The organism is Prauserella sp. PE36 (assembly GCF_003311655.1).
Taxonomy (GTDB): Bacteria; Actinomycetota; Actinomycetes; order Mycobacteriales; family Pseudonocardiaceae; genus Prauserella_A; species Prauserella_A endophytica.
In genome coordinates this window covers 172,675-230,345 of the sequence record NZ_QEQT01000082.1, presented here as the reverse complement: position 1 = coordinate 230,345, position 57,671 = coordinate 172,675, and the positions used below count along the sequence as shown (strand labels likewise).

The following is a 57,671-nucleotide window of genomic DNA, read 5'->3' as shown; positions in this document are numbered from 1 at the left end:
AACGAACCCGCAGGTCGGTGGGCTACGGGAGCACCTGTCCGCGGCGGTACGGGCGCACTACGGCCGCACCGGCACCGCGGGCCGCAGCGCGGCCTCGGGCGACAGTGTCGGCCCTTCGGGAATGCGCTGCACCAGTGCCGCGGGCAGGTCCACCAGCGAGGCCGGGTCGTAGCCCAGCGCGGCCAGCACCTCCTCCGACGGCACCGGGTAGCGCACGCCGGTGTCGGTCACGAGGTTGATCGCGCCCGACTCGGCGCGGTTCGACGGCAGGGCGCGCACGACCGCGGCCCCGCCCGGAGGCACCAGGACCCGGTCGGCCAGCCTGGTGCCGGCTCCGGATTCCACGGTGGTCCGGATGCCCTCCGTGAGCCCGGTCGCGTCGCCGCCGATCGTGACGCGCGGCGCCGTGCGCGCGTCGACGGTCTCGGCGCACAACGGCGCTTCCCCGTCCGAGGGCACCGCTACGAGCTCCGGCGGCACGGCGGGCGGCGCGGGCTCGCCCGTGGCGGGCGCGAGCGCGTCGCTGGAGGGCAGGGAGTTCGCGACGGCGGTGGGGATCTCGGCGGGCTCCACGGCGTACTGCCCGCGCACGATGCGGGTCTGCAGCTCGGTGAGCGCGGCGAGCCCGCCGTCCAGGACGAGGTAGTGCTGCCGCCCCCCGCCGACGGGGTGGTACACGAGATCACCGATGGTGAACCCGCTCGCGGCCGACGACGGGGAGCCGAGACCGTCCACCGGGACCGGGCCGATGTCCTGCCCGGACGGCAGCCCGTTGAGCCATGCGCCACCCACGTCGATCACCGGTTGCCCGGCGCCGTACAGGGACCGCACGACGCTGTCCGGCCGCTCCCCCACGATGCGGTACCGCTGGTTGTGCCAAACCAGGTACGGCGTGCCGTCCTCGGCGTCGCGCACGAGGGCGGCCCGGTCGCCGAGCGGCGAGCCCTCGGGGGCGGACTCGCCGATCCGCAGCGCGGTGGTCGTCGCCGGCGCGCCCGAGGGGTCCACCACCGGCACACTGCACATCGTCCACGGCGTCCCCGCCACGCGGTCCGCGGGCGGCAGCGAGTCGGGGGCGCCGGGGATGCCGACGGTCGGCTCCCTCGGGATCCCGGCGAGGCTGCTGCCCGCGACCCGGTGCGGCTCCGCGCCCGGCTGCCCGGCCAGCAGCCGGGCCGAGGCGTAGTTGAGCACCGGTCGCAACGTGCCGTCGAGGTAGACGTACCGGGTCCCGGTCTCGCGCTCGATGACGATGGAGCCGTCCTCGCGCCAGCCGTCGCCGCCCACCCCCGTGAGCGCGCCGACCACGCCGAAGCCCGCGGCCACGAGCACGGAGATCATCACGCCCCCGAAGACCGCGCCGACCCCCCTGCGCAGCGGGGTCTGCTCGGGATCGGTCTCCCGCACCATGATCGAGGAGACGACGCGTTGCACCAGGAACTGGTACGAGTGCAGCTGGTCCCGCCTGGACGGCATGTCAGCCGATCCCCGCCATGAGCCCCTGAACCAGGGTGAACAGGCCGGTGAGGTAACACGTCAGCGGCACCAGCGCCAGGATCGCCACCACGTCGAGCACGTCGGCGATCCGGCCGAGGTACGGCGAGGGGTTGCGGCGGCTGTAGGTCAGCCCCGCGACGGCGACGAGGCCCGCGATCGCGAGCAGCACCACCAGGAACAGCAGACGGCCGGTGTTGGTCTGGGCCATCGCGACGAAACTCGCCAGCAGCAGGGCGGCGGCCACGGCACCGGCGGTGAGCAGCGGAACCCGTTGGCGGCCCACCGCGAAAAGCCGCGCGCGCAGCAACAGCGCCACCGCCACCGCGCCGAGCAGGATCAGGTTCGCCGCGCCCCCGGACACGGCCAGCACCACCGAGGAGACGACACTCGCGACGGCGAGCCCGGACAACAGGCCGGACAGCATCTCGTCGGTGCGCACCGCCGCGGCGAAGACACCGGACGACGGCGGCACCGGCTCGTCGCTGAACAGGTCCGCCGAGCTCTGCGGCAACGCGGGCATCGGCAGCCTCCCGAGGCGGATGGCGAGCACCGGATACCCCGGCAGCAGCCCGATCCCGGCCGTCAGCACCACCGCGGCCGATCCACCCGCGCCCAGCGGTCCCGCGAGCAGCGCGCCGAGCACGCCGAGCAGCCCGGCGGTGACGGCCGCGGCGAACACCCTCGCCATCGCCGCGACGCCGAGGTGGCCCACCACGCCGAACACCACCACGGTGACGGCCGCCAGCGCCAGTTGCGGCGAGCCGAACTCCACGGGGGCCGCGTGCCGTGGACCGGTCACCAGCCAGCCGCCCGCCAGCGCGTAGAGCAACCCCGTGCCCGCGAGCACGGCGCCCGCACCCGCGTCCGGGACCGCGCGGGCCACCGCGGCCCCCGCCGCCGTCAGCACCACGGCCACGCCCAGGAACGCGAGCCCCGGCAGCAGCCACGGCGGCTCGAACAAGAACAAGAACGACGTGCCCGCCGCCAGCACCACCGCGCACACGGCGAGCGTGCAACGCCGCGTCGCGTCACCGCCCCAGCTGCGGCCGTGACGGCGCGCGCCGCTGGCGATCGTCTCGACGACGTCGTCGTACTCCGGCTCCGGCCAGTCCGCGTGCCCCGGCACCAGGTGCATGACCTCGCCGTCGCGGACCTCCTGCGCGCCCAGCGTCCGCCGCGAGTCGACCCGCGTGCCGTCGGGCCTGCGCAGCACCCAGCCGCCGTGCCGTTCCCCGGCGTCGGGCGCGTCCGCGCCGGCGTGCCGCAGGATGTACGGCAGCAGGTCGGCGACCGCGACGTCCTCGGGCAGGGCGACGTCGATCGACCGTTCCGGCGTCGCGATGGTCACGCGCGCGAGCGCCGTGCCGGAGGCAACTGTCATCGAAGGTCCGTTCGTGTGCTGCATGGCGTTGCTTGAATGGTAGGGACGAGAGGCAAGCGCCACCCCGCGCTGCGCCCGGTCCGTCCACACCAGACGCACGAGGAGTCGATCTTGGGGACCGTGATCGTCAAGCGGCCGCTGCGCCGTCCGGCACCCGAGCTGCCGTCCGGTGACGTGGTGCTGGAGCCGCCGCCGGAGAACCCCTCTCCGTCGGGCAGGAACTGGGCCAGGATGCTGATGATCCTGCCGATGCTGGGCATGGCGGGCGGCATGGCCGTGATGATGGGCGCGAGCAGGGGCTTCGGCCCGCTCATGTTCGTGGCGGGCGGGCTCATCGGCATCGGCCTGCTCGGCATGGTCGCCTTCCAGGTGTTCAGCCAGGCCGGTCAGGGCGCCAGCAAGCAGGACATGATCGTGAGCCGCCGCCGGTACATGCGCAGGCTCAGCCAGCTCCGCGCGCAGGTCCGCGAGACGATCGCCCGCCAGCGCGAGGCCATGCTCTACCGGCACCCCGACCCGGACCGGCTCTGGTCGACCGTGCGCAGCGCCCGGCTGTGGGAACGCCGCCAGGGCGACTGGGACTTCACCGTGATCCGGATCGGGCTCGGCCAGCAGGAGCTGGCGACACCGCTCGTGCCGCCGGAGACCAAACCGATCGACGAGCTGGAACCGCTGTGCGCGATGGCGCTGCGCAGGTTCGTCACCACCTACTCGACCGTGCCCGACCTGCCCGTGGCGGTGGCGTTGCGCGGGTTCTCCCACATCTACGTCACCGGCGACCAGAGCCGCAAGCGCGACTTCGCGAGAGCCCTCGTCGCGCAGCTCGGCGCCTTCCACGCCCCCGGGGACGTGCTGGTGGCCTTCTGCGTGCACCCCGACGAGCGGGAACGCTGGGAGTGGGCCAAGTGGCTGCCGCACGCCCTGCACCCGTCGAAACTGGACGCGGTCGGCCAGCTGCGCCTGGTGGCGTCCAGCGTGACTGCGCTGGAGGCCATGCTCGACGACGTGCTCGCCAACCGGCCGCGGTTCGACGCGCGGTCGGCTCCCGTCGACGGCGCCGCGCACCTCGTCGTGGTGCTGGACGGCGGCGCGAAGGACGGCTCCGAGCACCTGCTGGTGGAGGGCGGCACCGAGGGTGTCACGCTGCTCGATCTCACCGACGCCCCGCCGCGGATCCTGGACGCCACCACGCTGGTGCTGGAGATCGCCGACGACGGCACGCTCAGCAGCCGCACCATGGACGGTTCTGGCGCCGTGGGGCGCGCCGACGCGCTCGCGGAGCCCGACGCGCACGCGCTCACCCGCGCGCTCGCGCCGCTGCGGCTGTCTGCGCTGGCCGTCAGCGGGGAGCAGCCGCTCGCCGGGACCCTGGAGCTGACGGCGCTGCTCGGGCTCGGCGACCCGTACGAGTTCGCCCTTTCGCGGGCGTGGGCCGCCCGGTCCAACCGCGACCGGCTGCGCGTGGCTATCGGGGTACAGGCCGACGGCAGGCCGATGGAGCTGGACCTCAAGGAGTCGGCGCAGGACGGCATGGGCCCACACGGGCTGCTGGTCGGCGCCACCGGATCGGGCAAGTCGGAGCTGCTGCGCACCCTCGTGCTGGCGCTCGCGGTCACCCACGACCCCGAGATCCTCAACCTCGTGCTGGTGGACTTCAAGGGCGGGGCGACGTTCGCCAGGCTCGACCAGCTGCCGCACACCAGCGCCGTGATCACCAACCTCGCCGACGAGCTGCACCTCGTGGATCGCATGCTCGACGCCATCCAGGGCGAGCTGCTGCGCCGCCAGGAACTGCTGCGCAAGGCGGGCAACTACGCCTCCCAGCGCGACTACGAGAAGGCCCGCGCCGCCGGAGCGCCGTTGGAGCCGCTGCCCGCACTGCTGGTGATTGTCGACGAGTTCTCCGAGCTGCTCACGGCCCGCCCCGACTTCATCGACATGTTCGTCCAGATCGGACGCGTCGGCCGCTCGCTCGGCGTGCACCTGCTCCTGGCCTCGCAGCGGCTGGAGGAGGGCAAGCTACGCGGGCTCGACTCGCACCTGTCGTACCGGATCGGGCTGCGGACGTTCTCCGCGATGGAGAGCCGCGCCGTGCTCGGGTTCCCGGACGCTTACCAGCTGCCGCGCTCCCCCGGCAACGGCTACCTCAAGACCGGCACCGACGAGCTCACCCGGTTCCGCGCCGCCTATGTCTCCGGCATCCACCGGCGCGAGGGCTCCGAGCGCGCCGCCGGGGCGGGCGGCACGAGGGCCGACCCGGTGCAGGACTTCTCGACCCGCTACGCCGTACCGGCCACCGACACCCCGGCCGAGGAGGCGGCGCCTGCCGAGACCGAAGACGAGGGCGGCGAGACGTTGCTCGACGTGCTGGTGGAGCGCATGCGAGGGCAGGGCAAGGCCGCCCACCAGGTGTGGCTGCCGCCGCTGGCCGAACCGCCGACGCTCGACCAGCTGCTGGCACCGCTCGTGCAGCACCCGGAGCGGGGGCTCACCACCGAGGTCGCCGAGGAGCACGGCGCGCTGCGGGCCGTCGCCGGGATCATCGACATGCCGTTCGAGCAGAAGCGCGAGACCTACCGGCTGGACCTCGCGGGCGCGGGCGGCAACGTGGTCGTCGTCGGGGGGCCCCGCAGCGGCAAGACCACCGCGGTGCGCACCATTCTCGGCAGCCTCGCGCTGACCCACACGCCCGCCGAGGTCCAGTTCTTCTGCCTCGACTTCGGTGGCGGCGGGCTCACCGCGATGCGCGAGCTCACCCACGTCGGCGGCACGGCGACCCGCCGCGACACCGACCAGGTCCGGCGCAGCGTCGCCGAGGCGCACAACCTGCTGCTCGAGCGCGAACAGCGGTTCGCAGAGCACGGCATCGACGGCATGGCCACCTACCGGCGGCTGCTGCGCTCCGGCAAGTTCGCCGAGGACCCGTTCGGCGACCTGTTCCTCGTCGTGGACGGCTGGACGACGCTGCGCACGGAGTTCGAGGATCTCGAGCCGGTGGTCGGCGAGCTGGTGAACCGCGGCCTCGGCTTCGGAGTGCACGTGATCGCGACGTGCAACCGATGGATGGACCTGCGCATGAACACCAAGGACATGTTCGGCACCAAGCTCGAGCTGCGGCTGGGCGACCCCGCCGACTCCGCGGTCAACCGGCGCAAGGCGGCCACGGTGCCCGAGCAGACGCCCGGCCGTGGACTCACCCCGGACGGCATGCACTTCCTCACCGCGGTGCCCAGAGTGGACGGACGCTCGACGGACGCGGAGCTCACCGAGGGCGTGAGCCACTTCGTCGGCGCCGTGAGCGACGCCGCGCCGGGGCCGGCCGCCCCGCGTGTGCGGCTGCTGCCGTCGCAGCTGCCGTACTCCACGCTGCCCGCTCCCGACGAGCGGGGCATTCCGATCGGGATCGCCGAGAGCGACCTGCGCCCGGTGCGCCTCGACTTCGAGACCGAGCCGCACCTGTTGCTGCTCGGTGACGTCGAATGCGGCAAGAGCACGTTCCTGCGCGCGCTGGCCACCGGCATCATGGCGCGCTACGGGCCCGAGCAGGCCCAGATCGCGCTCATCGACTACCGGCGCAGCATGCTCGGGCTGGTTCCCGAGGAGTACCGCATCGGCTACGCCACGAGCCGCTCGACCGTGGATCAGATGGTGGGGCTGACGGTGAACGCGATGACGAAACGGCTGCCCGGCGGCGACATCACGCCGGAGCAGCTCCGCGACCGCAACTGGTGGAGCGGTCCCGAGCTGTTCGTGCTCATCGACGACTACGACCTCGTGGTGCCGCACGCGCACGACAACCCGCTGACGCCGTTGCTGGAGTTCATGACCCAGGGCCGCGACATCGGTCTGCACCTGGTGGTCACCCGGCGCACCGGCGGCGCGGCAAGGGCCCTGTTCGACCCGGTCATCGCTCGCATCCGGGACCTCGCCTCCCCCGGCATCCTGATGTCGGGCAGCAAGGAGGAGGGTCCGCTGCTGGGCAACCTCAAGGCACAGCCGCTGCCGCCCGGCCGCGGCCGGCTGATCACCCGGCGCTCCGGGGCACAGCTGGTGCAGCTGGCGCACCTGCCACCGGGGGTTGCGCCGTGAGGGTTGACTTCTTGGGGACAGCACTCGTCCCCGTCCACGGTGGCATCCGGAGGCCCCCATGAGCAATCTCGACGCCGACCTCGGCTCCTTCCGCACGTTCGGTGAGAACGTCGCGAGCCTGCGGGAGGGGCTCCAGGACTACCTTGGTGCCGAGTCCGCGCTGCTGCTGGGCGGCAGCGACGGCCAGTTCAGCACCGGGCTGTTCCCGCCGGGGAGGGAAGCGGAGAACGCCACCAGGTGGAGCGCGGAGGAAGCGCAGCTGTTCCTTGGGGACGCCATGCAGAACCTGACGGTGCTGTCCTCGGTCGCGCACATCATCGCCGATCTCTACGGCACTGGTGACGCGATGGGAGCGGTGAGTCTCAACGCGATCAAGTTCGCCTTCGACGCACCGGGCGCGACCAGGCCCGCGGGGCTGCCGTCGCACATCGACGGCACCACCGTGGAGGAGCTGTACGACCAGCAGCCCGCGGCGGGCGCCTCCGACGGCGGAGGGCAGGCGCCGGGCTCCGAATCCGGCTCCACCCCCGACCAGCGGGAGTACACGACACATGAGTCCTACCCGCACGCGGGCCTGACCCACACGCAGCACGTCACCGAGATCCGCGACGAGAACGGCGCACTGGTGGGGCGCACCATCGAACACGAGTACCACCACCGCGACGGCACCGTCGAGATGCACACCGAGCGGCAGGACGCGGACGGCAACAGCGAGACCTCGGGGCACCGCACGATCACGCCACAGCCCGACGCGGTCACGCCGGACGACTGGATCGCGCTGGCGGAGGCACAGGAGCAGGAGGCCCGGGAACAGGCTCCGGGTCTCTGATCGGGCCTGCGGGCAGACGGGGGGAGGACACATGTCCGGCGAGGACTACTACGGGGCGAACCTGCCGCACGGCGGCCCGAACGGGCCCGGCCACTACATCACGGGTGATGAGGGCGGCGACGCCGCCGCCAACTGGCATCCGTCGATCATGGGCGGGCCGCCGCCGGCCAGCGCGCGACAGCTCGAGATCGGTGTCGCCGAGGGCGCCCGCGGCGACACGATCGAAGCCATCAACCTCGAGCTCATGGGCGAGCAGCCCGGCAACGTCGACGATCGCGCCGGCCAGTTCAGCAAGCTCGCGAGCGCGCTGTCCACCCTGAGCAGCGATCTGCGCACCCAGACCGACGGGCTCGACGCCAACTGGGAGTCGCCCTCGGCGAAGGCCGCGTTCCTCCTCCGGGTCGGGACCACGCTGGTGTACCTGGACCAATGGCAGGAGTCGGCCAGTGACACCGCCGGCGCCCTGCGCGGGCTCGCCGGTGTGATGCGTGAGAAGCAGGAGGAGATGGCCACCCTCTGGGAGGAGTACCAGACGGCGCTGGAGAACTCCAAACCCGACGGCACTCCTTACCTCGCCGCCAAGGACGGCGGAACCCACACCGACATCAACAGCAAGCCCACCGAGTCGGAGACCAAGGACAAGTACAACGAGAAGGCCCGGGAGCTCGCCCGCGAGGCAGCGGACGCCTATCTGCCCTACACGCAACGGATCGCGGGCGCCCGTGGACCGAAGATGACGCCGCTCGACGGGGTCTTCCATCCGGGGGCGTTCGGGCTGCCGAACCTGCCGGGTGGCCCGCCCGGGGGTGCTCCCGGCGCGCCGCCGGGGTTCGGCGCGGCGCCGCCGCCCGGTTTCGGTGGTGCACCGACGGGAGCCACCGCCGCACCGCCACCGGTCGCCACCTTCGCGATGGCCGCACCCCCGCCCGCGCCTTCGCCAGCGCTCGCCGGTGCGCCTGCGCCTGCGCCTGTGCCCGAGGGGACGCCACCGCCGGGGTTCACCGGCGCGGAGGCTCCTCCGGCAGGCGAGGTGGCTCCGCCGCCCACCGGCCCTGACCCGGCGCCGCTATCCGCACAGGGGCTCACCGGCCCCGGTCTGGCGGGACTCACCGCGATGCCGCCACCGGGCAGCGGCCTCACGCCTCCGGCCGCCCGTCCCGGCTTCTTCACGCCGCGTCCCGCCGCGCCACCCGGGTTCGGCACGGGATCCAGCGGGGCGCCGAACCTCGGAGTGCTCCGCTCGCCGGGGTTGCTGAACTCGCCGAGGTTTCCCGGCGGGACCTCGCTCGCGGGGCCGCCGGGCAGCACGATCGGCGCACCGCCCGGCGCGGGACTTCCCCCCGGCGCGGGACTTCCGCCCGGCACGGGACTTCCCCCCGGTACCGGGATGCCACCGGCCGGCCAGCAGCCGGGCCGCCAGTCCCGGCAGTCGCCGCAAGACGGCCGGTCCGCGCCCGGTGACCCCGGCACGCCCGCGCTGCCGCCGGGAACGCCCGGCACGGCACCACCGGGAACCCGGCAGTCCACTTCGGACGAACAGGACACCACACGCCACCGGCAGGACGCGTTCCTGTCTCCTCCCGGGGTGGCGGCGCCGCCCGTGCTCGGAGGGCAGGACCGCAAACGCACGCGGCCGGGTGGCCTCGCCGAGGCGCCCGCGGCCGCGGGTACCGCGCCCGGCACCGCCGCTGCGCCACCGGTGCTCGTCAACCAGCGGCTGGCCTCCCCGCGCCGCAGCTACACCGAGCAACGCGCCGAACGCAGGGCCGCCCAGCGGCGACGAGAGCTCGACCGCCGCCGCACCACGCCCGCGTCGGAGTTCGCCACGGGGCTGCCCGGCGACGTCCCTTCGGTCCTCGCCGGGCGCACCGCGGACGCCCCGGAGCAGCCGCAGCACGCGGTCGAGGTTCCCGCCGCACTGCGCCGGTCCGGCGCACCGGCACCCGCAGGGCAGCCGGCCGTCCAGGCCGACCGCACGGACCGTCGCGTCACCGACGAGCCACGGCACCAGGGTCCGGTGACCGACGAGAGCGCCTGGGAGGTCTCGACACCGGGTGGACCGGTGGTCGCCGGAGCGGATCGCCCGGCCCCCGCACGACCCGACACCGCACCGGTGCTCGGGAAGCAGTAGCGGGCGGCAGCGGCTTCGATGCGGGTGCTGATCGTCGAGGACGACGACGCTGTGGTCGGCGCGCTGTCGGCCGTCCTGCTGCACCACGGGTACGAGATCCGGGTGGCGCGAACGGCGGCCGAGGCGCTCGCCGCGGTCGACGACACGCTCGACGTCGTGCTGCTGGACCTGGGGCTGCCCGACCGGGACGGCACGCACGTCTGCAAGCGCATCCGGACGGCCACGGACGCCGCGCTGCTCATCGTCACCGCCCGCGATGACCTGCGGTCCCGGGTGCAGGGCCTCGACCTCGGCGCAGACGACTACATCGTCAAGCCGTACGACTCGCGGGAACTGCTCGCCCGGCTCAACGCCGTCGTCCGCAGGCGCACCGCGGGGCGGGCCGTGTTCCCGGAGCCCGCACCCGACGCGCAGCCGTGCCGCGTCAAGGTCGACCTGAGACGCCGCGAGGCGACGGTCGACGGCCGCTCCGTCCGCCTGACCCGGCTCGAGTTCGACATCCTGGCGTTGCTCGCCCGCAGCCCCGGTGTCGTCATGCGCTACGAGCAGATCATCAGCGAGCTGTGGGGAACGTCATGGCGCGGTGCCCAGCGGACGCTCCAGGTGCACATCGCGTCGGTGCGCGGCAAGCTGGCGCCCGCCGACAGCATCGAGACGGTGCGTGGCATCGGGTACCGGCTCCGGACCGGGTGAGCCCCGGTGCGAGCGAGGTTGCGCGCCGTACTCGTGCTGCTCATGGCCGCCGTCGTCACCGCGCTGTCGGCGCCGCTGGCCGCCAGCCGGATCGACGTCGAACAGCAGACCATGCTCACCGACCGGCGCGACGACGCCCGCAGGCTGGTCTCCATGGCCGAGGCCGCGACGACCGGCGCCGACCGGATCTCGCTGCTCACCGATTTCCGGCGCTACGAACAGGTCCACGGCGTGCGGGTCGCGCTGTTCGATCTCACACCCGCGGTCCGCCTCGCATCGAGCGACACGGCCCGCTGGGCGGATCCGGACGTCCGCGAGCACGTGGCGATGGCGCTCAGCGGGCACCGGGACGTCACCGGCACCCGCATCCTGCCGTGGCAGTCGAGAGATCTCGTCGTGGCCGAGCCGGTGACCCGCGACGGCGACGTGCTCGGCGCTCTGGTCACCCTCTCGCCCACCCAGCACCTCCGTCACACGGGCGGGGTCGTGGTCGGTGTGGTGGCCGTGGCGGCGCTGCTGACGCTCGCCTGCTGCGTGGCGGTGGCCTCGCGCATCGCGTCGTGGGTGCTGCGGCCGATCGGGCTGCTCGACCGCGCCGCGCACGAGTTCGGCTCGGGCAGGCTCACGGCCAGGGTCGTCGGGGAGAGCGGGCCGCCCGAGCTGCGCAGGCTCGCCGCGTCGTTCAACGACATGGCCACGCGGGTCGAGGCCGCGATCGACCGGCAGCGGCGGTTCGTCGCCGACGCCTCCCACCAGCTGCGCAATCCCCTGGGGGCACTGCAGCTCCGCATCGACCAGCTGGAGTTCGCACTGCGGCCCGGCCACGAGGAGGATCACGAACACGTGCGAACGGAGGCCAAGCGACTCGGCCACATCCTCGACGACCTGCTGCGGCTCGCGCGCGCCGACGCCAGCGCGGGCGAGCCCGCGCTCGTCGAGGTGAGCGCCATCGTCGACGAGCGGTTGCTCGCCTGGGCGCCGCTCGCGAGGAACCGGCGGATCACGGTGACCGGCGGCCCGCACGACCCGGCGTACGCGTGGTTCGAGCCGACCGCGCTGAGCACGTCACTGGACGTGGTGCTGGACAACGCGTTGAAGTTCACGCCCCGAGGGGGCGCGGTCTCGATCCGGATCCGGCGTGACGACGACGAGCTGGCGATCGCCGTCAGCGACACCGGTCCCGGTCTGGAGCGCGACGAGCTGGCCAGGGTGACCGACCGGTTCTGGCGCAGCCCCCGGCACCAGAACGTCGCGGGAACCGGCCTCGGGCTCAGCATCGCGTCGGAGCTGCTCCGCCAGCACGGTGGCCGGGTGGAGGTGGAGCCGACCGAACGGGGCGGGCTCACCGTACGGCTGGTGCTCAGGGCCGCCGATCACGGCTTGATCGTCCGGTAGTAGGCGAGCGCGCCCGGATGCAACGGCACGGGATCGGTGAAGATCGCGGTCCGCGGGCTCGGCGAGCGCGCGACCGGCACCGCATCCCCCAGCGCGCGGCTGCGCTCGAACAACAGCCTGGTCACCCACGCGACCACGGTGGGATCGGCGTCGGCGCGCACGAGCAGGTAGTTGGGCACCGCGAGCGTGCGCGTCTGCGGCACGTCCGCGTAGGTGCCGCCCGGCACGGTCGCCACCCGGTAGCCGGCGCTGCCGTGGGTGGCGCGCATCGACGCGGCCTCGTTGCCAAGTGGCAGCAACCGGATCGGCAGCTCGGCGGCGAGCGCGGACACCGCGCCCGTCGGCAGGCCGCCCGACCAGAAGAAGGCGTCGACCTCGCCGCGCAGCATCGCGGCCGCGGAATCGCCCAGCCCGAGAAAGACCGGCCGGATCTCACTCATGGAGAGGCCGGCCAGCTCCAGCAGTCGTTCCGCGATGAGCTCCGTCCCGCTTTCGGCAGAGCCGACCGACACGGTGCGGCCGCGCAGATCGCCGAGCTCGCGCGCGGGCGACGACGCGGGCACCACGACGTGCAGGTAGTCGTCGTAGAGCCGGCCGATCGCCCGCAACGAGACCGTGGGCACGTCGGGCGGCAGCCCGGTCTCCGTCACCGCGTCGGCCGCGCTGAACGCGAGGTCGCCCGTTCCCTCCACCAGCGCGCGCAGGTTCTCCACCGATCCCTGCGTCGCCACCACCCGCGCGCGCACACCGGTGGCGGCTGCGAGCTCCCGCGCGATGGCCAGCCCGTACGAGTAGTAGACCCCGCCGGTCGAACCCGAGACGATGACGATCCGGCGCACCGGGCCGCCGTCTTCCGTGGCCGTGGACGCCGCTGGCAGCAGGCCCAGCAGCAGCACGCCGAGCAGCGCGAGTGTTCTCCGTGATCGCCGACAAGGTCGCAAAGCTCAAGATTCCTCAAGAAGACTGCGTGAACCTGACCACGCCCCGTAGCTTTTCGTTGTCGCGCAAGAAAAGGAGGACCTGGAAATGCCAGCGACCGGCGCGGGAAGCCAACTGCCCGTTCGGCTTCCCAGGCCGCGCGGCGATCGCGACGGCGCGATGGTCCACTGTGTCCCGTGCACGGCCGTCCCGTCCGCTGGTTCGTTTCGGCCTTCCAGGTTTCCGGCTGAGCGGCGGCCGGAATGAGGTGCCCCCACGTTAATCCCCCGGCGTGGGGGCACCTCGTGTCCCATCGCCCCGCCTCACCGCGGACCGGGCCGGCCGAGCGCGCGCTGCTCGGCGCCTCCCGGATTGGTCCAGACGTACCTGACGCCCGTACCGGCGTCCAGCGCGAGCATGTCGTCCTGGAGCAGCTGCAGGGCGTGCGCGTCCCGGTCGGCGAGCCCTCGGGCCGCCACGACGGCGCCCGCCTCGTCGGGCGTCAGCCGCTGGGTCAGCAGCACGTCGGCGGCACGGACCGCAGGCAACCGCGCGGGGGTGAGCCGCCGGCACACCAGCAACCGGGTCTGCCACGGCGGTTCCCCGGCGGGCGCTGGCTGCGCCTCGCCTGCGTCGTCCAGGTCGTCCACCCGCAGCAGCGGGGCGTCGGCGGAGGCCACCGTGCCCAGCGGCGAACCGGGTGGGAGCACCGCGACGCGGTCGGTGCGGCCCGTCGCCCACTGTCCGAGATGCCGCCAGGCGGCGTACCGGCCGGTCAACACCACCGCCCTCGCCCCGAACCCGAGCGAGCGGAAGACCACGAGCTTGGCGGCCCAGAGCCCGCCGAGCAGGACGACCGACGACGGGCGCGGGCCGAACATCTGCAACGGAACGGGCGCACCCGCCTGGTCGCTGCCGAGCGGCAGGCCCACCGACCGGGCGGTGAGCTGCACGCGGTCCAGTTCGTCCGCCGGCGCCAGGTGCCTGCCGATGTGCAGCCTGCTGAGGCCACGATGCCGGCGAGTCCGCCACTCCGGCCGGGTCCGCGGCTCGCGCCGCGTGCCGTCACCGGCCGGGGGTGGAGCTGGTGGGACCGTCGGCGTGGCCAGTGGCCTCGCGGCAGCCTGCGGCACGGGCAGCGCCTGCGCTGACGCGCTCGCCGTGGCCTCCCCCGTGGACTCCGCCAGTGCGGGTTCCCGTGCGACGGACGCCGCGACGAGCTGCTCACCGTGGACGGCCTGCTGCGGCCGGGCACCCCCGGGCACGGTCATCGCGCACCGCCTCCGCTCGGCACGGTGGCGTACACCGCGGGGGCGTGCTCACCGTCGAGCCGGAACAGCCGCCCGCCCAGGTTCTCGGCGAGCTGCTGCGCGTTCGCGCACGCCGCCTCGTAGGACGAGCTCGGCGCGGCAAGGCGCAGCAGGCACCGCAGGCCGGTGCCGTCGTGCCCCGGCTCCAGCAGGAACGTCAGGCTGGTCTGCGACGCGGGCAGGTCCCGCAACGCCGCCAGCAGCGCCGTGCCCCGTTCCGGATCGGGCCAGGACTCGAGCCAGAAGCATCCGTGCCGCACCTCGTCCACCTGCCATGCCTCCCAACGTTCCTCGATGTTCGCTGGGGCGCCGGTACCCAGCCCGCAGGAGCGGACGAGCGCGTCGAGCAGTTCGTCCGCGCTGAGCAGCCGCGTGCCGAGTCCTCGCCTGCGCAGCACCCGCGCGGCCCGCCGGGTCAGCTCGGCCAGCACCGCCGGAACGTCAACCCGCACGTCGGTGTCGTCGACCACCGAGTCGGCCACGGCGCCCGCGTCCAGCCGCACCGCCACCCAGAGCGCGCCGTCCGGTGGCCCGGCGTGCGCGACGACCTGCAGCACGGCGCCGGACTGCTCCGCGTCGGTGACGAGCCTGGCCAGCGCGGCGAGCGGCAACGGGGGCCGGGTTCGGTCGTCGGGAGCGGGCACCACCTCGAGCGCGGTGAACCAGCCCGCGCCGTCACTGCCCATGCCGAGTGGGACACCCCCGGGTCCGTCGATGTTCTCCACCACCAGATCGGGCACGAGCTCCCGGACCGACGACAGGCGCGCGTCGTCGGCGCCGCATCCGGAGGCGCCGCGCCGCGCGCGATAGCGCCACCACAGCCGCACGTGCTCGCTCAACCAGCGACCGCGGTGACGGCCGAACGTCACGACGACGGCGAGTACGCCGACCACGGCACCGGTGATGGCAGCCCACAACTCCTGGACCACGACCACGAAGATCGCCACCTGGACGACCTCGAACACCAGCAGCCTGCCCACGCCGGCCGGGCCGACCCGGCCCCGCCGCCCGCGCGGGCGGAACCACGGCTGCCTGCGCGCCGGCGGCGTCCGCGTGCTTCTCACCACTCAGCTGACGATAACCACACGGCGCCAGCCTCCCCCGTAGTCGATCCGCACCCCTCGCAAGCCGCGGCCCGCGCCACGCCGCTGACCTGCGCTTAGCCGCGCCGCTACGGGTGCCGCGGCACCCCGGTGCCGGTCAGTGCACCGCGCGAACCTCTAGTCAGCCAGAAATACGGGGGCACTTGGAGGGAACCACTGGTGTCCGCACCGCAGATCGACAACACCTCACCGAAGGGGTACGGCCCGCATTCCGACCTGGTCGGGACCTACCTCAACGGCATCAAACGGACTCAGCTGCTCACCCGTGAGCAGGAGGCCGAACTGGCGCAGCGCATCGAGGCCGGCCTGTTCGCCGAGCAACTGCTCGCCGAGGGCACCGACCGGTACGACCACGCCGACCTGCGCGCCATCGCCGACATCGGCAAGGCCGCGAAGAAGGAGCTGCTCGAAGCGAACCTGCGGCTGGTCGTCAGCATCGCCAAGCGCTACACCGGCCGTGGCCTGGCACTGCTCGACCTGATCCAGGAGGGCAACATCGGGCTCATCCGGGCGGTCGAGAAGTTCGACCACACCCCGGGGTTCAAGTTCTCCACCTACGCCACGTGGTGGATCCGGCAGGCGATAAGCCGCGCGCTGGGCGAGCAGAGCCGCACGATCCGCATCCCGGCGCGTGTGCTGGACCGGGTCCAGCGGGTGACGAGGACGCGAAGGGCGCTGGCGGCGGAGCTGGGCTACGACCCGACTCACGCCGAGATCGCGCGGGACCTCGAGATCCCGGTGTCCGAGGTGATCGAGCTGCTCTCCTACGACTGCGAGCCGATCAGCCTCGACCAGACCGTCGGCGACCAGGGCGACCGTCCACTGTGGGAGATCCTGCGCCAGCCGGACAACCCGGACGACGACGAGGGAGCAGGGCGCGCGCTGCGCGGCGAGATCGACACGGTGCTCGCGACCCTCACGCCGAGGGAGCAGGAGGTGATCCGCCTCCGGTTCGGCCTCGACGGCGGGCGCGAGCGCACGTTCGAGGAGGTCGGCCGTGTCTGCGGCGTCACCCGCGAGCGGGCACGCCAGATCGAGAAGCGCACCATGCTGAAACTGCGCGACCCCGAGGTGTCCGGGAGCCTGCTCACCTACGCCTCGTAGAGCCCCGTGCCCGGCCGGCCGACGGCCTCTCGCCGGCCGGGCACGGATCCACGGCGAACCACCGGCCGGGTTCAGTCAGACCCGGCGGCCTCGGCGGCCTCGGCGAGCCGGTCGAGCGAGGCGCGAAGGCGGTCCTCGGTCGTCGCCCGGGCCCTGGCGAAGCGGTTCTCGTCGGTCAGCCGGGACCAGTCGTACGTGTGGGTCACCCGAGTGCGTCCCGCGTCGAGCGGCTCCAGCTCCCACCGCCAGAGGTGCCCCGGCGGTTCCTTCCCCTGCTCGGACGGCAGCCACGCGATGCGCCGCCCCTCCTCGAACTCGACGACGCGGTTCGCCCGCACGCCGCCATTGCTCAGCGTCATGGTGAACACGTCGCCGGTGCCGCGCACGCGCTGGCCCTGCGGCGCCTCGGCGAGATTGTCGTTGCCGTCCCACCCCGGCTGCCGCGCGGGATCGGCGATCAGCTCGAAGATCCGCTCCGCGCCTGCGGCGATCTCGCGGTGAGCGGTCACCACGGTCGGCGTTTCGGAATTGTCGGTCACCGCCTGATTGAACCATCCGGGCGCCCCGTGCGGGCGGCGTGGCAGCCGAGGATCAGGCCGCCCGCGCCCACCCGGCAGCCCGCTCCCGGGTGTTCCGCAGCCATGATCGAGTCCGCGTCGTTTGCCGCACGCGTAGAGCCCCGGCACACGAGCCCGTCGCCCATCGCGAACCGCCTGCCACGCGGGTAGCGGAGCCGGTCGGCGGCCCGCGCACCTCGAGGCGGGACGGCCATGACACGGAAGCCGTGTTGACGGCCGCCGCGGTCTGGCCGGGCCGCACCGGCTGAGGCGGGACGCTCCACTGCCCGAGGGGTAGGGACGGGACGCAGGGCGGGCGTCTACCGTCGGTACCGGCCTTGTCAGCGTCGCCGGTTCGAAGGGTTCTCCGTGCTCGTACTGCGTTCGATCGCCCTGTTCGTGCTGGCCGCACTAGCCGAGATCGGAGGCGCGTGGCTGGTGTGGCAGGGCGTCCGGGAACACCGTGGCTGGATCTGGATCGGCGCGGGAGTGATCGCGCTGGGCGTCTACGGGTTCGTCGCCACGTTGCAGCCGGACGCCCACTTCGGGCGAATCCTCGCCGCCTACGGCGGGGTGTTCGTCGCCGGGTCGCTGGCGTGGGGCATGGTCGCCGACGGCTACCGCCCCGACCGGTTCGACGTCATCGGTGCCCTCATCTGCCTGGCCGGGGTCGCGGTGATCATGTACGCCCCGCGCGGGTGAACGCCCGTGGCACGGCAAGCACGCCCAGCGAGCGGCGGCGCGCTCGCCGGGGAGCCCGGCCGCTCAGTCCTGGGGAAGCCAGCCTTCGGCGCGGGCGAACTCGACGGCGGCCCGGATGAAGGCACGCGCTGCCGGGCTGGGCGGCTGTCTCCAGAGGATGTCGAGGTCAGCCGGTAGCGCCTGCTGGAGCGGGAGGCAGACGAGCCCTTTCGGTAGGTGATCACCGAGCGATCGGGGGAGGAACATGAAGCCGCCGTCGCGGAGGTGGACGTTGAGGTTTCGGAGTCCGGGCAAGGGGTTCTCCCAGATGTCGAACGTCTCGCCGGTGCTGTGCAGGGCCGCGAGCGCCGCGTCGTGGTAACGAGGCGCGAAACTACGGGGGAAGAATCGCAGCGTCTGCCCGCGCAGGTCGGTGAGTGACACGCTGTCCTCACCGGCCAGCGGATGACCGGCTCCGACGACGATCGCGAATCGGTCCCGGCGCAACCCCCTGGTGCGGCAGGACCGCGGCACGGACACGAACCGCCCGATCACCACATCCAGCCGGCCTTCGTCCAGGGCGGCCGTGAGCTCCGTGTCCCAGGCCTCGTGGGCGTCGACCACGATCCCGGCGTGGTGGTCGCGCAGGAACGCCACCAGGGCCGGCATCTCGCTGAACGCCGTGGTCAGCGTGTACCCGACGCGGACGGTGTCGTAGTGGGCGTCGCCCTCGGCGCGGACGTCCCGCACGAGCTGGTCCGTGGCGGCGAGGATCTCCTTGGCCGAGGCCACGAACACCTCACCGGCGCTGGTCAGCCGGGTCGGCCGCCGGTGAAACAGCTCGACGCCCAGCTCTCGCTCCAGCTCCCGGATCTGGCGGCTCAACGGCGGCTGCGTCATGTGCAGCCGGGCCGCCGCGGCCTCGAAACTCCCCGCCTCGGAGATCGCGATCACGTACCTCATCAACCGCAGCTCGACCGCCATACCCGCAGAGTATCCCGGCGGTCCCAACAGGTGTGGCAGCCGACGGTTCGTTCCTGCGAGGCTCGGATCGAGCGCCGATGCGACAAAAAGGAGCGGTCGACGTGCACCGAAACCCCACCGGAAAGTCCCCTGTCTCCCGCCGCCGCGTGCTTGGCGCGGCGGCGGCGGGCACAGCTCTCACGGCGCTCGGCCGAGCGCCCTCCGCGCAGGCCCGGCCGGCACCGGCCGACCGGCACGACGACCTGATCAGGAAGCCGGTCCCGGGCAGTGGTGAGCTGCTGAGTGCCATCGGGCTCGGCACGTTCATGACGTTCGACACCGCGCCGGGGGCGCGCCGCGCTCACCTCCGCGAGGTGCTGCGGCTCTACCACGAGAACGGCGGGCGAGTCGTCGACACCTCACCGCTCTACGGCGCCGCCGAGGACAATGTCGGCCACTTCGCCTCGTCCCTGCGGATCAAGGAGGACCTGTTCGTCACCAACAAGGTGTGGACCACCGGCGATTACCTGTGGGACGACAGCCTGGCGGCGCGCAGCCTGAGGAACTCGGTCGCGCGGCTGTCCGACGACGGCCGGATCGAGTTGATCCAGTGCCACAACCTCGTCAACGTCGACTGCCATGTTCCCCTCTTCCACGCGTGGAAGAAGGAGGGGCGGATCCGCTATCTCGGCGTGACGCACCACGATCTGTCGTACTACGACGCGCTCGCCCACTGGGTGGAGGTCGGCGACCTGGACTTCGTGCAGGTGCGCTACACGATGGCCACCCGGCTCGCCGAGGAGCGCATTCTGCCGGCCGCCGCCGACCGCGGCGTCGCGGTCCTGGTCTGCATGCCCCTCGAAAAGGGGCGGTTGCACCAGATCGTCCACGGCCTGCCGGTTCCCGGTTTCGCTCAGCGCATCGGAATCACGAGCTGGGCGGAGTACTTCCTCAAGTGGACGATCTCCCACCCCGCCGTCACGTGCGCGCTACCGGCCACCACGAACCCCGCTCATCTGCTGGAGAACGTCGCCGCGATGCGGGGCACGCTACCTGATCCCGACCTCCGCGAACGGATGTACGCGCACGTGAAGAACCTCCCCGGATTCGACCGGATCGAACGAATGCCGTGGTATCCGGGAAAGCGATTCGACGGACTGGTCTCCCGCGCTCAAGCGGAAATGCGCCGCCGAAGCCCGTGGTGGCCCTCGTAGGGATGGGGTTCTTTCTCATGACGCACCAGACGACCTTGGGACGTCGGCGGGCGCTCGCCATCAGCGGAGCCGCGGCGACCGGCATGGTACTGAACGTGCCCATGGCGCGGGCAGGGGTCACCGGGGCGGACGTCACGCGACCGGAGGGCGTCTCGCGCCGCAGGGTCGAGTTCCGTGCTCCCGACGGCGTCCGGCTCGTGGGCCACCTGCGGGTCCCGTCAGGAAAGCCAGGTCCCCGGCCCGCGATCGTGCTGTCCAACGCCATGACGTCGGTGAAGGAGCAGTCGGTCAACGCCGGCTACGCCCAGCGGCTCGCCGTCTCCGGTTTCGTCACGCTGGCCTTCGACCAGCGCGGGTTCGGCGAGAGCGGCGGCTCACCGCGCCTGCACGAGGACAACGGGAAACGGCTGGACGACCTGCACGTGGCGGTCAGCTACCTCACTTCCCTCGAGTCGCTTGTGGACCCGGAGCGGATCGGCGCGATGGGCGTGTCGATCGGCGGGGGCCTGGCGATGAACCTCGCCGCGTACGACCCGAGGGTCCGTGCCTTCGCCGCCATCTCGGCCGGGTTGCTCAACCCCGCACGCGCCCGAGAGCTGATGCCGGCCTATCCCGACCTGCTCGCCGAGCAGACCTCGCTGCTGCGGCGTTACCACCACACCGGGGAGCTCGACTACATCCCGGTCGTCCGCACTCCCGACGTCCCGCCGAGCCAGCCGGTGCTCTTCGACGACCCGATCGCCGCCGAATACTACGGAACCGCGCGCGGCGCGGCGCCGAACTGGCGCAACCGGGCCAGTGCCCTATCCCTGCGCACGATCCTGGTCGACGACACCCGCACCTCCAGCGACAACATCGGACGGAGCGCCGGCCTGCTGGTCGTCGGCGAGCGGGACGTGTCCACGCTGCCCGAGGACCATCAGGCGGTCTACGACCGGCTCACCGGCCCGAAACGGCTGGAGATCCTGCCCGGCGTGACGCACAACGATCTCTACGACCGGCCTCCCGTCGACACCGCGGCCGCGCTGGCCGCCGACTGGTTCACCACGCACCTCCACTGAAGGCACGACGGACATCAACCCCAGGGGTCGCTCAGCGCGGTTCGTCGATCACCGCGTCGACGTGCAGCGGACCGCTACGCCGAACGCACGAGCCGGGCTGCGCCCAGTGGTCGACTTCCGCACAGATCAACACGACTTTCGTTGACTTTCGCACGAAGCTGATCGTTCACTGTGGGCCACATGGTCATCGCGCACCGGAGCGCGGGCCGTGTTCTGCCAAGGAGGAACGCCCATGCGGCTGTTCGTCGCCCTGTTAGCCTCAGTAAGCGCTTTCACCTTCCTCGCCGCCCCCGCCACCGCGCAGTCCGACATCCCACCGCAGGAACCCGGAGTGACGCTGCGAGTGTTCGACGTGCAGGCGCCACTCACCGACTACTGCACGCTCAAACCCGGCCAGACCCCCAACATCGACAAGCTGATGCCGACGATCGACTGGCGCACCACTTCGGACTTCGGGATCGCCGACAGGTTCGTCTCCGAGGTCTCCGGCTACCTCCACGTCGCCACCGCCGGCCGCTACGACTTCCGGCTCACCAGCGACGACGGGGCCCGGTTGTTCCTCGGCGGAACCGAGGTCATCGACAACGGCGGCCGGCACGGGGCGACGCCGAAGGACGGCTGGATCGAACTGGCAGCGGGACACCATCCGCTGCGCATCGACCACTTCGACGCCGACTACGACCAGCGGCTCACGCTGGAGTGGCAGCCACCCGGAGCCGACGGCTTCACCGTCGTGCCCAACTCGGCACTGAGCACCGACGCCGACGTCACCCGCGTCACCTCGCCCGGCCGCAAGGAGTGCGAGGGGGTCACCGAGTCGCCGGGCGACGGGCTGCCGCTCGTCGGCGTGCACCCGAACTACACACTGACCGACCTGCGCCCCGAAGGCTTCGAGCCACAGGTCACCGGTATGGACTGGCTACCGGACGGGCGCCTGGCCATCTCCACGTGGGGCGGCGCCAGGGAGAGCGTGCTGGGCGAGGTGTACCTGCTCGACAACGTCACCGGCAACACCGACCCGTCGAAGGTCACCGTCAAGCGGGTCGCCGAGAACCTCCAGGAGCCGATGGGCATCTCCTACGTCGACGGCACCCTCTACGTGTCAGAGAAACACCAGCTGACCGCGCTCGTCGACACCACCGGCGACGAGGTCACCGACGAGTACCGCAGGATCGCGACCTGGCCGTTCGGCGGCAACTACCACGAGTTCGCGTTCGGTCTGTTGTACCGGAACGGGTACTTCTACGTCACCACGGGCATCGCGATGATCCCCGGTGGCCAGACCGCCGACCCGCAGCCCGTGCCCAACCGCGGCTCCACACTCAAGGTGAACAGGCGGACGGGCGAAGTGTCCTATGTGGCTGGTGGGTTGCGCACGCCCAACGGCCCAGGCTGGGGTCCGGAGGGCGACATCTTCGTCACCGACAACCAGGGCGCCTACCTGCCGACGTCGAAGCTGGTGCGGATCAAGCAGGACCGCTTCTTCAACCACTACACCAACCCGGACGGCCCGTTCGACGACCGGCCCGTGACAGAGCCCGTGCTCTGGCTGCCGCACGGCGAGATCTCCAACTCGCCGAGCAACCCGCTCGTGCTGCCCGAGGGCGTGTTCGCCGGGCAGCTGGTGTTCGGCGACGTCACCTACGGTGGCCTGCAGCGGGCCTATCTGGAGAAGGTCGGCGGCGAGTACCAGGGCGCGGTGTTCCGCATGACTCAGGGCCTGGAGGCCGGGGTGAACCGGATCTCCCTCGGCCCCGACGGTGCGATCTACGCGGGCGGCATCGGCTCGACGGGCAACTGGGGCCAGGAGGGCAAGCTCAAGTTCGGGCTGCAGAAACTCACCCCGAGCGGCGACAAGGCGTTCGACATCCGCACCATGCGCGCGATCGACGGCGGCTTCAAGATCGAGTACACCAGGCCGCTGTCCGCGGAGACCGCGCAGGACCTGGCGGCGAGGTACAACGCCGAGCAGTGGCGGTACGTGGCGACCCCGCAGTACGGCGGGCCGAAGGTCGACGAGGAGACCCTCGAGGTGACGTCGGCGCGGCTCTCCGGAGACCGCAAGACGGTGACACTGAAGCTCGCCGGCCTGAAGCCCGGCCGGGTGGTGTACGTGCACACCCCGCGTCCGTTCGCCGCGGAGTCGGGCGAACAGCTGTGGAGCACCGAGGCGTGGTACACGCTCAACCGCCTGTCCGACGGCTCGACGGCGCCACCGGAGTACGAGGCGGAGTCCGCCGCGCTGGCAGGCGGCACCGGGTTCAACACCAACCACACCGGCTACTCGGGCGCCGGTTTCGTCGACCGCAACTGGACGCCGGGCACCAGCACCACCTTCGCGGTGACGGCGGACCGCGGCGGCCGCCACGACGTCGCGCTGCGGTACGCCAACGGGACGAACCCCGACCATCCGCAGCCCGTCCCGAAGTCGATGAGCCTGTACGTCAACGGCACCAAGGTGAAACAGGTCTGGCTGGCCAACACCGGCGCCTGGAACAAGTGGGCGACCCACGTCGAGACGGTGCCGTTGCGGCCCGGCGCGAACACGATCGCCTTCGTCTACGAACCCACCGACGAGGGCCACGTGAACCTCGACAAGATCACCGTAACGCCGACGGAGCGCATCACCTTGTTCGACGGGGAGAACCTCGACGCCTGGGAGTCGGCCAGCGGCGGGCCGGCGACCTGGCCGGTGGCGAACGGATCGATGGAATCGCTGGGCGGGGACATCCGCACGAAGGAGAAGTTCGGCGACTTCCGGATGCACGTCGAGTGGTACCAGCCGCACTATCCGCCGGAGGTCACCGGGCAGGCGCGCGGCAACAGTGGGGTCTACATCCAGGAGCGATACGAGATCCAGGTGCTGGAGTCGTACGGGATCACCGCTCCGGCGCTCGACTCGGCCGGCGCGATCTACCTCAAGAAGGCCCCGGACGTCAACGCGGCGAAGCCGCCGGGCAGCTGGCAGACCTACGACATCGTCTTCCGGGCTGCCCGCTTCGACAGCGACGGCACCAAGATCGCGGACGCGCGCGTGACACTCTGGTGGAACGGGCGGCTGGTCCACGACGACGTCGCCATCGACGGCAAGACCGGCGCCGGTCAGGCCGAGGGTCCCACGCCGGGTCCGATCCGGCTGCAGGACCACCGGGACCCCGGCGAGAACCCGAGGTTCCGCTCCATCTGGATCGAGCGGCTCCAGGACAGGTCGTGAACCGAGGGCCGGTGGCGGCTTTTTCGCCACCGGCCCGCCTGCCCCGCCTCACTCCGGCGACGAGTCCATGGCACCGGGAGCGAAACAGGCGCGGTGGAGCGAACGGATCTCGTCCTCGAGCTCCGGAACCGGGCCTTCCACCACGGCGGCGGGCACGACCGTGGTGATCGGCAGAGCGGCGACCGGAGCGGGCGCCGCGCCCCACCGGGACAGCCATCCGCTCAGCTGGACGCTGGAGACCGCGTAGACGATGCGGCCCAGCCCGACCCAGCCGTGGCTCGCCGCGCACATCGGACAGTGCTCACCAGACGTGTAGACCACGGCCGCGGCACGTGCCTCCGGTGTGAGGTTCGCCGCGGCCCAGCGGGAGATCTCGAACTCGGGATGCCGGGTGGAGTCCCCGCCCCTGACCCGGTTGCGGTCCTCGAACAGCACCGAACCGGCACCGCTCACCAGGACCGACCCGAACGGTTCGTCCCCGTCATCCAGTGCTTCGCGGGCCAGCTCGACACAGCGGCGCAGGTGCCGCAGATCCGTCTCGCTAATCGCCATGTCCGAACTCCTTCTCCGATCGCCAGGCGTCGATGATGGCTCGCGCCCAGTCGGTGACGCGCTCGGGGAAGCCGTCGGCCGGGAACGTGCCGTCCCCGGCGACGTCGGCGATGGTGACATCGAAGGCCGTGGGCGGTGCGGTGAGCGGCGGCGCCGGCACGCCGGGGACGGTCCCGGCTCGTCGGGCGCCGCGGTTGCGGTGGCTGTTGGCGTTGCGGGCCCGCTCCGTGAGCCGGGTGACCGCGGCGAGACCTCCGTCGAGGTAGCTGTGCACCATCGCCCAGGGTCCGGACCTGGCGGTCTCGGGCAGGCGGCTGGGATGCTGGAGCAGGAAGCAGGCCACCGTCACGCCGTGGAGGGGACCCCAGGGCGGGCGCCGGGAGTGGTCGAGCGCGAGGACGGCGTCGAAGAGCTCCTGGCACGAGCGGGGCCCGGCAGGGGCTCCGCATTCGGGGCAGCGGGTCACCGGCACCTCCGTGGTATACCAGGACGCGCGGTGAGCAGAAGGGGAACATGTCGATCGAGATCCCCGGCTGGCGCCTGAAGGCCACCTTCAGCGCAGTGCCCGGCGAAGCAGCGGAGTGATCCGGTAGTCGACGAGCTGCCGCATGACCAGTGCCGTGTTGGTGCGTTCGACGCCGGGGATGGCGAGGATGCGCCCGGCGATGCGGTAGAGGTCGTCCGCGTCGCCGGCGACCACCTGGATCATCAGGTCGACCGGACCCGAGATGCCCTGCACCTGAAGCACCTCTGGCACGTCGGCGAGCGCGGCGGCGACCTCGTCCAGCAGGCGCTGGGTGACCTGTGCCGTGATGAACGCGGTCAGCGGGTAGCCCAGCGCGGCCGGGGCGATCCGGTGCTCGAAGGACTCCAGCGCGCCGTTCCGCTCCAGCCGGGCGAGCCGCGACTGCGCGGTGTTGCGGGAGATCCCGACGCGGTCCGCGACAGCGAGCGTGGTGGCCCGGGGATGCTCTGCCAGTTCGAGCAGGATCCGGGCGTCCACCGCGTCGACGGGGCCGTCATGGGGCATTGTGCTCGCCTCTCCCTCTCGTTCGGTCTCCGTGATTGAGCAGATTGCTCATTATCGGGGCGAAGTATTGAGCATCAGTCCAACAGGTTGTTTCACTGTGAGCAACCTGCACCCAGATCGAGGACGGCCAGTGATGACCAAGCCCGCCACCACCACACCCGGCACCGACGCCCTGCGCGCGGTGGAGGACCGGGTGTTGTGGCTGTCCAGCGCGATCATCCACCACGCCAACCGGGTCCGCCCCAATCCGTCTGGACTCAAGGTGGGCGGCCACCAGGCGTCGTCGGCGTCGATGGTCTCGATCATGACCGCGCTGTGGTTCAACCGCCTGCGCGCCGACGACCGGGTCTCGGTCAAGCCGCACGCCTCGCCCGTGCTGCACGCGATCAACTACCTCCTCGGCGAGCTGGACTCCTCGTACCTGTCGCGGCTGCGTGAGTTCGGCGGCCTGCAGAGCTATCCCAGCCGCACGAAGGATCCCGACCCGGCCGACTACTCCACCGGTTCGGTCGGCATCGGCGCCACCGCGCCGATCTGGGGCGCGGTGTCCCGCCGCTACGTCGACACCGCCTTCGGCGGCGCGGGCACCGGACGGCAGTACTCGCTGGTCGGCGACGCCGAGCTGGACGAGGGCGCCGTATGGGAGGCCGTGCTCGACCCCGGCGTCGCCGAGCTGGGCGAGATCGTGTGGATCGTCGACCTCAACCGCCAGTCGCTCGACCGGGTCGTGCCCAACATCGCCGCCGACAAGCTGCGCGGGATGTTCACCGCCGCGGGCTGGCAGGTCATCCAGCTCAAGTACGGCCGCCTGCTGGAGGGGCTGTTCGCGAAGCCGGGCGGCGCCGAGCTGCGGCAGCGCATCGACGCCATGACCAACCCCGAGTACCAGCGGTTGCTGCGCTGCGACGCCACCGAACTGCGTCGCAGGCTGCCCGGCGAGGGTCCCTCGGCCGCGGCGATCTCCGCGCTCGTCGCCGGGCTCGACGACACCACCCTGGTGGACGCGATCGCCAACCTCGGAGGCCACGACCTGGCCGCACTGGACGACGCGTTCGGCGCGATCGACGACACCCGGCCCACGGTGATCTTCGCCTACACCGTCAAGGGCTACGGCCTCGCCACCAAGGGCCATCCCCAGAACCACTCCGCCCTGCTCACCGACGCGCAGATGCGCGAGCTGGCCGACCGGGTCGGCGCCGACCCCGACGATCCGTGGCGCGCCTTCCCCGAGGGCAGCTCCGAGCACGAGCTGTGCCGGGCCACCGCGCGGCGCCTGCGCAGGCCGGAACTCCCCGCGGTCGCACCTCCGCCGGTGCCCACCGACTTCGGGCGCACACCCGCCGGCACCGCCACCACCCAGGCCGCACTCGGTCGCGCGCTGCTCGACCTCACCCGCGAAGCCCCCGGCGCCGCGCGCCGCGTCGTCACCGTCAGCCCCGACGTCAGCTCCACCACCAACTTGGGCGGCTGGGTCAACAAGGTCGGCGTCTGGTCGGTCCAGGAACGACAGGACTGGTTCGCCGACGACGCCGAAACCATCCTGCACTGGCGGGAGAAGCCCACCGGCCAGCACATCGAGCTCGGCATCGCCGAGGTCAACCTCGTCAGCCTGCTCGGCGAGCTCGGCGCGACCTGGAGCCGCTGGGGCCAGGCGCTGCTGCCCATCGGGGTGCTCTACGACCCGTTCGTCGAACGCGCCCTCGAACCCTGGTCCTACGGCATCTACGCGGGCGGGCAGTCCATCCTCATCGGCACCCCCTCCGGGGTGAGCCTCGCCCCCGAGGGCGGCGCGCACCAGTCGATCAAGACCCCCTCGATCGGCCTCGAACAACCAGGATGCGTGACCTACGAACCGGCCTTCGCCCTCGACGCCGAATGGACACTGCTCGCAGCGCTCGGCCGGCTCGGCAAGCCCGATGGCACCTCGGCCTACCTGCGGCTCTCCACGCGACCGGTCGACCAGACCCTCGCCGACGTGCCCGGTGACCCCGCCGCCAGGGAGCGCCGGCGCCGCCAGGTCGTCGCCGGCGCCTATCCCCTGCGCCGCACCATCGCCCCGAAGGTGACCATCGCGGCGATGGGCGCCGTGGTCCCGGAAGCGCTCGACGCCGCCGCCCGGCTCGACCAGATCGGAATCCCGGCGGACGTCGTGTGCGTGACCAGCCCCGATCTGCTCTACCGCGCCGTGCGCGCCCGGCAGGGCCACGAACAGGCCGACTCCTGGATCCTCGACCAGGCCTTCCCCGCCGACCGGGCCACGCCGCTGGTGACCGTCCTCGATGGACACCCGCACACGTTGTCCTTTTTGGCCACCATCAACCGCGTCGTCTCCACGACAGCTCTCGGCGTCACCCGATTCGGACAGTCCGGCTCGCTCGAGGACGTCTACCGCCACCACGGCCTCGACACCGACAGCGTCGTCCGAGCGGCCCTCGACGTCGCCTGCTGACTCTCAGCGCGGGAGCACCGTCACCGGCAGGCCATCGGCGTTCACGGCGCCCACGCGGGGCGCGGCCTTCGACACCGACAGCTCGCCCAGCTCGACGGCGGCGAACCGGCCGGGCCGCGTGACGCGCCGCCCGTCGGAGAGCGCGACGTCGATGCGCGCGACCTCCGGGGTGCCCACGGCGACGAGCCGCTCATCCTCGTCGAACCACCACACGACGGTGTCGCGACGGACCGGGTGGCCCGTGGGGATCACCGAGGTCTCGTCGCCGGTGTCGACCAGCACCGTGTCCCGGCCCCCCGACACGGCGAGCACCGACGCATCCCGGCCACCGGGCAGGGTTCCGCGCCACAGTTCGACGATCGCGAACAGCAGCGGGATGGGCCTGGAGTACTCGGCACTCTCGGCGCAGGCCAGCTGCGAGACCAGCCGCAGCTCGGCCGCACCGACGTCATCGAGCGAGCTCACCGGGCGGTCGTCCGCCGGAGTGCGCCCCGAGGCGTCGAGCGGCGTGAGGCGGCCCACGTTCGTTCCCACCCCACTCTGCCGAGTGCGGAACAGGTGAAACCGCACCGCGTCGCGGCGCTGCTCCGCGATCACCTTGGCCCCGCAGGCGTCCGGGCCCACGGCAGGCACCCTCGGCACGATCCCGTTCTCGGCGGTGACCCGCTCCCAGCGCACCTCGTCGCCGGCGAGCACGGCGGCGTCCAGCCGCGGGTGCTCGCCGCTCGCGCCGATCCACGCGCCGTCGCCGACGACGAGCGACCTCACCTCGGTGCGCCAAGGGTCGACCGGCGGGGTCGTGTCGCGGGGACGGCCGAACTGCTCGACCCAGAGGATTTCTCCCGCACCGTCGGCGCGGCGTTCGTAGACGGCGCCGAGGCCCGTGTCGTCGAGCAGGATGACCACGTCCCGGTCGCCTGCCCGGCCCGCGTGCAACACACTGAGCTCCCCGCGGGGCTGCTCGGTGGCCGGCCGGGACCGCCACGCGTCCCGCGCCTCGGCGAACACGGCACTGTCCGCATCGGAATCCGTCTCCGCCGGTTCGGCGATGGCGATCGGGTTCGGGTCGTCCTCCCGCGGGTCCAGAAAGAGCCAGGTGCTCACGCCGCCCACGACGAGTCCCGCGAGCGCTGCCAGCACGACCAGCCGGTTCCGGAGGAAACCCTTCACAAATCGGGCACGTTAACAGAGCGCGCTCACCGGACACCGGGTTTTCGGGAACTCGCCTCGTGAAACGGACGAACCGGCTAGCCTGACGCCACGATCGGATCGACCGGGGTGAGCATGCGTCGTCGAGGCTGGATGTGGGTGGGCAGTGCCGGACTGGTCGCAGTGCTGGCGGCCGGCCTGCTGGTGTGGCGGCCGTGGACAGCACCCGGCCCCTGCGAGACGGCACTCACGCCCACCGGGCGAATCCCCTCCGGCGCTCCGCTCGCGGACGTGGCCGAACCGCAGGCCCTGCGCGTCCTGGACGCACCGGCCGCGCCGTTCGGTCCCGCGCGGACGGCGATCGCCGGAACGCGGACGCCTCAGCTGACCGTCGGCGGCGTGGTCGTCGGCAGAGCGGGCGACGACGTGGTCGGCGCCGTCGACGCCGGAACCGGCGGGCGGCTGTGGGCATTCGAGCAGAACGGAACCAGTTACGGCGGCGCCCACGTCGGCAGCGGCCTCGTTCTGCTCCAGCATCCGGACGGCTCGGCCCCGGCGGCCGTCGACATCGGACTCGAAACCGGTGAGGTACGGGGCTGCACCGTTCTCGGTGACGTCGGCGCCGCTCCGTCCGGCACGGCCGTCGCCGTGGCGAACCGTGCGGTCGTGCTGCTGCGCTGGCCCACCCCTCGGCAGGGCGTGCTTACCCTGGTCGACCCCACCCGTCCGGAACCGGTGTGGACCCGCGAGGTGGACCTCGGCCAGTCGTTCCGGTACGGCCGGGCGGCAGGCGACACGATCGTGTTCGGAGCCGCGGGCCCGGACTCGACCAGCGCCTGGGAGCTGGTCACCGACCCGCGCGGTGGCCTGGAACCCGGGTCGCTGCGGCTGTACGCGTTCTCCGGCGCCGACGGCACGCCGCTGTGGGACTACGGGCACGAGGACTTTGCCCAGCAGCTCGTCGCGACCACCGCGGAGGAGGTCGTGGTGCGCTCCACCCGCCACGACGAGGCACGCGGCGTGTTCGAGAACCGGATCGCCGTGCTCGACGCCCGCACCGGCGAGGAACGCTGGTCGGCCGACCTGCCCGACAGCTCCCCCACCTACTACGAGCAGGCCGCGCTCTACGGCGATGTCCTGCTCACGTCGGACTCCGATCCGCAGCGCGGCACCCACGCCTACCTGACCGCACGCGACCTGGCCGGCGGTGAGCGGCTCTGGCGGATCGAGAACCGGGCCACGGAGCTGGACACCTCGGCCGTCGTCGGCGACCTCGCCCTGCTGCCCGGAAGGTCTCAGCGGGGACTCGAAGTCGTCGACCTCCGAACCGGCGAGTCCCGCACCGCCTTCGACGGTGTTTCGGTCACCCGGGTCACCGCCGACGGCACCGGCATCGGCCTGGAGGTTCTGCTCGGCGGCGAGCCCGCACTCGTCACCTACGACCGTCCCCGATGACCGGATCGGCCCGGCCCGCCCGTCGAGGGCGGACCGGGCCGTCGGTGCTGCCGGGTGCTACTCCGGCTGTCCGGCGTTGCCGCGCCGGTGCCTGCTCACCAGGAGCAGGGTCGTGCCCGCCAGCATCAGCAGACCCGCCAAGATCATCACCAGCTGCATGTCCGCGCCCGTGGAGGCCAGGCTTCCGGACGGCTTGCCCACCGGCTTGATCCCGGAGCCGCCCTTGTCACCGGGCTCCTGCGGGTTCGCGCCCGGCGGTGTGGGCTCCTTCACCGACGTGTCGGTGCTGCAGTCCGCGTTGTCCGATCCCTCGGGGCAGTTCCCGCCCGTCTCCTCACCGCCCGAGCCGGGCGGCGTAGTGACGACGTTGTGCAGGTTCCCGTCCCCCGAGACCGGGTCGTTCACGGTCACCGAGTACGTGATCGTCACCGACTCGCCGAGGTCCAGCGGTCCCGACCAGGACAACGTGGAACCCTCCACGGTGGCGCCGTTGTCGGCGTCGCCGTTGTAGGTCGCGTCGTCAAGCACCTTCGACAGATCGTCGGTGAACGACGCCGGCTCGTCCTCGGTGTAGGGCACCTGCCCGGTGTTGGTCACGGTCACCGTGTAGGTCACCTTCTCCCCGGGTGCCGCCTCGCTCGCCGAGGCCTTCTTGACCACCTCGAACGAGCGCACGTCGGTGTGCGTGCCGCACTTCGGGTCGGTGGAGCCCTCCCCGCAGTTGCCGTTCATGCCCGGCGGGGTGGTCACGACGTTGTCCAGCACGCGGTCACCGGACGGCGGGCTGTCGACGGTCACCGAGTACGTGATCGTCACCGTCTCGCCGACGGCCAGCGGACCGGACCAGCTCAGGGTCGAACCGTCCACAGTGGCGCCGTTCGAGGCGTCCCCGTTGTAGGTCGCGTCATCGAGCACCTTCGACAGGTCGTCGGTGAACGACGCCGGGTCCTGTTCGGTGAAGTCGGCCTTGCCGGTGTTGGTCACCGTCACGGAGTAGGTCACGGTGTCGCCGGGCACCGCCACCTCCGCCGACGCGGACTTCTCCACGTCGAGCTTGGTGCCGGGAACCTCGGTGACGCAGTCCGGGTTGTCCGTGCCTTCGGGGCAGTTGCCGCCTACGTTCGCTGGTGTGACGACGGCGTTGGACAGCTGCTGGTCACCCTCGTCCGGGTCGTTGACGGTGAACGAGTACGTGATCGTCACCGTCTCGCCGATGGCGAGCGGGCCGGACCAGCTCAGCGTGGACCCGTCCACGGTGGCCCCGTTCGAGGCGTCCCCGTTGTAGGTCGCGTCATCGAGAACCTTCGACAGGTCGTCGGTGAACGACGCCGGATTCTCGGCGGTGTAGCCGGCCTTGCCGGTGTTGGTCACGGTCACCGTGTAAGTCACCTTCTGGCCGGGCTCGACCCTGGTGGCGTCCACGGTCTTGACCGTCTCGTACGACAGCACGGGCACGTCCGGCGGCGAGCACTCGGCGGCCGTCGATCCTTCGGGGCAGTTCTCCCCACCGATGACCACGTTGGACAGTTCCTTGTCCCCCTCGGCGGGATCGTCGACGGTCACCGAGTAGGTGACGGTCACCGTCTCGCCGACGCCCAGCGGCCCAGACCAGTCGAGCGTCGTTCCGTCCACTGTGGCGCCATTGGTGGCGTCGCCGTTGTAGGTGGCGTCGTCCAGTACACCGGAAAGGTCGTCGGTGAACGACGCCGGGTTCTCGGCAGTGTAGGGCACCGTGCCGGTGTTGGCCGCCGTCACGGTGTAGGTGACCGTGTCACCCGGGGCGACCGGGCCCTCGGTGTCGGCCGTCTTCTCCACCTCGAACGACGGCTCGCCCGGGGTGTTGGTCACCGTGCACTGGTAGTCGGTGGTGCCCGACACGGTGATCGTCCAGCTCGCAGCGGTGCCACCGGTCTCCACCGGGCTGCCGTTCCCGTCCACACACTCGATCGTGGGCACGTAGGCGCTGAGCGCGTCCGGCGAGCCCGGTGCCATCGCGTCCGTGATCGTGTATGTCCTGCCCTGGGAAACCGGCCAGTTGGTGGTGCTGACCGTCGTGTCGGCACCGGTCGTGGTCGCCGACGTCAGCAGGGCACCGCCGCTGTCGCGCACGCCGACGGTGAACTGGTCGGCGGCCTGGACCCTCGCCGGGACCTCCTTGGTCACGGTGATCGTGGGGATCGGCGCGCTCGCGCAGCGGGCACCGTCGTTGCCACCCGAGATCGGGCCGTCCGACACCTTGACCGTCTGCAGGTTCGCCGGGTCGATCCGGTAGATCGCGCCGGTGACGTTGTCCGAGGCCCACAGGTTGCCGTCCGCGTCAGCGTACGTGGCGCCGAACGCCCCGCTGCTGATGGGCAGCGCGCCCATGTCGGTGGCCGTGTCGGTCGCGGGATCGAAGCGGACGAGATGCGCCACCCCGCTCGCCTCACTGCCGACGCTGTAGAGGTAGCCGTCGATCCACGACCAGTCGGCGCCGATGTTGGCCAGACCGGCCGGGAACGTGACGGTACCCTGGCTCACGACCTGGCCGTAGGTCGGGGAGCCGGGTGCGTAGTCGATCTCGTAGTACGCCTCGCCGTTGATCGATCTCGTCACCCAGAGATGACCGGAGCTGTCCATGTCGCCGACGTTGTAACCGGCGGGGTTGACGCCGGCCGGCAGCCCCAGCGAGTCGTGAGTGCCGTCGGCGTTGATCCGCACGAACTCACCCGCGCCGGACCAGGCGTAGAAGTAGTTGTCCAGCGGGTTGTACGCGACGCCGTTCACCCAGTGGGACATCGACGCGTAATGCGTGGACTCGCCGGTCGCCAGGTCGATCTGAAAGATGTCGTGTGGCCCGGCGTCCCCGCTCGGGCTCTGGAACAGGTAGCCGAACGCGTCACACGTCCAGGCCGGTTCGGCCTGCGCGACGGGAGTCCCGCCGAGTGCCCCACTTCCCGCCACCAGGATCGAGGCCAGGAGTAACGACGCGGTCGTCGCGGCGGTGACGCGGCGACGACCGGACCGTCTCCGCTTCCACCGCCTCAATGAACTCAACGATCTCATCGACATGCTGCATCCAATCTTTCGGTCGGGCCGTTGCCGCGACACGCGCCGCCGACCCTTTCGTCCGCTACATAGACCGAGGGAAAGGTCCGAACATGTCGGCGAGTCGAGAACGTCACCGTCCGAACGCGAGCATCGTCATGTCCGGCGCGACATCGCGGTCCTACAACCGGACATCTCAGCCGACCTCACCGCCGGGAGCGGACCATGCGCAGACGTCGACCATCACCGGACCAACCCGCCGCCCCGGCCCGTCGACTCCGGCGATCCGCCGGCGCCCTGCTGGGCGTGCACCTCGCGGCGCTGGCCGGCGTCACCGCACTGCTGCACGACGACACATCGGACGGTACCGCTCGCCTCGAGCCCGCGCGGCCGGCCGCTGTGGCGGCACAGGAGCGGGAAGAACCGCTGGCCCCGAGCGTCGGTGGGCAGCCACCTCCCCGTTTCGTGGACGATTCGCTGCCCGCACTCGCGGCCGACACCGCGGGCTCGCCCGTCTCGCCGCTCACCGGCGACATGCCCGCCGCCGCGATGGCGGCCTACCGCAAGGCGGCGTCGGTGCTCGCGCGCGACACTCCCCATTGTGGACTGTCTTGGCCGGTCCTCGCCGCGATCGGCAGGGTGGAGTCCAACCACGGGCGGTACGCCGGCGCCACGGTGTACGAGGACGGCTCGGTCCGGCCCGTGATCCGGGGCATCCCGCTGGACGGCCGCAGCGGTGTCGCGCACATCGCCGACACGGACGGCGGGCGGCTCGACGGCGACCCCGTTCTCGACCGGGCGGTCGGGCCCCTGCAGTTCATCCCGTCGACCTGGGCGCGCTACGCCGCCGACGGCAACGGCGACGGCATCGCCGATCCCGACAACATCCACGACGCGGCGCTGGCCGCCGCGCGGTACCTGTGCGCGGGCGGCACCGACCTTCGCGATCCCGCCGGGCTGCGCGCGGCCGTGTTGCGTTACAACAACTCGCGGTCCTACGCGGACCTGGTGATCTCACTCGCGCGGGCCTACGCGCGCGGTGAGGTTCCGCTAATGCCGAACGCCGCCGGGCACGTCCCGCCGAAGCGCGAACCCGCGCCGAACCGCGTCACGACACCACCAGCCCCGGCACCCGCACCGGCCTCGACGCCTCCGGCCGAGCAACTGCCCCCGGCCACCGCGCCCACGCCGAGCGAACCGGCCACGACGACCCCGACCCCGCCCACGACCACGCCAACCACCACGACGCCTCCAACCACCACGACGCCTCCGGCCACCACGACCTCACCGTCGTCGCCGACGACATCGTCGACGACGACTACCACCAGCCCGGTCACCACCACCGCGGCCACCACGGACCCCACGGAAGGCGAGCGACGGTGACGACCTACGGACGCAGGATCGCCGCCGCGCCGGACCTCATCGTGCTGGCCAGAGTCGTCGGCAAGGTCGCCGTCACCCAAGCCTGCGGCCACTTGCACCCCGGCAACGCCGCCGTGTTGCGCGGCGCGCTGCGAACGGCCGCCACGGAACCGACGCGGGCGCTGATCATCGACCTGGAGCACCTGTGGTTCGAGACCGACGGGTTCCTGTCCGCCTTCGCCCCGCTGGAACGCGAGATCGCCGCGTGGCGTGGAATTCCACTGGTGCTCGTCGGCGGCGAGCACGGCCGGCCGGGGCTGGCCGAGCTGTGCGGCGCCCTCACGTGGGGCGTCCTCGCGCCCGACCCGGTGACCGCGTTCCGCACCGCGCTGGCCAAGGCCGGACAGGTCACAGCAGCCCCAGCTCAGAAGCCCGCATGACCGCCTCACCGCGGCTGGAGACGCCCAGCTTGCGGTATACGCTCTGGGTCTGCGTGCGGACCGTGTTGACCGAGACCACGAGCCGCAGTGCGATGTCGGGCACGCTGCCGCCCTTCGCGAGCTCCGTGAGCACCGCGCGCTCTCGTGCGGTCAGTTCGACGAGGTGCACCCGTCCGGGCAGTACCGGCCGCGCCTCGGCGAGGCGGCCCGCCGCCTCCGCGGTGAGGGCGTTCGGCACCAGGCCGAGAACGGTCTCCCTGTCCTCCGGCGAGAGACTCGCCAGCGACAGCACCTCGTCGCCCGGGCGGACGCGCATCGCGCTCGTCGCGGCACGCACCGCCCCGTCGCGGTCCCCCGTGCGGCTCGTGGCAACGGCCTTGAGCAACAACAGCTGCCGCGCGTCCCGCCGGGACGATCCCGTGCGGGCCGCGCCCCGCGAGGCGATGGCGCGGGCGAGCTCGTAGTCACCGCTCAGCAGCCGCAACCGGGCCGCGGGCAGCAGCAGATGGGGCGCGTGCGCACCGCCGTCCTCCACGACCCGCAGTGCCCGGTTGGCCTCGCCGCTCGCGAGCAGCAGATCCGCGCGAGCACGTTCCAGCACCTGCGCCGCGATACCCTGCCGGTCACGCCCGGGTCATGGCTGAGCCGGATGGTCTCGAGGCTCTCGAGCGCGACCACCGGGTCACCGAAGTGCAGTGCCCGCGCGACCGACAACGCCGTGACGAACGGCCACAGCTCCGTCTGCCGCGTCCCATCCCCGATCTCGTCGAGGACCGCGTCGACCGCGGCCCGGTCGTAACGGTCGAGGGCCTGCCAGCCCTCGGCGATCCGGCCGCCCTCCCCGACGATGAAGCGTGTCCCCGGGCCCAGCGGCGGATACGACCGCAGTTGGCCGAGCCAGTGGTGCACGGCGCCGTGGTGACCGAGCTGCGCGAACAACATCGCGAGGTTCGCGGCGGCGCGGGCACCCGCGTAGAAGGCGACATCCTCTGTGCGAGCCTGCTCGTGCGCCACGCGGTACTGTTCGGCCGCGCCAGGGAAGTCGCCCGACATGGTCCGGGTCAGCGCTCGCTGCAACGCGAGCCAGCCGGGCCTGGGAACCGGCTCGACCCCTCGGACGGGGCTGAGCTCCGCGAGGCGATCGCTCACCCGCGAGCCCAGCGACTCCCCCTCGGCGAAGCGGCCCTGCAGCCGCAGCCAGGTCAGCACGGCGCTGCCGAACACCACGAGGTTGTCCGCCGACGACTCGCTGGCCGGGTCGAACTCGTTCGCGAGCCGGGCGCCGATATCCTGGTACTGCCGCAGGTACGGGTACAGCTGTTCCCCGTTGCGGCAGGCCAGCGCCTGGCGGGCGGCCAGCGCCGCGAACAGCAGGCGCGGGCGCTCGTGCAGCACGCTCACCGGCATCTCGCTCACGGCCGCCGCCAGTTCCTCCGGATACTCGGCAGCGAGCGCGATCCAGTACCGGTCGTACAGCGCCTCCAGCCCGGCCCAGTCCCGCTCGGCCGCGAAGCGGCGCAGCACCACGGGCGCCTCGGCGAACGCGGCCATCGGCGCTCCGGCCACCGCGACTCGCGAGCTGATACTGACCTGCTCGATACCGGCCGATGCCACGCCACGCCCTCTCTTCGGTTGGGGTTATGGGGTTATGTCACACAGACGAGCGAATGTGGCGGCCATGACGCGGGCGAAGCCAGCGGCCCGGATCGCGACATGTGAACGGCGCAGAGCTGGTCTGTAGGGGTAGCCGGTGCCGACGAGCGGGAGGACCGATGGGCATCATCAAGCGCCTCAGGGAGGCCAGCCAGAAGATCGACCAGATCATCCGCGAGGAGATCGACGAACCACGCCGGGACCGGGAGACCGCCCGGCCCGAGCCGCCGCGGCCGGCGCGGCGCCGGTGACCGACGTGACCCGGCCCGGCCGCATCGCGGCGACCGCGCCGCCCGGCACCGGCCGGACGGCGCTCGTGCTCGCCGGCGAGCTGCTGGTCGTCCTGGGGGTGGTCGCCGCGCTGTTCGTCGGCTACCAGCTGTGGGGGAAACCGGCTCGCGTCCAGGCGTTGCAAGAGCAGCTGGACGAGCAGCTGACCGAATCGTGGCGGGGAGCCACGGTGCCGGAGGGGACGACGGCCGGTGACGCGCTCGCGCAGGGGGCGGGCGAGTCACCGGCCGTCGAGGTGGGAAGCCCCTTCGCGCGGTTGCACCTTCCCGCGCTCGGCCTGCGCTGGGCCGTCGTGGAGGGTGTCTCGCTCGACGACCTGCGTGCGGGACCCGGTCACTACCCTGGCAGCGCGCTGCCGGGCGAGCTGGGCAACGTGGCGATCGCCGGGCACCGCTCACCCGGCGTGTTCTGGGACCTGCACCGGCTCGGCGATGGCGACGACGTGGTGGTCGAGACCGCGCGTCACCGGTTCACCTACCGGATCTACGACAGCGTGGTCGTACGGCCCACCGACACCTCTGTCATCGCCCCGGATCCCGCGACCGGCGGTGACCTGCCTGCCGGCCGCCTGCTCACCCTCACCACGTGCAACCCGCAGTGGGGCAACTGGGAACGGCTGGTGGTGCACGCGAAGCTGGTGTCCACTGAGGACAAGAGTCTTCTCGGCACCGGCGTGGTGACCTCCTAGATGTTCACGTTGCTCTGGCACCGGCTGCCGTGGGGTCGCGCCGCGAAGCTCGCGTTCCTGGTACTCCTCGCTGCCGCACTCGGGGCCGCGGTGTGGTGGTGGGTGCTGCCGTGGCTGGACGAGTTCCTGTACGGCGGCGCGACCACCGTCCTGCCCTAGGAGTGTGCTGAACAACCCCGCCCGTAGTGAGCGGCGATCCAGGCGGCGGTGTCCCTGCGGGACACCCGCCACCCGAGCTCAGCAAGGCGGAGGGAAGCCCTCGTACCGGGTCGTACCCGGACTTCCCGGCAACGCGGCGAGGCACCGGTTGGCCGTCGCGCAGCAGGGCAGCGGTTGTTCAGTGCGCTCCTCCTAGCGCCGCTCCAACTCCTGCATCCGGGCCCTCAGCGCCTGGCGAGCCCTTGCCAGCAGGGAACCCGCCGCGGCCGGGTCGAGGTCGAGCGCCGCTGCCAGCTCCGCCACCTCGCAACCCAGCACGTCAACGGTCCAGATCGCCTGCCGCCAGCGCGACGGCAGCGACCGGAACGCATGCCGCAGCATCGTCTCGTGACCGGCTTGCCGCTGTCCGGGCACCGGTCCGAGCGTCGCGGCGGCGGACATCAAGCTGTCCACAGCGGTGCTGTCGTTGAGCGCGCGGAACATAGGGGCGACTCCTCGTTGCTGGTCTACCGATGCCATCGAACTACAGAGCCAACCACCCGGACGAGTGGCACCTCCCGTGGCCGACGCGCACCGGAGTGACAGAACCGGCGCCGAACTGGTCCGCCGGAGTGCCGTGACCTGGCGTTGTGTATCGGGGCGACGTCATCCCCACGGTGTACCGCTCGCTCCCCACGATGATCACGACAAGATCTCATTAGGCCATTCGCGTGACCACGTGGCGGAGAACCCCGTGGCACGCAAAGCATTTCATCCAGGACTTCACCAAGCCGCAACTTGCACTCAGCGAGCGGCAATCGGTAAACCAACGGGAAAGCTTGATCATCGACCCAGGAGCGACGGTTGCGGATCGCGGTACTCGGCACGGGTTTCGTCGGGCGAACCCTCGCGGCACGGCTCGTGGACGTCGGGCACGAGGTTGTGCTCGCGTCGCGCTCACCGGCCAGCGACAGGGCACTGCGCTGGCGGCGTACGGTCGGCGGGCGTGGCAGCATCAGCACGTACGCCGAGGCCGCGGAGGCGGCCAGCCTCGTGGTCAACGCCACGGCGGGCAGGGCCTCGCTGGAAGCGCTCGACGCCGCGGGCGCCGACGCGCTGGCGGGGAAGGTCGTCATGGACGTGGCGAACCCGGTACTCGCCGACGACGTCGATCCGCCCGTGCTCGCGCCGATCCTGGACCGGAGCCTGGGCGAGCGGTTGCAGGAGCGCTTCCCGAGGACCTACGTCGTGAAGGCCCTCAACACCGTGAGCCCGCTGGTCATGACCCGGCCCGCCCGCGTCCCCGGCGATCACGTCGCGTTCATCTCGGGCAACAACAGGCAGGCCAAGGGCGTGGTCACCGGCCTGCTCGCCGAATTCGGCTGGCCCGTTGAGTCTATTGTGGATCTCGGTGACATCTCCGGAGCACGTGGCATGGAGCTGCTGACCCCGTTGCGACAGCGGCTGACCCGGTCCTTCGGGCACTCCCGCTTCAACCTCGGGGTCGTCCGCACGTCCTGAGCCGGTGGGAGATCCCGGCGTGAGCGTGACACGGACCGCCGCACGCCATAACATCCCTCGCACGATGTGCTAGCCGGATGCTAGCCGCACGTCGAGAGGGTGCGAGAGTGGCTCACGGTCAGGGCACGGGCAACGATCAGTCCGGCCGGATTGGCGAGGCGGTTCCGGCGTACGCGGCTGGGCTCGTGCGCGCGTGGTCGCTGAAGAGCGCCGAACTCGGCTGGCCCGGCGACGTCAGATGGGACGTCGAGGCGACGCGGACGGTCGCTGCCGCGTGCCTGACGGGCGCGGGCCTCATGGACGCGTTGCGCACGCTCGCCGACCAGCGACTCGACGAGGCGGCGACCCTGGCCGACTACGAGCGGGACATCGCAGCGCTCGCCGCCTGCCTCGAACAGCACGACGGCACGTTCCGGCCCGAGCGGCTGAGCGCGCTCGGCAAGGAGGCGGGGCGCTGGGTCACCGCCCGGGACCACACGATCGCCCAACTGGTCGATCCATCGAGTGAGTTCCGTACCCGCACGGCCTTCCTGGCCGACCTGACGCATCCCGCGTTCCTCCGCGTCGACCAGCCCGTGTGGATCGCCCGCTGGTCGACCGGGACCACCACATGGTCGAGCCCCGCGCACCGAATGGCCGTGGCCGCACGGCTGGCCCCGTCGCTGACGGCCGAGGAGTCCGCCGCGTACCTGGGGCCGGCGACGCTGGCAGTCCTGCTCGCCGCTCCCGGGCGAGGCACGGACCTCGAACGTTTGCTGCGGGGTTTGCCAGAACTGCGGCCGGTGTCGGTGACCATGGCGCACCGGCCCGCCTGCGACGACGTCTGCGAGCTGGCCGACTGGCTGGTGACCACGTTCCCGGAGCTGGTCGGAGAACCGCTGCCCTGACGCAGTTGCCCAATTGTGACCAACCGGCGAATCCTTCGGCGCGTTATCGCCCGGTAGAACGCTCCCGTTACGGAGCGCCTTCCGCTTTCGCCCTTTAGGCCCAGTAGGTCCACGCGTCTGGCGAGTTTCGCACTCTCCGCGTCACAAGGTTCACCCACCGGATACAGAAGAACTGTTGTTGTATTGCCGGACGACGGCCGGCAAGAGGAGAAGGCGCAGTGAGAGACACATTGGTGGGCTTCGAATCGAGACCGACGGACGAGACACTCCTCGAAGCTGCGCGAACCGGTGATCGCGGTGCTCTCACCACGCTCTTCACCCGGCACCACACGGGCACGGTGCGCTATGCGCGGTCCTTGGTCCAGTCGTCCACCGAAGCCGAGGATCTGGCCGCGGAATCCTTCCTGCGCATGATGAACGCGCTGCGGGCGGGCAAGGGCCCCGTCGGCAACGTGCCCGCGTACCTCCGCACCACGGTGCGGCGGCTCACGATCGACGTGGGGGCCAAGACGGGGCGGTCCGTGCCCTCAGGACTGGACATGGGCGCACTCGAATGCTCGTCGATCTGGCCGGAGCCGAGCATGTCGCTGAGCGAGAGCGCCGTCGAGCGGGCATTCCTTTCGCTGTCCCCGCGGTGGCGGCGTGTCCTCTGGATGGTCGACGTCCTCGGTTATCGCCCGGGCGAACTCGCCACCGCACTCGGCATCGCGCCCGCCGCGGCGTGCTCTCTACTGTGGCGGGCACGCAGGGCGCTGAAGGAGCAGTTCTTCGAACTCGTTCACGGCGCCGGTTGAGGCCGCGGCCGGAACCGCCTAGCTGCCGCGGTGCTCGGCGAACGGAGCCAGCGCGACGAGACACGCGACGGGTTCCATTTCCAGCAGCTCCGCGAGCGCCATGAGACCGGCCCGGCCGAGGCGGACCTGGCTCGCTTCGGGACCCTCCCTTGCGCTCGTGCGCACGGCCGCCCATCGGCGCAGCGGTGCGAGTTCGACCCGGGTCGAACGCAGCAGCGCCGTGAGGTCGATCCGCAGATCGAGTTCGCCAGACAGCTCCGAGCCGAGGGGCTTTGTATCCGGCCCGATCCTCCGTTCCGCCTCCGCGACCACGTGAGCGAGCGGCTCCCCCAGCGCGCGACACAGGACCACGAGCGCTTCCAGCTTGATCGCCCGGTGGCCGAGCTCGTAGGACGCGATGGACGTCACCGGCAACGGAACCGCCGAGCGCAGGCTGAGATCGTGTCTGCTCAACCCTTTGCGCTTGCGAGTCTCGCACAGCACGCTCGCGACCGCGGTGTTGAACGCCTCTGCGTACCGGCTCGCCTGATCCATCGCCGTCTGCTCATGTCTCACATCGGCCAGACCCGCTCGACGCCGCGGACATGTCGCACCGGCCGTGCGAGAACGCTCACAATGCCTGAAGAGTATTCACGTCACGACGTCCGTACCCGCCCGTCCCACCGTTATGACGAAGGTGGGATCCGATGTTGCCGCGGTCACCGCCGCGGTCGCAGGCGTCCTCCGCGAACTGCGGGTGCGGCACGCACTCACGCGGCAAGAACTGAGCGCGCGGACGCACCATCTGGTGTCCGCCTCGTCGATATCCGCCTATGAGCACGGTGCGAGGGCAATCAAGCTCGCCGTGCTCGCGATGCTGTGCCAGGCGCTGGGGGAACCAGTGGCCGCGGTGCTCAACGAGGCCGAGCGACGGGCCGCAGCCCCATCAAGGTGCGGCTGCGAGCACACGGATCGCCAGCCGACCAGCGGGTAGCGTCCAGAACCACAGTGCGGTGCCATCGATCCCCACTGGTTCGGACCCAGGAGCTCAAGCCCGGTCAAGTTCCTCGGCCTCATCGCAGACCGAGCGCGCGCACCTCCGCGCAGCACCCAGATCGGTCAAGGCCGAGTACTCCAAGCTGCCTGCGCCGAAGAACCTTCCTCTTCGGACGGTCCTGTGGCGCGCCGAGGGCCCGGCCCGGCCTACGGTGATCACGGTTCGGCGAAGGCGGGTACCGGCGATGCGGCCGCCGTTGATCGCGCGCCGCCGCCCATCGGCCCCGGTTCGGGGCTGCCGCCGCTCCCGGCACGCCACGGCGGGGAACCGGTGGCCGGACAGGCCGGGGCCGGTAGGGTCCGTGACATGCGCCTTCCCGCGCTTCCCTTCGCCGTCCACGTGTCCCGGCGCGCCGAGTTCGGTCACCGCTGGGCCCGCGCGCGGTCGGCGCTGCTCGTCGCGTTCGTCGTGGCGCCGCTCATCGTGCTCGGCATGACCCTCGCGGCGCTGATCGGCGCGAGCGGCAAGGGCCCCGCCGGCACGGGCACCAGCGTCGTGGCCCTGGCGCTCGTCGTACCCTCGGCGGGCTACCTCCTGTGGTTCCGGGCGAGCGGCCGGTTCCTGACCCGCACCCGGTACTGGACGGTGCGGGCGTTCTCCTTCGGACTGGTTCAGCTCCTCGGGACGATCCCGCTCGCCGTGGTCGCCGGCGGAGCGGTGGGCGTGCTGTGCCCCGTGGTCATCGCACTGGGCGTACTGGCGAGCACGGTCGCGGCGGCGCGGGCGCACCGGGCCCTCTTCGCAGCGGCCGACGGTGCGCCCGCGGCGACGAACCTGCCCCTCGAAAGGGATCTGCGCATCCACCCGCCCAGGCTGTACGGCACGGCGACGATCGGCGCCGACCGGCTCAGCTGGTCGCTCAAACCCCGGGGACGGTACGGGTTCCCCGGCGCGCTCGTGGCCGGCACGGTTCCGTTCGGCGAGATCACCGGCGTCCGGGTGGATCAGGTGAACGAGCACACCGCGCCGCTCGTGGGCCCGGGGGTAGCCGCCCCGGCCGGGCCCGTCGTCGTGGTGAGCACGCGACGCGGCGACGCCGTCGTGGCCGCCAAGGACGCCGCGGAGTTCGCCGTGCTGCTCGACCTCCGGTTGCGGCTGGCCGCCGAACCGGGCTGGAGCTGACGCCTCAGCGGCCTGCCCGCTCGGCCCGCTCCAGCTCGTCCAGCGCCTGCAGCAGATCGACGATGACCGCGGAGAGCCTGCTGATCACGACGGCGAGCTTGGTGATCCAGTTCGCGATGTCGATGCCGGCCTTGGCGATCCTGGTGATGATCGTCTTGACCGCGCCGGGTGCGAGCACCACCGTCGCGGCCTGGATCGCGGCGCTCACCAGGCCACCTGCGAGGTCGGCGAGGATGTCCCTGACCGCGGTGCGCACCGCGGCCACCACGTCCTTCATCTTCGCCGCCGCCGAGGACACCGCGTCGGCCCCCTGCGCCGCGCCCGCGCACAGCTGGATGGTGCTCACCGCGCTCGCCCGGTAGGCGTCGCCACCCTCCCCGCTCCAGTCGCCGGTCTCGTCGGGCACCCGCTTCAGGTAGTCCTCACCCTGCTCCGCCATGCGACCCGAGATGTTGGTCCACGTGTCGGCGTAGCCCTGCACCATGTCCGGGTTGCCGGTGAGCTGGTGCAGCACCATGCGCAGCGGCTCGACGTGCTCCAGCATCCAGCCGATGAGCTGACCCGCGACGGCGCCGATCGGGTCGGCGACCGCGCCGAGGACGTCGGAGGCCAGTGCGCTCCCGCTGGCGAGGGCCGAGGCCCAGTCGCCGCTCTTCACCTGGTTCACCGCGTCGATCACGGTGGACACGGACGTGCCCTGCGCCAGTTCCGTGCCGCTGCCCAGGTTGTCGAACTGCCCCGTGGCGGCGCCCAGCGGCACCGTCACCGCGAGGGCGGCCGGGCTCAGGCTGCTGGCGACCAGCGCCAGTCCCGCGGCCGCGCTCGCGTCGCTCTGGAGCATGTCGTACTGGTTGGTGGCGTCCGTCTTGCTGTCGACGAGCGGGTTGTCCGACGAGGGGTCGTCGCTGACGATCGAGGAGGACATCAGCGGCCACCCAACTTCGGGGCATCGCCCGCCTTGTCGAGCGACTCCGCCAGCTGCTTGAGGATCTCGATCACCTTGGCCTCCGCCTCGTCGTACCGTTTGGCCGCGTCGCCGAGCTTGTGCTGGTCCTCACCGAGCCTGGTGCCGACCCGCTGGATCATCGCGGTGACCCGCTCCTGCGGCCCGCGCAGCATGTCCGGAAGACCCATGCCCTGACAGATCCAGCCGTATGCGTCGTTGAGCGACGCGACGTGACCACCGGCGTCGGCCGCCTCGTCCACCCCGCTCTTGACGCCACCGACACTGGCGGCGTGTGCCCGGAGCCTGTCCGGGTCTACCTGGAAGCCTTCCGCCATCGAGCTGTCCCCCTTCGTGCTCAGCGCAGTACCGGACCGCCGAAGTCGTCGTCTCCGTCGTCCTCGCGGGTCGGACGGCGCCGGGGCGGCCGCGGTTCCCCTCGTCGCGAGGTGTCGTCCTCGATGCCGCCGACGTCGAAGGTCGGCGGCTCGACCGCGGGCTCGTCGACGGGGTCGGGAAACCGTTCCCGGTACTGGGCGACGATGTCGTTGCCGGGACCGTCGTCGCCGACGGTCGCGCTGGTCAGTTCCGACACGCGGTCACGCAGCTGCGCCTGGGCGCGGTGCATCGTGCTCATGAGCGCGGCCGAGAGGGCGCGCGGATCCGCTCCCCGGCCACGCTCGGTGATCGCGAGCTCTGTCGGAACCCCGGTGGAGTCGACCGTGACGCGAACCGCGCCGTCCGGCGACTCGGCGGTGACGCTCGTGCGATCGAGCTGCTCCTGCAGGTCGCCGTAGCGCTGCGCCTTCTGCTCCAGGCCCTGAGCCCAGCGCGTCAGGTCCTCGGCGAACTTCATCGGGTCCGGCGCGCTCATGATTTTCCCCCAGAAAGTCGTCTCGAACGGACCGACGCTAACATGGCACGCCACGCGCCGTACTCGATGTCGCCATCGTCCTGAAGAAGGCCCGCGGCTGACATCGCCGTTTCGCGAACACGCGGAACGCCCCGCGGACGCCCGATACTGTCGGCATGCTCGTGCGCGACGCGACAGCCGACGACTGGCCTGGGATCTGGCCCATCTGGCACCGGATCGCCGTCGAGGGCGAGACCATCGCCTGGCACCCGGACACCGGCTACGACCAGGCACGGGCGAGCTGGCTGCTCGACCCGCCGGGCCGCACCTACGTCGCCCACGACGCCGGGCGGATCGTCGGCTCGGCACAGCTGAAGCCGCACTACGGTCCGGCCAGTCACGTCGCCAACGCCGCGTTCATCGTCGACCCGGACCGCCGGGAACAGGGCATCGGCAGAGCGCTTGCGCACCACGTGGTCGGCCGCGCCCGCGACGAGGGCTACCGGTCGATGGTGTTCAACGCCGTCGTCGAGACCAACCACGGTGCCGTCAGGCTGTACCGGTCACTGGGGTTCCGGATCCTGACGACCGTTCCCGAAGCGTTCGCGCACCCGCGTCACGGGCTCGTCGGCATGCATGTCATGTACCTGCCGCTCGAGGATCGTCGCTGAGCCAGTGTGCGGCGAGGAGCCCGGACGCGGCGGTGAGCGCGGCGGCGGCGATGACGGTGGCGTCGAGGCCGAAGGCATCGGCGAGGATCCCGGCGAGCAGGGCGCCTGCCGCGTAGCCGAGGTCGCGCCAGAAGCGGTAGACGCCGAGCGCGCCGGCGCGCCAGCCGGGGTGGGCGTGGTCGGACACCGAGGCGATGAGCGCGGGGTACACCAGCGCGGTGCCGACGCCGAGCGCGATGGCGGACAGGATGCCGGCGAGCAGGGGCCACTCCAGCAGTGCCAGGGCGAGGACGAACCCGCCGGACTGGACGAGCATGCCGGTGACGATGAGCGGTTTGCGGCCGATGCGGTCGGAGAGGTGCCCGGTGGGGATCTGGCCGAGGCCCCACAGCAGCGGATAGAGACCTTTGATCAGCCCCACGGCCGCCAGCCCGAGGCCGTGGTCGGTGAACAGCAGGGGGAACACGCCCCACGTGAGGCCGTCGTTGAGGTTGTTGACCAGTCCGGCCTGGCTGGCTCCCCGGAGCGAACGGTGCCGCCAGGACGTGCGGGCGAACGTGGTCGCCAGCCCGGTCGACGTGGTGGGCGCGGATTGCGGGCGCTGGGCCAGTTCGAGGGCGACATGCGCGGCGGTGTCGCGCACGACCAGGGACAGGGCGAGACCGGCTGCGACGAACACGACGCCGATCAGCTCCGGGGCCGGGCGCAGTCCGTAGGCGGTGGCGAGGTAACCGGTGAGCAGGGCGGTGGCGCCCACGGCGACGTATCCCGCGGCCTCGTTGAGCCCGGTGGCCAGTCCGCGGCGCGCGGGGCCGACGAGGTCGATCTTCATGTTGACCGTCATCGACCAGGTCAGGCCCTGGTTGAGGCCGAGCAGGACGTTCGCGGCGACGATCCAGCCCCACGACGGAGCCCACGCGAGCGCGAACGGCACGGGAATGCCGATCAGCCAGCCCGCGATCAGCAGCTGTTTGCGGCGGAACCTGGCCGTCAGGGCTCCGGCGGCGAGGTTGGTCAGCGCCTTGGTGATACCGAAGGCGATGATGAAGGAGAACACCGCGAGGTCGCTGGTCAGGCCGAACACCTCGGTGCCGATGAGCGGCACGGTGGTGCGTTCGAGACCGACCAGCCCGCCGACGCAGACGTTGACGATCACGAGCAGGGTGAACTGCCAGCGGTTCTCGCGCAGGCCGAGCCGGACAGGCGCGGACGGCGACGGGGCGGAGCCCGCGCTCGGGGGCTGCCCTCGGCGAGCCGCCGGCCATGGTCGGCGACGCTCTCCCATTCCGTCAATGTACGAACGGTCCGGCCCGCTCGCCGGGACCGGAACACACGACCTACGTCGTCAATGCCGCTCCCGGGCGGTGTTCGCGCCGTTGCGCGACGGGAACGCCGGTGGCCTGCGCTCGGCGAACGCGGCCAGTCCCTCGCGAGCGTCCGGCGAGGTGAACGCCTTCTGCCCGTAAAGGGCCTCGGAGTGGAACGCCTGGTCCTGTGGGAGGTCACCGAGCCTGAGCACGGCCTCCTTGATGGTCTCCAGTGCCGTGCCGCTGCGGGACGCGAGCCGGTGGGCGCGCGCCAGCGCGGCATCGAGCACCTGCGGAGCGGGGACCACCTCGTTGAGCAGGCCGTACCGAAGCGCCTGGTCCGCGGTGATCCGGTCGCCCTGCAGCATCAGCTCCATCGCCCACACGTAGGGGATCTGCCGCGTCAGCCGGGTGAGCGTGCCCCCGGCAGGCACAACGCCGACACCGCTCTCCGGGAGGCCGAACTCGGCGGTGTCGGCCGCGATCCGGAGGTCGGTCGAGAGCATGATCTCGAACCCGCCGCCGAGGCAGAGACCGTTGACGGCCGCGATCACCGGTTTGAACAGCGTTGTGTGCTTCTGGTGCGCGGCATCCCACTCCGAGATGTCGAAACGCCCTTCCGCCAGTGCCGGGATCGACTCGGTGAGGTCCGCGCCGACGCAGAAGGCCCGGTCTCCCCGGCCGGTGAGGACCGCGACGGCGAGCGAGTCGTCGTCGCGCACCTCCGCGAACGCCTCGCCGAGCTCCTCGTACATCGCCAGGGTGAGCGCGTTGAGCTTGTCCGGCCGGTCGAAGCGGATGATCGCCACCGCGCCGTCCCGGTCAAGGCTGATGCCGCCCATCAGATGACGCCCTTCTCCCTCAGCCGCGCGATCGACTCCTCGTCGAGGTCGGTGAGCGCCCGCAGGACCGTGTCGGCGTGCTCGCCGACCTTCGGCGCGAGCCCGCGTGGCTGGGCCGGCGTGCCGCCGAGCTTGATGGGCGAGCCGAACATCCGCAGCTCGCCGAACTCGGGGTACTCGACGTCCACGACCATGTCGCGAGCGGCGATCTGCGGGTCCTCGACGACCTCGGCGATGCTCTTGATCGCGCTCAGCGGCACGGCGTCGCCGACGATCTCCTCCAGTTCCGTTTTCGTCTTGTCCTCGAACCACTTGTGCAGCAGTGGCCGGACCCGCCGCTCGTAGACCTCGGGGGCGAACCGCTTGGCCATCGTGTCGATCTCGGGGTCGTCGGCGAGCTCGGGCTGTCCGAACAGGTGGCAGGACAGCCGCCAGAACTTGTCGGTGTAGCCGCCGAAGAACACGAACCCGTCCTTGCACGGGTAGAGCTCGTAGGGCTTGACGAAGGGATGCTCGTTGCCGAGCGGCCCGGGGACCTTGCCGTCGACGGTGTAGGACACCACCGCGTTCTCGGTCAGGCTGAGCACCGAGTCCTGCTGGGACACGTCCACCAGCTGCCCCTCCCCCGTCAGCTCCGCGTGCCGCAGCGCCGCGAGCGTGCCGATCACGGCGTACATCGTCGCGGACAGGTCACCGATGATGGTGCCCACGCGCGCCGGTGGCCGGTCGGGAAAGCCGTTCATCGACCACAGCCCGCCCGTGGCCTGCGCGCTGTTGTCGTAGGCGGGCCGCCGCCGATAAGGGCCGGTCTGCCCGTAACCGGAGATCGCCGTGTAGACCAGGCGCGGGTTCTCCGCACGCAGCACGTCGTAGCCCACGCCGAGCTTGTCCATCGTGCCGGGCCGGAAGTTCTCCACCAGGATGTCCGCGCGCCGCACCAGCTTCTTGAGCAGGTCGGTACCGTCCTGTGTGGACAGGTCGATGGTCAGCCCGAACTTGTTGCGGTTGTACTGCGCGAAGAAGGCGCTGAACTCCTCGCCGGACCCGGTCTCTAGCTTCGGCGGGAAGTCCCGGGCGTAGTCCGGGTCCTTCGGGTTCTCGATCTTGATCACGGTCGCGCCGAGGTCGGCCAGCAGCATCGAGCAGAACGGGCCTGCCACGACCCGGGTGATGTCGAGGACCACGATGCCGCGCAGGGCGCCGTTGGACATCCCGCCGGGCAGCATGCCGGCGAAATCGCCGTCGTCGTTGATGGTCATGGTCCGCCTTTCAGCTCGGGGCCGCCTCCACCCTGACACGGGCCTCGAGGAGGGTTCCGCAGGAGGGGCTGTAGAACTCGTCGATCAGCACGCGGCGGCCCTCGGTGCGAGGGCGAACGCGGACCCCGTGTTCGGCGAGCCGGTCGGCGGCGACGTGGGTGAGCCTGCGCGCCTCGGCGCGCCAGTCCTCGCCGGTGCCGAGGCGGGCTCCGCTGGCCGGCACGTACCAGCCGTCGGCGTCGCGGCGCGGAGCGGACGACCGGGCCGGGGACGTCGGCGGGACCTGCTGGGTGGGCGTGTCGCCGCCGAGCCGCTCCTGGCGCAGGGCCGCGCGGGCCCGCCTCGTGGCGGCCTCGTCGGCGGTGCCGTCGGCGACGACCACGCCGTAGGTGCGCCGCGCGGTCTCCGCGGTCACGTAACCGTCCCGGACGTCGGCGGCGACGAGTTGCGGGTCGCGCAGCAGCGGGTCTCCGTAACCGCCTCCGCCCGCGATCCACTGCACCAGCACGTCTCCGGCGTGGATGGCGACGGACTGCTGGTTGATTTCCAGCAGCTGCCTCTCCTCGGCACTCAGCGTGTCCCGGGTGGGCACCCTGCCCTCGGTGAGCAGCCGGGCGACGTCGGTCCGGCGCCAGACCTCGTGGCCGCTGCCTCCGCCGGGCAGGCCGCCCCCGAAGCCGTCGGCGACCACCTGTGCGTTGGGCGCGAACACGGTCTGCGTGACCTCCTGAGCGCCGTGCAGCGTCCAGGCGAAGCGCAGACCGAGCCCACCGCGATGGGCGCCGTGGCCCGCGCTGTCGATGTTGAGCTGCTTCCACAGGTAGAGCACCGGGTAGAGCATCTCGTTCATCTCCACGTCCGGCAGCATGTTGTTGACCTGCGTCATCATCCCGGCGCAGTCGAGCCCGTCGCGGTCCGGCTGGGCGCCTGCGCCCATGCCGCCACCGTCCATGTTGAACAGCACGAAGTACTCACCGCCGTCGGTGGTGCCCGCGGAGATGCCTCCGGTCCACGAGTCACCCCACACGCCTTGCGTGCGGTCCCGGACGGTGTCGTCGCCGCTGCCCCGGCACGCCTCGTTCATGAGCTTGGTGACGACACGGCTGACGCGGGCGCCCGTGGTGAGGTGGCCGTTGCTGATCGGGGCGGGAGGCCGGGGGTTCACGATGGAGCCGGGCTCGGCGACGATGTCGAACGCCGTCATGACACCTTCGTTGAACGGCACGTCCCAGGCCAGGATCGGGACGATCGCGGTCGCGACGCTGCCCACCAGCGCACCGTAGCTGCAGTTGACGAAACCGTCGGTCTGCTCACTGGAGCCGGTGAAGTCGAAGGTGATCTGGTCGTCGCGTTTGGTCATGGTGCACGCGACGCGGTACAGCTCGTCGACGTGTCCATTGTGCTCGGTCCACTCCTCCGCGGTGTAGGTGCCGTCGGGGATGCGGGAGATCCGGTCGCGCACCACCTGCTCGGCCAGCTGGAAGGACAGCCGCGTGTAGTCGCGGAACTGCTCGAGCCCGAACTCGTCGATGGTGCCGAGCAGCCTGCGGATGCCGGTGTTGTTGCTCGCCACCAGGCTGCGCACGTCGTTCCAGAACAGCGCGGGCACCCGCACGTTGTTGAGCAGGATCCGGCGGACCCATTCGACGGGCTCGCCCCGCTCGAAGATCTTGACGCCGGGCGGAAGCCGCAGCGCCTCGGCGTAGCAGTCGTGCGCGCCCGGAGCGAACCCGCCCGGAGTCATGCCGCCGACGTCCACCAGATGCGCCTGCGACTGCGCCCAGCCGATCAGCTCGTCGCCGTGGAAGATCGGTGAGATCACGTTGGTGTCCGGCGGATGGCTCGCCCCGGCCGTGTGCGGGTCGTTGCAGATGAACGCGTCGCCCGGCGCCAGCGGCTCGCCCTCGATGGCCTTCACCAGGTTCTGCACGGCGACGCTGCCCGAGCCGATGTGGAACTGGACGTAGTCGGAGTAGGCGTAGATCCGGCCCGTGGGATCGAACAGCGCCGTGTTGAAGTCACCGGCCTCGGTGATCACCGGGGAGCCCGACGAGCGGATCATCGCGATGCCCATCTCCTCCACGATGGAGTCCAGTCGCATGCGGATCACTTCGAGCGTGACCGGGTCGAACCCGTCGGGCAGGGTGTTCGGGGTGGTGGTCATGGGTCGTCTCCTTTGACGGCGCGGGTTCAGCGGTCGGCGAGGCGCAGCAGGAAGTCACCGCTGCCGGTGAGCTCGACGGTGGCGCCGGTGGGCACGTAGACGGTCGTGTCGGGTTCCTCCAGCAGGCACGGGCCGCTCGCGCTGCCCAGCGCGCCGAACCCGCGGTGGACATCCAGCGCCACGCGTTCGCCGGTGAGCGGCTCGAGCACCTCGCGACGGGACAGCTCGTGCCGCTCCTCGTCGGAGCCCGCGAGGAGCTCGACGGTCTGCACGTCGCTGCGGCCGATGGCCCGGACCCGCGAGTTGACGAGCAGGATCTCCGCCTCGGTCCACGCGGTGCCCGCTCCGAACTCCTCCTCGTAGTCGGCGACGAACCGCGCGCGCAGCGCGTCCTTGTCCGCCTCCCCGAACGTGCCCGCGGGCAGGCGGGTGGTGACCTCGAAGATCTGGCCCACGAACTTCATGTCGGCCTCGCGGTACAGCTCGCGCCGGTCCTCGGGAATCCCCTCGGCCTCGAACCACGCCCTGGCGCGTTCCTCGAGCGCCGAGAACTCGCGGTCCAGCGCGGCCGCGGGCTGGGCGGGCGTCCAGGGGCTCGTCTGCACCGCGGAGAACACCGAGTCGGCGTGCATGAGCCCGTGCGCCGAGAACACCGCGGCGTTGCGCGGGATCACGACCTCGCGGACCCCGGCCTCGGCGGCGATGGCGGCCGCGAACAGCCCGCAGGCGCCGCCGAAGCCCACGAGGGTGAACTCCCTCGGGTCGTGGCCCCGGTTGACGGTGATCTTGCGCAGCGCGTTGGACATCTGCGATGTCGCCAGGCGGTACACGCCCTCTGCCGCCGCGTCCTCGGTGATGCCCAGCGGCTCTGCCACGTGTTTGCGCAGCGCGGCCCGGGCCTGGTCCTCGTAAAGGGGAACGGCGCCGCCGAGGTAATAGTCCGGGTTGATGAGGCCGAGCACCAGCGCGGCGTCGGTGACCGCGGGGCGGGTGCCGCCCTTGCCGTAGCACGCGGGACCGGGGGTGGATCCCGCGCTGTGCGGGCCGACGCGCAGCAGGTTCCGCCCGTCCACCCAGGCGAGGCTGCCGCCGCCCGCGCCGATGGTCTCGATGTCCACGGCGGTCAGGCTCGTGGGCAGACCGCCGATCTCGGCGCGGGGAAGCAGCCGGAACTCGTCGTCGATGATGGCTGCCGCGTCGAGACTCGTGCCGCCCATGTCCGCGGTCAGCACCCGCCGGCGGCCGAGCTGCTTGCCCAGCAGGCGTGCGCCCGTCACGCCGCCGACCGGGCCGGAGTTGAACATCGAGATCGGGGCCTTGCCGGTCTCCTCCACCGACAGGAATCCGCCGTGCACCTGCATGATCTGTACCCGGGCGCGCAGCCCCCTGCTCCGCAGCTCGTCGGCGAGGTGGTCGAAGTGCGACGCGACGATCGGCTTCACCGCGGCGTCCAGCGCGGTGGTGACCATGCGCTCGTACTCGCGGTACACCGGGGTCAGCTCGCTGGACAGCGTGTACGGCACGTCCGGGTGGTGCTTGTCGAGATACTCGCCGATCGCCTTCTCGTGGGCGGGGTTGCGGAACGACCACAGCAGACAGACCGCGATCGCCTCGGCTCCGGTCGCGAGCACCGCGTCCACGGCGGCGGCGATCTCGCCGTCGGTGAGCGGGACGAGCACAGTGCCGTGCGCGTCGACGCGCTCGGCCACCTCGACGATCCGGCGACGCTCCACGATGTCCGGTGGCGCCGACATCTCATGGGGATCGCGCTCGTCGGTCCGCGCCGACCGGGCGATCCGCAGGGTGTCGCGAAAGCCCTGCGTGGTCAGCAGTCCCACGGCGGCGTACTTCTGCTCGTCCACGGCGTTGGTGACGATGGTGTTGCCGAGGACGAACCGGTCGACCGCCGCGAAGAACTCGGCCTCGGCCATACCCGCCCGCTCCCGCAGCACTCCCAGCGCGCCGAGGATCCCGGTGGTCACGTCCCTGGTCGAGAACGCCTTGCCCCGGATCGCGCGCCCGTCGACGATCGCCACGGCGTCGGTGAACGTGCCACCGACGTCGATGCCCACGTGAAGCGTCATGCTCGCTGTCTCCCTTGACTGCGTCGGTTCTGGCCGGTGCTGGCCGGTGCTGGCCGGTGCTGGGGTCCGGCTCGCCCGCGGTCAGGACTGTACGAGCAGGAAGCCGCCCGAGCTATGTATCGTTCGTCCAGTATCCCCACAACATCACTGGGTAATCGGCACATCGAAGCAAGGTGGATCATGGCGGACACGATTCCTGTCGGCGTCGTCGTCGATCTCCTGCAGGCGGCCTCCGCCGAGCACGAGGTGGACGTGGACGAACTGCTCGCGGGGATAGCGCTCCGCGACCAGGACACGGCGCGGGTCGGCTACGAGCTGCGGCGCCTGCGGGCGACCTCCGACCGCTGGCGACGTCGCGGCCAGGAGCTTGCCGCGCTGTTCTCCTCCGCGCGCGAGCTCGCGCAGCTCCGGGACGTCGACGAGCTGCTGGGCCGCCTCGTCGAACGTGCGCACGACCTGGTGGGCACCGACGTCACCTACCTGTCCGAGTTCGACGCGGAGACCCGGGAGCTCCGGGTGCGCACCACGCTCGGCACGGTCGCGCCTTCGTTCCTCGGGCTGCGGGTGCCTCCCGGAGTGGGCTTGGCCAGCCAGGTGGCCGAAGGGCGCCGCCCGTACTGGACGTCCAAGTACGCCACCATGACCCAGGCACCACACGACTCCGCCATCGACGCGGCCGTGGCCGCGGAAGGTCTCGTGTCGCTGCTCGGTGTCCCGCTGCTCGCCGGTGAGGAGGTGATCGGCGTGCTGTTCGCCGCGAACCGCGTCGAGCACGCCTTTTCTCCCGACGAGATATCCCTGCTGTCCGCCTTCGCCGACCACGCCGCCATCGTGTTGCAGACCGCCCGGCTGCTCGCCCGCACCCAGGCGGCGGCCGACGAGACCCGGCGCGCCTACGGCGAGCTCGCCCGTCACGTCCAGGCGATGGAAAGGGCCAGCGAGGTGCACACCGACCTGACCAGCCTCGTGCTCGAGGGCGGTGAGGCGCCGGACGTGGCGACCGCGCTCGGGCGCGCACTGAAGTGCCAGGTCACGCACCTCGACCCCGACGACCTCGAGGACACCGTCGCCGAGGCCGTGGATCACAGCCGCCGCAGTGGACGGTGCGCGCCCGCGGGTGACGGCAGGTACGCCGTGGCGGTCCTCGCGGGGCCGACACTGCTCGGGGCCATGCTGCTGGAGCAGGGCGAGGTCGAGTTCGGGCCGGTCGAGCTGCGCACCGCGGAGCGGGCGGCCCAGATCACCGCGCTGCTCACCCTCAAGCGCGACGCCATGATCGAGGCCGAGCAGCGGGTCCGCGGCGACCTGCTGGCCGACCTGCTCTCAGACGACCCCGACCGTCGCGCCGACGTCGCGGCCCGCGCCCGCGCGCGCGGAGTCCACCTCGACGAGCTGCGGTCCGTGGTCGTCGTCTCCGTACCCGCCGAGCTGCGCCGCGAGACCATCCGCGCGTTGCGCCGGACCGGCGGCGCGGTCGGGGAACACGCCGACCGCGCCGTGGTTCTCACCTCCGAACGCGACCCGGCCGCCGCGAGCTCGTCCGTCCACGCCACGGCGAGCCGCGCGGTCCGGGCGCCGGTGCTGACGGTCGGCGCGAGCATCGCCGACGCCGCCGCCGACCTGCGCGCGCAGGTGGAGGGGGCCATCGCGTGCGTGCGGATCCTGCCGTCGCTGGGACTGAGCGACGCCGCGGTCACCACCGACGAGTACCTCCCGTACACGGCGCTGTTCGGACCCGGCGAGGCGCGCGTGGCGACGTACGTGCGGCGGGTGATCGGCCCCGTGCTGGACTGGGACGCCGAACACGCGGGCAAGCTGCTGCCCACGCTCGCCGCGTACCTCGGCAACCGGATGAGCCCGGTCGCCACCGCGCGCGCACTCCACCTGCACAAGAACACCGTGCTCCAGCGACTCGAACGCACGGCGCAGCTCCTCGGAGCCGACTGGCAGGAGCCGGACCGGCTGTTCCGCATCACCGTCGCAGTCCGCCTCGCCCACCTGACCAAAAGCCCGTCAACGAACGGCGATCAGTAGACGTTCGGTCCGTTCCCGGCCGTCGCAGCGCGAGCTAGCGTCCCTTTCCGTCACGCAGCCACACCGAGGTGGGAGGGGCGCCCATGCCGCGCACCAGTCGTATCCAGGGTCTCCGGGACCTGTCCGTGGAAGCCCGGCGCAAGGCGGTCGCCGAGGCCGCGGGTGTCGACCCCGAGTCGATCGCCGCCCTCGACCCCGCGCACGGCCTCGGAACCGGGCTGGCCGACCACCTGATCGAGAACGTGACCGGGATCCTCGGCGTCCCGCTGGGCGTCGCGACGAACTTCGTGGTCAACGGCGCCGACGTGCTGGTGCCGATGGCGACCGAGGAGGCCTCGGTCGTCGCGGCGGCGAGCAACGCCGCGAAGATCGCACGCGTACGGGGCGGGTTCACCACCTCCTCGACCTCGCCCATCATGCAGGCCCAGGTGCAGATCGTCGGCGTCGCGGACCCCGAGGCCGGGCGAGTGCGACTGCTGGAGGCCCGCGAGGAGCTGATCGAGCTCGCCAACGCTCAGGACCCGAAGCTCGTGGAGTTCGGGGGTGGGGTCCGTGACCTCGCGGTCCGGCTGGTTCCCTCGCGTGCCGGCACCTACGTGGTGGCACACCTCCAGGTGGACGTCCGTGACGCCATGGGCGCCAACGCGGTCAACACGATGGCCGAGGCCATCGCGGCCAGGGCCGCCGAGATCGCGGGCGGCACGAGCCTGCTGCGGATCCTCACGAACAAGGCCGATCTCCGGCTTTCCCGTGCCCGGGCGGTGTTCGAGGCGACCGCACTCGGCGGCGCCGAGGTCGTCGACAACATCATCCACGCCGCCGCGCTCGCGGAGGCCGACCCCTACCGGGCGGCCACCCACAACAAGGGCATCATGAACGGCATCACCGCCGTCGTGCTCGCCACCGGCAACGACACCCGTGCCGTCGAGGCCGGCGCCCACTCGCACGCCATCTCCCCCGCCGGGCGCTACACGTCGTTGTCCCGCTTCGAAAAGGACGCCGACGGCAACGTCGCCGCCACCCTCGAACTGCCCATGCCCGTCGGTCTCGTCGGCGGCGCCACCAGGGTCCACCCGGTCGCGCAGGCCGCGATCGCGCTGCTCGGCGTCCGCACCGCAGCCGAACTGGCGGAGATCATCACCGCCGTCGGTCTCGCCCAGAACCTCGCCGCCGTCCGAGCGCTGGCCACCGAGGGAATCCAGCGCGGCCACATGTCCCTGCACGCCCGCAACATCGCCTCCGGCATCGGCGCCACCGCCGAGGAGGTCCCTGCCGTGGTCGCCCGCCTCATCGCGGACGGGAAGGTCCGCGCCGACCACGCCGAGCGGGTCCTCGCCGAACTGCGAGCCGGACGATGAGCGGCCTCCTGGTCACGCTCGGTCGGTGATCAGCTCCTTGAGCGGCGTCGCCGGGTCGGCAGCCGGTTCGGGGGCGATGGTCTTTCCCTTGCCCAGCGCGCGTTTGACGGCCAGGAAGTCCGCGGGCCGGTTCACCGACTCGGCGGCGATCAGCTCGCCGCCGCGGTAGTACAGCACGGTGAGGTCGGCTCCGGGGCTCGTACCGCGCACCACGTGCCGGTCGTACCCGCTCGAGATGCCCGCTATCTGCAGCTTCAGGTCGCGCTGATCGGACCAGAACCACGGCACGGGCGGCCGGGGCGGCTCGGCCCCGGCGAGGGCCGCCGCGGCCGCCCTCGCCTGATCGTTCGCGTTCTGCACCGACTCGACGCCGATCAGCTCGCCCGGCAGGTGCGGGTGGGCGCGCACCGTGCAGTCACCGA

The 57,671-nt window shown here is 71.7% G+C and carries 50 protein-coding genes (1 of these 50 running past the window's edge); 25 read left to right on the top strand and 25 right to left on the bottom strand.

The features are described from left to right. Nucleotides 1-57: 57 nt before the first annotated feature. Together eccB and eccD are read right to left on the bottom strand one after the other, a co-directional pair. On the bottom strand, nt 58-1,476 hold the full coding sequence (gene eccB, locus DI005_RS23495; RefSeq protein WP_113643550.1) for a type VII secretion protein EccB: 1,419 nt from the start codon (nt 1,474-1,476) through the stop codon (nt 58-60). 1 nt (nt 1,477) lies between these two features. Further along, nucleotides 1,478-2,878, bottom strand: coding sequence for a type VII secretion integral membrane protein EccD (gene eccD / locus DI005_RS23490; RefSeq protein WP_112269690.1), 1,401 nt, complete (start codon nt 2,876-2,878; stop codon nt 1,478-1,480). Between the two features lie 120 nt (nt 2,879-2,998). Here eccD and eccCa point away from each other — a divergent pair, with 120 nt between their 5' ends. The 5 genes from eccCa to DI005_RS23465 are packed head-to-tail and all read left to right on the top strand — an operon-like array spanning nt 2,999 to nt 12,015. Beyond that, complete coding sequence (gene eccCa, locus DI005_RS23485) at nt 2,999-6,967, top strand: type VII secretion protein EccCa (protein WP_369973615.1); 3,969 nt, start codon at nt 2,999-3,001, stop codon at nt 6,965-6,967. A 58-nt stretch (nt 6,968-7,025) separates the two neighbouring features. Further along, nucleotides 7,026-7,796, top strand: a complete 771-nt coding sequence (locus DI005_RS23480) for a hypothetical protein (RefSeq protein ID WP_112269686.1) — start codon at nt 7,026-7,028, stop codon at nt 7,794-7,796. Between the two features lie 31 nt (nt 7,797-7,827). Then, a complete protein-coding gene (locus tag DI005_RS23475) occupies nt 7,828-9,927 on the top strand; it encodes a WXG100 family type VII secretion target (protein ID WP_113643548.1) in 2,100 nt (699 codons plus the stop codon). A gap of 18 nt (nt 9,928-9,945) precedes the next feature. Further along, nucleotides 9,946-10,620: a response regulator transcription factor gene (locus tag DI005_RS23470; protein ID WP_112269682.1), complete on the top strand. Its 675-nt coding sequence runs from the start codon at nt 9,946-9,948 to the stop codon at nt 10,618-10,620. Between the two features lie 6 nt (nt 10,621-10,626). Continuing rightward, nucleotides 10,627-12,015 carry a HAMP domain-containing sensor histidine kinase gene (locus DI005_RS23465; RefSeq protein WP_147263908.1) on the top strand — a complete coding sequence of 463 codons (1,389 nt, stop codon included), beginning with the start codon at nt 10,627-10,629 and terminating at the stop codon, nt 12,013-12,015. Here the strand turns inward: DI005_RS23465 and DI005_RS23460 are convergent. The 3 genes from DI005_RS23460 to DI005_RS23450 all read right to left on the bottom strand — a co-directional run bounded on the left by DI005_RS23460 (nt 11,994) and on the right by DI005_RS23450 (nt 15,310). Further along, nucleotides 11,994-12,911: a TAXI family TRAP transporter solute-binding subunit gene (locus DI005_RS23460; protein WP_233520288.1), complete on the bottom strand. Its 918-nt coding sequence runs from the start codon at nt 12,909-12,911 to the stop codon at nt 11,994-11,996. The two genes, DI005_RS23465 and DI005_RS23460, sit on opposite strands and share 22 nt — an antisense overlap. A 345-nt stretch (nt 12,912-13,256) precedes the next feature. Continuing rightward, a complete protein-coding gene (locus DI005_RS23455) occupies nt 13,257-14,204 on the bottom strand; it encodes a hypothetical protein (RefSeq protein WP_113643545.1) in 948 nt (315 codons plus the stop codon). Continuing rightward, nucleotides 14,201-15,310 carry a type VII secretion protein EccE gene (locus DI005_RS23450; protein WP_228713652.1) on the bottom strand — a complete coding sequence of 370 codons (1,110 nt, stop codon included), beginning with the start codon at nt 15,308-15,310 and terminating at the stop codon, nt 14,201-14,203. The genes DI005_RS23455 and DI005_RS23450 overlap by 4 nt, the downstream gene beginning before the upstream one ends. A gap of 195 nt (nt 15,311-15,505) precedes the next feature. Between DI005_RS23450 and DI005_RS23445 the strand changes: the two genes are divergently transcribed. Then, on the top strand, nt 15,506-16,450 hold the full coding sequence (locus tag DI005_RS23445; protein ID WP_228713650.1) for a sigma-70 family RNA polymerase sigma factor: 945 nt from the start codon (nt 15,506-15,508) through the stop codon (nt 16,448-16,450). Between the two features lie 71 nt (nt 16,451-16,521). Here DI005_RS23445 and DI005_RS23440 read toward each other — a convergent pair whose 3' ends face one another. Then, a complete protein-coding gene (locus tag DI005_RS23440) occupies nt 16,522-16,989 on the bottom strand; it encodes an SRPBCC family protein (protein ID WP_112270606.1) in 468 nt (155 codons plus the stop codon). 387 nt (nt 16,990-17,376) lie between these two features. Between DI005_RS23440 and DI005_RS23430 the strand changes: the two genes are divergently transcribed. Beyond that, nucleotides 17,377-17,709, top strand: coding sequence for a YnfA family protein (locus DI005_RS23430; RefSeq protein ID WP_112269671.1), 333 nt, complete (start codon nt 17,377-17,379; stop codon nt 17,707-17,709). A gap of 63 nt (nt 17,710-17,772) precedes the next feature. Here the strand turns inward: DI005_RS23430 and DI005_RS23425 are convergent, their stop codons facing one another. After that, on the bottom strand, nt 17,773-18,672 hold the full coding sequence (locus DI005_RS23425) for a LysR family transcriptional regulator (protein ID WP_113643544.1): 900 nt from the start codon (nt 18,670-18,672) through the stop codon (nt 17,773-17,775). A gap of 101 nt (nt 18,673-18,773) precedes the next feature. Here DI005_RS23425 and DI005_RS23420 point away from each other — a divergent pair, with 101 nt between their 5' ends. The 3 genes from DI005_RS23420 to DI005_RS23410 all read left to right on the top strand — a co-directional run bounded on the left by DI005_RS23420 (nt 18,774) and on the right by DI005_RS23410 (nt 24,140). After that, nucleotides 18,774-19,865, top strand: a complete 1,092-nt coding sequence (locus DI005_RS23420) for an aldo/keto reductase (protein ID WP_199543149.1) — start codon at nt 18,774-18,776, stop codon at nt 19,863-19,865. Between the two features lie 17 nt (nt 19,866-19,882). After that, nucleotides 19,883-20,926: an alpha/beta hydrolase gene (locus DI005_RS23415; RefSeq protein WP_158559891.1), complete on the top strand. Its 1,044-nt coding sequence runs from the start codon at nt 19,883-19,885 to the stop codon at nt 20,924-20,926. A gap of 232 nt (nt 20,927-21,158) precedes the next feature. After that, nucleotides 21,159-24,140 carry a family 16 glycoside hydrolase gene (locus DI005_RS23410; protein WP_113643541.1) on the top strand — a complete coding sequence of 994 codons (2,982 nt, stop codon included), beginning with the start codon at nt 21,159-21,161 and terminating at the stop codon, nt 24,138-24,140. A gap of 48 nt (nt 24,141-24,188) precedes the next feature. Here DI005_RS23410 and DI005_RS23405 read toward each other — a convergent pair whose 3' ends face one another. From DI005_RS23405 to DI005_RS23395, 3 genes are all read right to left on the bottom strand, one after another. After that, nucleotides 24,189-24,692: a nucleoside deaminase gene (locus DI005_RS23405; RefSeq protein ID WP_113643540.1), complete on the bottom strand. Its 504-nt coding sequence runs from the start codon at nt 24,690-24,692 to the stop codon at nt 24,189-24,191. Then, nucleotides 24,682-25,158 (bottom strand): DUF5946 family protein, encoded by a 477-nt coding sequence (locus DI005_RS23400; RefSeq protein WP_112269659.1) that lies wholly within the window; start codon nt 25,156-25,158, stop codon nt 24,682-24,684. The genes DI005_RS23405 and DI005_RS23400 overlap by 11 nt, the downstream gene beginning before the upstream one ends. Before the next feature lie 87 nt (nt 25,159-25,245). Further along, nucleotides 25,246-25,722, bottom strand: a complete 477-nt coding sequence (locus tag DI005_RS23395) for an Lrp/AsnC family transcriptional regulator (protein ID WP_112269657.1) — start codon at nt 25,720-25,722, stop codon at nt 25,246-25,248. 133 nt (nt 25,723-25,855) lie between these two features. On the opposite strand from DI005_RS23395, the gene DI005_RS23390 reads away from it, so the two are divergent. Beyond that, nucleotides 25,856-28,171, top strand: coding sequence for a pyruvate dehydrogenase (locus DI005_RS23390; RefSeq protein WP_113643539.1), 2,316 nt, complete (start codon nt 25,856-25,858; stop codon nt 28,169-28,171). Nucleotides 28,172-28,174: 3 nt separating this feature from the next. Here the strand turns inward: DI005_RS23390 and DI005_RS23385 are convergent, their stop codons facing one another. Next, complete coding sequence (locus tag DI005_RS23385) at nt 28,175-29,341, bottom strand: hypothetical protein (protein WP_113643538.1); 1,167 nt, start codon at nt 29,339-29,341, stop codon at nt 28,175-28,177. A 138-nt stretch (nt 29,342-29,479) separates the two neighbouring features. On the opposite strand from DI005_RS23385, the gene DI005_RS23380 reads away from it, so the two are divergent. After that, nucleotides 29,480-30,775: a PQQ-binding-like beta-propeller repeat protein gene (locus DI005_RS23380; protein ID WP_158559890.1), complete on the top strand. Its 1,296-nt coding sequence runs from the start codon at nt 29,480-29,482 to the stop codon at nt 30,773-30,775. 57 nt (nt 30,776-30,832) lie between these two features. Here DI005_RS23380 and DI005_RS23375 read toward each other — a convergent pair whose 3' ends face one another. Beyond that, entirely contained in the window at nt 30,833-33,718 is a 2,886-nt protein-coding gene (locus DI005_RS23375) for an LPXTG cell wall anchor domain-containing protein (protein WP_158559889.1), read from the bottom strand. A 309-nt stretch (nt 33,719-34,027) separates the two neighbouring features. Between DI005_RS23375 and DI005_RS23370 the strand changes: the two genes are divergently transcribed. Together DI005_RS23370 and DI005_RS23360 are read left to right on the top strand one after the other, a co-directional pair. After that, nucleotides 34,028-35,185, top strand: a complete 1,158-nt coding sequence (locus tag DI005_RS23370; protein ID WP_199543147.1) for a lytic transglycosylase domain-containing protein — start codon at nt 34,028-34,030, stop codon at nt 35,183-35,185. Further along, a complete protein-coding gene (locus DI005_RS23360; RefSeq protein ID WP_113643535.1) occupies nt 35,182-35,604 on the top strand; it encodes a hypothetical protein in 423 nt (140 codons plus the stop codon). Before DI005_RS23370 ends, DI005_RS23360 begins: the two co-directional genes overlap by 4 nt. Here DI005_RS23360 and DI005_RS39170 read toward each other — a convergent pair. Both DI005_RS39170 and DI005_RS23350 read right to left on the bottom strand, forming a co-directional pair. Continuing rightward, a complete protein-coding gene (locus DI005_RS39170) occupies nt 35,573-36,139 on the bottom strand; it encodes a LuxR C-terminal-related transcriptional regulator (protein WP_113643534.1) in 567 nt (188 codons plus the stop codon). The genes DI005_RS23360 and DI005_RS39170 overlap by 32 nt on opposite strands. After that, complete coding sequence (locus DI005_RS23350; protein WP_147263906.1) at nt 36,076-37,218, bottom strand: hypothetical protein; 1,143 nt, start codon at nt 37,216-37,218, stop codon at nt 36,076-36,078. The genes DI005_RS39170 and DI005_RS23350 overlap by 64 nt, the downstream gene beginning before the upstream one ends. Before the next feature lie 158 nt (nt 37,219-37,376). Between DI005_RS23350 and DI005_RS39510 the strand changes: the two genes are divergently transcribed. From DI005_RS39510 to DI005_RS38305, 3 genes are read left to right on the top strand one after another with little or no spacing between them, the layout of a single operon-like run. Next, nucleotides 37,377-37,508, top strand: a complete 132-nt coding sequence (locus DI005_RS39510) for a hypothetical protein (protein WP_255565744.1) — start codon at nt 37,377-37,379, stop codon at nt 37,506-37,508. Further along, nucleotides 37,505-38,236 (top strand): class E sortase, encoded by a 732-nt coding sequence (locus DI005_RS23345; RefSeq protein ID WP_112269644.1) that lies wholly within the window; start codon nt 37,505-37,507, stop codon nt 38,234-38,236. Before DI005_RS39510 ends, DI005_RS23345 begins: the two co-directional genes overlap by 4 nt. Further along, nucleotides 38,237-38,395 carry a hypothetical protein gene (locus tag DI005_RS38305; RefSeq protein ID WP_158559888.1) on the top strand — a complete coding sequence of 53 codons (159 nt, stop codon included), beginning with the start codon at nt 38,237-38,239 and terminating at the stop codon, nt 38,393-38,395. Between the two features lie 192 nt (nt 38,396-38,587). On the opposite strand, the gene DI005_RS23340 is transcribed toward DI005_RS38305, so the two are convergent. Continuing rightward, complete coding sequence (locus tag DI005_RS23340; protein WP_158559887.1) at nt 38,588-38,878, bottom strand: sigma factor-like helix-turn-helix DNA-binding protein; 291 nt, start codon at nt 38,876-38,878, stop codon at nt 38,588-38,590. Nucleotides 38,879-39,238: 360 nt separating this feature from the next. Here DI005_RS23340 and DI005_RS23335 point away from each other — a divergent pair, with 360 nt between their 5' ends. From DI005_RS23335 to DI005_RS23325, 3 genes are all read left to right on the top strand, one after another. Further along, nucleotides 39,239-39,895: an NADPH-dependent F420 reductase gene (locus tag DI005_RS23335; RefSeq protein ID WP_112273284.1), complete on the top strand. Its 657-nt coding sequence runs from the start codon at nt 39,239-39,241 to the stop codon at nt 39,893-39,895. 107 nt (nt 39,896-40,002) lie between these two features. Further along, on the top strand, nt 40,003-40,782 hold the full coding sequence (locus DI005_RS23330; RefSeq protein WP_113643531.1) for a hypothetical protein: 780 nt from the start codon (nt 40,003-40,005) through the stop codon (nt 40,780-40,782). A gap of 218 nt (nt 40,783-41,000) precedes the next feature. Further along, nucleotides 41,001-41,576 carry a sigma-70 family RNA polymerase sigma factor gene (locus DI005_RS23325; protein ID WP_158559886.1) on the top strand — a complete coding sequence of 192 codons (576 nt, stop codon included), beginning with the start codon at nt 41,001-41,003 and terminating at the stop codon, nt 41,574-41,576. A gap of 18 nt (nt 41,577-41,594) precedes the next feature. Here the strand turns inward: DI005_RS23325 and DI005_RS23320 are convergent, their stop codons facing one another. After that, nucleotides 41,595-42,110 (bottom strand): helix-turn-helix domain-containing protein, encoded by a 516-nt coding sequence (locus DI005_RS23320; protein ID WP_113643529.1) that lies wholly within the window; start codon nt 42,108-42,110, stop codon nt 41,595-41,597. A 133-nt stretch (nt 42,111-42,243) separates the two neighbouring features. Between DI005_RS23320 and DI005_RS39760 the strand changes: the two genes are divergently transcribed. Next, nucleotides 42,244-42,549: a helix-turn-helix domain-containing protein gene (locus tag DI005_RS39760; RefSeq protein ID WP_113643528.1), complete on the top strand. Its 306-nt coding sequence runs from the start codon at nt 42,244-42,246 to the stop codon at nt 42,547-42,549. Between the two features lie 369 nt (nt 42,550-42,918). After that, nucleotides 42,919-43,734, top strand: coding sequence for a hypothetical protein (locus DI005_RS23310; RefSeq protein WP_113643527.1), 816 nt, complete (start codon nt 42,919-42,921; stop codon nt 43,732-43,734). A gap of 4 nt (nt 43,735-43,738) precedes the next feature. Here the strand turns inward: DI005_RS23310 and DI005_RS23305 are convergent, their stop codons facing one another. From DI005_RS23305 to DI005_RS23295, 3 genes are read right to left on the bottom strand one after another with little or no spacing between them, the layout of a single operon-like run. Next, nucleotides 43,739-44,659 (bottom strand): hypothetical protein, encoded by a 921-nt coding sequence (locus DI005_RS23305; RefSeq protein WP_112273296.1) that lies wholly within the window; start codon nt 44,657-44,659, stop codon nt 43,739-43,741. Then, nucleotides 44,659-45,015: a type VII secretion target gene (locus DI005_RS23300; RefSeq protein WP_112273298.1), complete on the bottom strand. Its 357-nt coding sequence runs from the start codon at nt 45,013-45,015 to the stop codon at nt 44,659-44,661. Before DI005_RS23300 ends, DI005_RS23305 begins: the two co-directional genes overlap by 1 nt. A gap of 20 nt (nt 45,016-45,035) precedes the next feature. Beyond that, nucleotides 45,036-45,551 (bottom strand): YbaB/EbfC family nucleoid-associated protein, encoded by a 516-nt coding sequence (locus DI005_RS23295; protein ID WP_112273300.1) that lies wholly within the window; start codon nt 45,549-45,551, stop codon nt 45,036-45,038. Between the two features lie 155 nt (nt 45,552-45,706). Here DI005_RS23295 and DI005_RS23290 point away from each other — a divergent pair, with 155 nt between their 5' ends. Further along, nucleotides 45,707-46,201 (top strand): GNAT family N-acetyltransferase, encoded by a 495-nt coding sequence (locus DI005_RS23290; protein ID WP_112273311.1) that lies wholly within the window; start codon nt 45,707-45,709, stop codon nt 46,199-46,201. Here DI005_RS23290 and DI005_RS23285 read toward each other — a convergent pair. The 5 genes from DI005_RS23285 to DI005_RS23265 are packed head-to-tail and all read right to left on the bottom strand — an operon-like array spanning nt 46,170 to nt 53,857. Further along, nucleotides 46,170-47,486: an MFS transporter gene (locus tag DI005_RS23285; protein WP_113643526.1), complete on the bottom strand. Its 1,317-nt coding sequence runs from the start codon at nt 47,484-47,486 to the stop codon at nt 46,170-46,172. The genes DI005_RS23290 and DI005_RS23285 overlap by 32 nt on opposite strands. Before the next feature lie 60 nt (nt 47,487-47,546). Next, entirely contained in the window at nt 47,547-48,350 is an 804-nt protein-coding gene (locus tag DI005_RS23280) for an enoyl-CoA hydratase/isomerase family protein (protein WP_113643525.1), read from the bottom strand. Next, entirely contained in the window at nt 48,350-49,609 is a 1,260-nt protein-coding gene (locus DI005_RS23275) for a CaiB/BaiF CoA-transferase family protein (RefSeq protein WP_113643524.1), read from the bottom strand. Before DI005_RS23275 ends, DI005_RS23280 begins: the two co-directional genes overlap by 1 nt. Before the next feature lie 10 nt (nt 49,610-49,619). Continuing rightward, a complete protein-coding gene (locus DI005_RS23270) occupies nt 49,620-51,773 on the bottom strand; it encodes a hydantoinase B/oxoprolinase family protein (protein WP_113643523.1) in 2,154 nt (717 codons plus the stop codon). Nucleotides 51,774-51,799: 26 nt separating this feature from the next. Beyond that, nucleotides 51,800-53,857 carry a hydantoinase/oxoprolinase family protein gene (locus DI005_RS23265; RefSeq protein ID WP_113643522.1) on the bottom strand — a complete coding sequence of 686 codons (2,058 nt, stop codon included), beginning with the start codon at nt 53,855-53,857 and terminating at the stop codon, nt 51,800-51,802. 180 nt (nt 53,858-54,037) lie between these two features. Here DI005_RS23265 and DI005_RS23260 point away from each other — a divergent pair, with 180 nt between their 5' ends. Together DI005_RS23260 and DI005_RS23255 are read left to right on the top strand one after the other, a co-directional pair. Then, nucleotides 54,038-55,891 carry a GAF domain-containing protein gene (locus DI005_RS23260; RefSeq protein ID WP_113643521.1) on the top strand — a complete coding sequence of 618 codons (1,854 nt, stop codon included), beginning with the start codon at nt 54,038-54,040 and terminating at the stop codon, nt 55,889-55,891. 83 nt (nt 55,892-55,974) lie between these two features. Continuing rightward, a complete protein-coding gene (locus DI005_RS23255; protein ID WP_112273323.1) occupies nt 55,975-57,249 on the top strand; it encodes a hydroxymethylglutaryl-CoA reductase, degradative in 1,275 nt (424 codons plus the stop codon). Between the two features lie 12 nt (nt 57,250-57,261). Here DI005_RS23255 and DI005_RS23250 read toward each other — a convergent pair whose 3' ends face one another. After that, a protein-coding gene (locus DI005_RS23250) for an NAD(P)/FAD-dependent oxidoreductase (RefSeq protein WP_113643520.1) crosses the window boundary here: on the bottom strand, nt 57,262-57,671 show its 3' end. 850 nt of this gene lie beyond the right edge of the window; the window shows 410 of its 1,260 coding nt (coding positions 851-1,260); the start codon falls outside the window, past its right edge; its stop codon occupies nt 57,262-57,264.

Bases quoted from the DNA above. Each gene is read 5' to 3' on its own strand.
- eccB (WP_113643550.1), bottom strand. From the start codon at position 1,476: ATGCCGTCCAGGCGGGACCAGCTGCACTCGTACCAGTTCCTGGTGCAA.
- eccD (WP_112269690.1), bottom strand. From the start codon at position 2,878: ATGACAGTTGCCTCCGGCACGGCGCTCGCGCGCGTGACCATCGCGACG.
- DI005_RS23480 (WP_112269686.1), top strand. From the start codon at position 7,026: ATGAGCAATCTCGACGCCGACCTCGGCTCCTTCCGCACGTTCGGTGAG.
- DI005_RS23475 (WP_113643548.1), top strand. From the start codon at position 7,828: ATGTCCGGCGAGGACTACTACGGGGCGAACCTGCCGCACGGCGGCCCG.
- DI005_RS23470 (WP_112269682.1), top strand. From the start codon at position 9,946: ATGCGGGTGCTGATCGTCGAGGACGACGACGCTGTGGTCGGCGCGCTG.
- DI005_RS23455 (WP_113643545.1), bottom strand. From the start codon at position 14,204: ATGACCGTGCCCGGGGGTGCCCGGCCGCAGCAGGCCGTCCACGGTGAG.
- DI005_RS23425 (WP_113643544.1), bottom strand. From the start codon at position 18,672: ATGGCGGTCGAGCTGCGGTTGATGAGGTACGTGATCGCGATCTCCGAG.
- DI005_RS23415 (WP_158559891.1), top strand. From the start codon at position 19,883: ATGACGCACCAGACGACCTTGGGACGTCGGCGGGCGCTCGCCATCAGC.
- DI005_RS23410 (WP_113643541.1), top strand. From the start codon at position 21,159: ATGCGGCTGTTCGTCGCCCTGTTAGCCTCAGTAAGCGCTTTCACCTTC.
- DI005_RS23405 (WP_113643540.1), bottom strand. From the start codon at position 24,692: ATGGCGATTAGCGAGACGGATCTGCGGCACCTGCGCCGCTGTGTCGAG.
- DI005_RS23395 (WP_112269657.1), bottom strand. From the start codon at position 25,722: ATGCCCCATGACGGCCCCGTCGACGCGGTGGACGCCCGGATCCTGCTC.
- DI005_RS23390 (WP_113643539.1), top strand. From the start codon at position 25,856: ATGACCAAGCCCGCCACCACCACACCCGGCACCGACGCCCTGCGCGCG.
- DI005_RS23370 (WP_199543147.1), top strand. From the start codon at position 34,028: ATGCGCAGACGTCGACCATCACCGGACCAACCCGCCGCCCCGGCCCGT.
- DI005_RS39510 (WP_255565744.1), top strand. From the start codon at position 37,377: ATGGGCATCATCAAGCGCCTCAGGGAGGCCAGCCAGAAGATCGACCAG.
- DI005_RS38305 (WP_158559888.1), top strand. From the start codon at position 38,237: ATGTTCACGTTGCTCTGGCACCGGCTGCCGTGGGGTCGCGCCGCGAAG.
- DI005_RS23340 (WP_158559887.1), bottom strand. From the start codon at position 38,878: ATGTTCCGCGCGCTCAACGACAGCACCGCTGTGGACAGCTTGATGTCC.
- DI005_RS23320 (WP_113643529.1), bottom strand. From the start codon at position 42,110: ATGGATCAGGCGAGCCGGTACGCAGAGGCGTTCAACACCGCGGTCGCG.
- DI005_RS39760 (WP_113643528.1), top strand. From the start codon at position 42,244: ATGACGAAGGTGGGATCCGATGTTGCCGCGGTCACCGCCGCGGTCGCA.
- DI005_RS23310 (WP_113643527.1), top strand. From the start codon at position 42,919: ATGCGCCTTCCCGCGCTTCCCTTCGCCGTCCACGTGTCCCGGCGCGCC.
- DI005_RS23305 (WP_112273296.1), bottom strand. From the start codon at position 44,659: ATGTCCTCCTCGATCGTCAGCGACGACCCCTCGTCGGACAACCCGCTC.
- DI005_RS23300 (WP_112273298.1), bottom strand. From the start codon at position 45,015: ATGGCGGAAGGCTTCCAGGTAGACCCGGACAGGCTCCGGGCACACGCC.
- DI005_RS23295 (WP_112273300.1), bottom strand. From the start codon at position 45,551: ATGAGCGCGCCGGACCCGATGAAGTTCGCCGAGGACCTGACGCGCTGG.
- DI005_RS23290 (WP_112273311.1), top strand. From the start codon at position 45,707: ATGCTCGTGCGCGACGCGACAGCCGACGACTGGCCTGGGATCTGGCCC.
- DI005_RS23285 (WP_113643526.1), bottom strand. From the start codon at position 47,486: ATGGGAGAGCGTCGCCGACCATGGCCGGCGGCTCGCCGAGGGCAGCCC.
- DI005_RS23280 (WP_113643525.1), bottom strand. From the start codon at position 48,350: ATGGGCGGCATCAGCCTTGACCGGGACGGCGCGGTGGCGATCATCCGC.
- DI005_RS23275 (WP_113643524.1), bottom strand. From the start codon at position 49,609: ATGACCATCAACGACGACGGCGATTTCGCCGGCATGCTGCCCGGCGGG.
- DI005_RS23270 (WP_113643523.1), bottom strand. From the start codon at position 51,773: ATGACCACCACCCCGAACACCCTGCCCGACGGGTTCGACCCGGTCACG.
- DI005_RS23265 (WP_113643522.1), bottom strand. From the start codon at position 53,857: ATGACGCTTCACGTGGGCATCGACGTCGGTGGCACGTTCACCGACGCC.
- DI005_RS23260 (WP_113643521.1), top strand. From the start codon at position 54,038: ATGGCGGACACGATTCCTGTCGGCGTCGTCGTCGATCTCCTGCAGGCG.
- DI005_RS23255 (WP_112273323.1), top strand. From the start codon at position 55,975: ATGCCGCGCACCAGTCGTATCCAGGGTCTCCGGGACCTGTCCGTGGAA.